Raw genomic sequence first — 56,941 nt, forward strand, 5'->3', positions numbered from 1 at the left:
TGGCTGCGCGCCAAGCGTCACCTGGACGCGCTGTTGGCCGCCTCGACGCGTCTTGACTGTGCAGCCCTTGCCGCCCATGCAGGCTTTGAATCCCTGCACCGCAACCTGCCGGAAGTGCGCGAAATCGAAGCCCCGATCGGCCCCATGCTGGCGGGCCTCGCGCGCCCAGTCCTGCTGCTGCCGCGCCACCTGCGCGACTTCGACCCGGCACAACAACGCCTGGTGATAGAACACGAACTCACCCACCTCGCCCGCCGCGACCCGCTTTGGATGCACGCCAGCTTCCTGCTGCAAGCGATCCAGTGGTTCAACCCGATGGTGGCCCGGCTTGGCAAGCGGCTGGCCTGGGCGCAGGAACTGGGTTGCGACCGCAACGTACTGCAGGGTCTTCCTCCCGCACAGCGCCGTCACTACGCCGCAGCCCTGGTGACGCAAATGCGCACGCAAGCCTTGCCCGACCATGGCACTGCCCTGGCCTTCGGTAGCCGCACGGTCGATGCCGTCGCCGCCCGCATCCGCATGATCCGCGACGGCGTGCCCGCCATGCCGCGCGCCGTCAACTCCGCCCTGAGCTACGCCGCCCTGCCTGCCGTGCTGGCCGCCAGCGTCTTGCTGCAGCCGGCGCTGGCCTGGCGCCTCGACGATGCCGCCCCGGCAGCCCAGCCAGCGCCTGCCGCAGCTGCGCAGCCTGCCGGCCTGCCGCATTGGCAAGCCCCCATGGAAAGCATGCGTGTCAGCGCGTTCTTCGGCATCCTGCACGCTCCCACGGGCCGGCTGCACAGAGGCATGGATTTCGCAGTCCCGACCGGCACACGTATCGTGGCGCCCGCGGAGGGCGTGGTCATCGCCTCGACCAATCGCTACGCGGGCGAGAACAAGTGGGGCGAACTGATCGTCATCGAACACGCGAACGGCCTGCGGTCCTTGTACGCCCACATGGACAAGCGCATGGTCAGGCTGGGCGAACGCGTCGCCACCGGCCAGCAAATCGGCACTTCCGGCGCCAGCGGCAAAGCCACCGGTCCTCACCTGCATATGGAAGTCAGCCTCGATGGCGATAACATCGACCCGCAAGCCGTGCTAGGCAAGCTCGAAGGCAACGCCACCAGGACCGCGCTGCGACGCCTGAAGGCAAGCCGCGCCAGCTAATCCACCCCGCCGCCACTGAGCACATGCCGCGCGCTGCCCTGCAGTGGCGGCGCTCGTCCCAAGGAAACGCGATGTATAAGATTTTCATGCTTGCCGCCGCGCTGGCAAGCCAGGCCGCATCCGCACAACAGGTCATCGAGATCAAAAGCGCAAAGCTCGACCAGCGCAAGGAAGACACGGCCAGCACCGTCGTCCTGAGCCGCGAGGAGCTGGCCGCGCATGGCGACCGCACCGTGGCCGACGCCTTGCGCCGCCTGCCCGGCATTACCATCAGCGACAGCGCCGGCATTCGCATGCGCGGCCTTGGCAAGGGCTATACGCAAATCCTGCTGAACGGCCAGCCCGCGCCCAATGGTTTCTCGCTTGACAGCCTGCCGCCGGAAGTGATCGAACGGGTCGAAGTGCTGCGCAGCGCGTCCGCCGTGCTGGGCACGCAAGGCATCGCCGGCACCATCAACATCGTGCTGCGCAAATCCGTCAGCCGCGGCAACCGGGAAATACAGCTCGGGATGGACAGCCTGCGCGGCGCATGGTCGCCGCGCCTCGCCGTGCAATCCACCGGCAAGGCGGATGGCTGGTCGCATAACGTCAGCGCCGTACTGTCGCGCAGCAGCACGCCTGCCGACCGCAGCATCACCGACAGCGCACCCGGCATGCTGCGCACCATCCGTTCACACGAGCACAACGTCGGCGACTCGCTCAACCTCATTTCGCGCCTGGGCTGGACCAGCGCCGGTGGCGACAGCTTCGCCCTGCAAACCATCGCCACCGTGAACCGCCGCGACATCGGCTACCACTCGCAAGAGGCGGTGCAGCTTGGCGCATCGGGCGACTTTGCGCAGGTGCAAAGCCGCTTCCGCATGCGCGGCCATTTCCTGCGCAGCGAGCTGGCATGGCAACGCAGCCTGGCCAGCGGTGCGCAATGGGAGCTCAAGATAGGCGGCAACACCGCGCCGCGCGATACCGATTTCGATTTCGTCGGCTTGCCGCTGGCCGGCCCTGGCCCGACCGTGCGCCATGTTGACGGCGACATCCGTGAACACGGCTTTAACTACGGCGGCAAGTATTCCCACCCACTCGGCAACGGGCATGCGCTGGTGGCAGGCTGGGACGGTTCCGCTCTCGATCGCATGCAGACACGCATCGAGCATGAATACAACCATGCTGGCGCGCTCAACTTCCTGCGCGACGACCGCTACGATGGCCGCATCGGGCGCCTGGCGGCTTTCGCGCAGGATGAATGGAAGCGCGATGCGGACTCCTGGTCTGCCGGCCTGCGCTGGGAAACCATGCACACCGAAGCCCACGACCGCAACACGGCGCCGGTGCGCCAGCGCAGCACCGTCGTCAGCCCCGTGCTGGAATGGATGCGCAAGCTTCCCGGCGACAGCCAGTTGCGCGCCGGCGCCAGCCGCAGCTACAAGGCGCCCAATATGCTCGACCTGATCCCGCGCCGCTTCACCTCGGACAATAACAACAGCCCGACCAACCCCGACACCCAAGGCAATCCTTCCTTGCGCCCCGAGCTGGCGTGGGGCCTCGATGCCGGCATCGACTACTACTTCGCCAAGGACAGCCTGCTCAGCGCCAGCATCTACGCGCGCGATATCGACAACGTGATCCTGCCCACGCTGTACCGCGACGGCGACCGCTGGATCAGCATGCCGGCCAACCATGGCGGCGCGCGCGTGCACGGTCTCACGCTGGAGTTGCGCAGCCCGCTCACGGCTTCGCTCTCCATGCGCGCCAACGCCAGCTTCAACCGCTCGCGCCTCGACAGCGTGCCCGGTCCCGACAATCGGCTCGCGGCACAAACCCCGCTGAGCGGCAGCGCCGCCCTCAGCTACCGGCGCGGCGCGCTCACGCTCGATGCCGAGTTCTCCTGCGAAGCCGGCGGCCCAAGCCGCGATTCGGCCAGCTTCGTGTCCAGCGCCCCCTGGCAGCGCAAGCTGGACCTGCGCGCCAGCTGGAAACTGTCGCCGCGCCAGGAACTCCGCCTGGCCCTGTCCGACGCGCTGCATCCCGACCGCGCCAGCAGCGACCGTTACGAAGGCCTTGCCTGGCGCCAGACCACGATCAGCACGCGCGGCGGCACGACCTTGCGGCTGAACTACAAGCAGAACCTCAACTAACGAAAGAAATATTGTCTGTTACTTACGAATTTGCCAGAAAGCACGCTGTTATGCGAAACTCGCCCGCTATGCCAAAGATCACCAACATCCTCCTGATGGCCATGCTGGCCGCCGCCAACATCGTGCAACCCGCCGCCGCAATGCCTGAGCCATTGGACATTCCGCTGCCGCAGGTGGAGAAAGAGCCGAAAGAGTCGCTGCTGCAGCAATGGCGCCTGCCGCTGGAAGGGGGCCGCGTCAGCAGCTTCTTCGGCGCAGCGCGCGGACGCCGCGCGCATGGCGGCATCGACTTCTCCGTGCCGCACAATACGCCGGTGATGGCAACCAACGACGGCACCGTGGTGGCATCCGGCATGGGCTACCTGGGCGACCGCAAATACGGCAACGTGGTGGTGATCGAACATGAAGGCGGACTGCGCTCGCTGTACGCCCACCTGAACAAGCGCAATGTGAGCGTAGGCGACACCGTGGCTGCCGGAGAATTGATCGGCCTGTCCGGCGCCACCGGCCACGCCACCGGTCCGCACCTGCACCTGGAAGCGTACCAGGACGGCACCCGCATCGACCCGAATCGCTTCATGCTGGCCAACCTGGAAGACAACGCCCTGCCGTCCGCGATGAACGCCAAGCGCACCGGTGTCGAAGAAGTCCCGCCGGCGCCGCACAAGGCGGGCAAGGGCAAGAAGGGCAAAGCCGCGCGCGACGCCGGCGAGAAAACGTCGAAAAAGAAAACCCAGGTCGCCCAGAAGAGCAGCAATTCGCGCCGGCACGCTTAAGCCAGCCTAGCGCTCTTCGATTCAGAGACAGAGGTAAATGCGGTTGGCCAGGTCGAGCATGAAGGCCGGCCGCAGGTAAGCCATGAACGCCAGCGCCAGCACGGCTGCGCCGAGCGCCCACAGGCCGATACGGATCAGCCGCTGTTTCACCTCAAGCCGCCTTCAGGCCAGGTTCGCTGCGCAGCAGCGGGCGCTCGTCGATTGGCAGGTTGGCCAGGCCAGCAAAGATGCCCAGGCCGAGGGTAATGCCCCACACCACGTCATAGCTGCCAAGCCTGTCGAACAGGTAGCCGCCCAGCCACACGCCAATGAAGCTGCCCACCTGGTGCGACAGGAACACCACGCCCGCCAGCATCGACATATGCTTCAAGCCGAACACGCCGGCGATGATGCCGTTGGTAAGCGGCACCGTGGCCAGCCACAGGAAGCCGATGGCTGCGGCGAACAGGTAGACCGACCCTTGCGACAGGGGCGCCAGCAGGAACAGGCCAATCACCGCCGAGCGCGCGAAATAGATCGAGGAAAGCAGGTAGCGTTTGGGCATGCGCCCGCCCAGCTGGCCGGCGGTGAACGAGCCGAAAATATTGAACAGGCCAATCAGCGCCAGGGCCGTCACCGCCACGCCCGGCGTCGCAATGCCCTTGTCCTTCAGGTAGGCCGGCAGGTGGGCGCCGACAAAGACCAGCTGGAAGCCGCACACGAAATAGCCCGCCACCAGCAGCAGGAAGGAACGGTTGCCCATCGCTTCGCGCATTGCCTCGCCCACGCTCTGGTGGGCGGCGCCGCTTGCCACTTCATGCTTCGGCTCGCGCATGAAACTCGTCATGGGGATCATCAACAGGAACACCACGCCCGCCAGTGCGTAGAAGGCATGCTGCCAGCCAATGGTGGAGATCAGCTGCTGCTCGACGGGCATCATCAGGAACTGGCCGAAGGAGCTGGCAGCACCCGAGACGCCGAAGGCCCAGGAGCGCTTTTCCACCGGCGCGGCCCGGCCGATGATGCCGCTCACCGCGCCGAAGGCGGTACACGCCAGGCCAAGGCCGATGAATACGCCGGAGCCGATGATGAACAGCGTCGGCTGGGTCACCGTGGCCATCCACAGCAAGCCAGCCATATAGGAGATGGCGCCGGCGATCACTACGCGCGGGGTGCCCCAGCGGTCCGCCACCATGCCGGCGAAGGGACCGAAGGCGCCCCATAGCAGGTTTTGCAGCGCCAGCGCCAGCGAATAGGTTTCGCGGCTCCAGCCATTGGCCTGCGAAATCGGCTGCATCCAGAAGCCGAAGCCATGGCGCACGCCCATCGACAGCGTCAGCACGACGCCGGTAGTGAGCAGGATCGTCTTGAGATTGAGTTGGCGGTCGTTGCTTGGCATGGCGTGCATCCTGGCTGGCAAAGAAAGCCAGTGTAAAGGATGCCGCCGAATCCTGCTGGCGGCCCGCCAAAACGCTCTAACGCTTCCAGTAGCTCACGCGGCCGCTCATGGTGATCGTGCCGGCGCCGGTCATCATGTCTTCGGTGCCCTGCAACTGGCCGCCGCCGCTGGCGAATATGTACTGGCCGGTGCCGCCGACGATCTGGAAGGTGGCGCCGCTGAAGACGTAATTGGTGCCCTGGCCGGTCGGCACGAACTGGCCGCTGTAGTTGGCGTAGATCTGGTCGCCCGACAGCGTCATGATGATGAAACGGCCGCGGCTGAAGTTGTAGATGGCGCCGTCCTGGGTGATGCAATCGTTGGCGACGAAGGCGACACGGCCCAGCAACGTGCTGCTGCCGTGGCCGGTGATGGTGCCGCCGAACTGGGAGGGGCAACGGGCCGACGGTCCGGGCACTTCCTGGATCACGCCCGTTACTTGAAGATCAGTAGTGACCCATTGTGCCGAAGCGGCGCTGGATGCCAATGCCAGCGCTGCCCCGCCCGCCAGCTTCAGGATTGCTTGATGCATACCACCCTCCCACCAAAGTTAAAAATACGATAATAACTTTATGATAAATGAAAGGGCCAATGGTTTTTTGTAAAGAGTTGTCGCGTGTGGCGCGGGCGACAATCGAGCTTCAATTCCCCGCTTCAATCCACGTTATAGCGCACGCCCAGCTGGGCCCGCAGCGCATCGAGCATGCCCATCAGCTCGACGGTTTCATCGAGCGGCATTTCCGGGCTCTCCAGCAGGCCTTCGCGCAGGCAGCGCCCGACTTCCATCGCCTCGTGGGCATAGCCGTTGCCGATGCGCGGGAAGTGGAATTCGCGCTCGCTGCCATCGTTCATGGCGATGGTGAAGCGTTCGGCGTGGTGGAAGCGGCCGTGCAGGCGCAGGAAGCCCTTGTCGCCGCACACGCTCAAGGTGGCCGGGGTGCGGGTGTTCAGGCTGCAGCTACAGGCGGAAAGCGAGCCGTCCACGTGGTTCAGCACGAAATTGGCCTGCACGTCGACGCCGTTCGGCGCCAGTTCGCCAAAGCCGCGCGCCGCCTTGACCGGGCCGAGGAAGAAGGCGGCCATCGACAGCGGATAGATGCCCAGGTCGAGCAGCGCGCCGCCGCCCAGCGCAGGGTTGAACAGGCGATGTTCAGGACCGGCGTCGGCCGCGAAGCCCAGGTCCGCCTGCAGGTTGCGCACATTGCCGATTTCGCCCATGTCGATCATGCGCTTGGCTTCCAGGATGGCGGGCTGGAAGCGGGTCCACATGGCTTCCATCACGAACAGCTTGCGTTCGCGCGCCAGGTCCACGATTTCCCGGGCCTCGCGGCGATTCAGGGTGAAGGCCTTTTCCACCAGCAGCGCCTTGCCGCCCTTCAGGCACATGATGGCGTTCTCGTGGTGCATGGCGTGCGGGGTGGCGATGTAGATCACGTCCACGCCGGGGTCGTCGGCCAGCGCCTGGTAGTCGCCGTGGGCCCGTGTTGCGCCATATTCCCTGGCGAATTCGGTAGCGCTATCTACGCTGCGCGAGGCAACGGCCGCCAGTTCGATATCGGGGACGTCGCGCAGCGCCGTGGCGAAAGCCTTGGCGATCTTGCCGGTGCCGAGGATGCCCCAGCGGATAATCTTGTCCATTCAAAAGCTCCTTTCAAGCGGGCTTCCGCTTTGGGCGGAATACCATGTCGTCTGCGTAAAAAGCGTCGTCCTGCTGCGGCCACCAGCCGGGAATGCCCAGCACCGGCAACGGCGTGAAGCCGCCCTTGCCCAGTCCCTCGCCGGCCAGGCGCGCGGCCTCGTCGCGGTCCAGCCATGCGCGGCGGCCGGCTTCGTCCAGCGCCCAGTAGCCGTCGCCGGCCAGCACCACGCGGGTGTGGGCGGTGATCGCCTTGTAGGGCGCCACCAGCTTCTCCATCAGCGCGTGGCCGAACAGCCAGGCTTCCGCGTCGCGGCCGAACATGGCAGAGCGTTCCACGAAGGCTTCGCGCCAGCGGTGGTTGCGCAAGGCGTCCACCAGGGCCGCGCCTTCGACATCGTCGCGCACAACCAGCAGCGCCGAGTTTTCGTCATAAATAGTAGCAGCATCGCGCGCGGGGCCGCGCGATTTGCCCACGCCATCCTGCGCAATCTGCGCAGCCTGCAGGGCGTTGAGCTGGCGTTTGATGCGGGGGAATGTCAGCCACACCAGGCCGTTGAAGAAATCGTGCAGGTTGTCGCGGGTCGGCACCTGGCCGGTGGCGCCGATGAATTCTTCGTAGGCGGTGCCTTCCGGCAGTGAAGCCTGCGGCACGAAGCGCAGCGGCCGGCCTGCGTGGTTGACCAGCGCCAGGGCGGCCGCTTGTTCGCAGAAAGGCTGGACGACGCTGGGCAGGGAGAGGTCGATGCGGGAAGCGGCATCCCGCACCGAGGCGTACCAGGCGCGGGACCAGTCGATCTCCTGGAACACTTAGGCCATTTTCCAGTTGATCGTTTCGCCGGCGTTCAGCGGGATCAGTTTCGAATCGCCGAAAGGCAGGTCGGCCGGTAGCGTCCACTGCTCGCGCTTCAGGGTGATGGTGCCCTTGTTCGGCGCCAGGCCGTAGAAGGCCGGACCGTTCAGGGAAGCGAAGGCTTCCAGCTTGTCCAGCGCGCCGGCGCGGGCGAAGGCTTCGGTGTACAGCTCCATCGCGTGCAGCGCGGTGTAGCAGCCGGCGCAGCCGCAGGCCGCTTCCTTGGCGCCCTGCGCGTGCGGCGCGGAGTCGGTGCCGAGGAAGAAACGCTCGTCGCCGCTGGTCGCCGCGGTCACCAGGGCCAGGCGGTGTTCTTCGCGCTTCAGCACCGGCAGGCAGTAGTAATGCGGGCGAATGCCGCCCTTGAAGATCTCGTTGCGGTTGTACAGCAGGTGATGGGCGGTGATGGTGGCGGCGATAGGGCCTTCCGCTTCGGCCACGTATTGCGCCGCATCCTTGGTGGTGATGTGCTCGAACACGATGTTCAAGGCCGGCAAGTCCTTGCGCAGCGGGCGCATCACGCGTTCGATGAAGACGGCTTCACGGTCGAACAGGTCGATGTCCTGGTCGGTCACTTCGCCGTGCACCAGGAAAGGCATGCCCACTTCCTGCATGGTTTCCAGCACCTTGTAGCACTTGGACAGGTCGGTCACGCCGGCGTCGGAATTGGTGGTGGCGCCGGCCGGGTACAGCTTGACCGCATGCACGAAGCCGCTGTCGGCGGCGCGAATGATTTCGTCCGGCGAGGTGTTGTCGGTCAGGTAGAGCGTCATCAGCGGCTCGAAGTCCATGCCTTGCGGCAGGGCGGCCAGGATGCGGTCGCGGTAGGCGGCGGCCTGCGCCACGGTGGTGACAGGAGGTTTCAAATTTGGCATCACGATCGCGCGGCCGAACTGGCGCGCAGTGTCCGGCAGGACGCTGGCCATGGTGGCGCCGTCACGCAGGTGAAGGTGCCAGTCGTCTGGGCGGGTGATGGTGATGCTGTGCGGGATCTCGAAGTCACTCATGGCGGCAAGGCTTTCCTTTAAAACGAATCCCGCCATTTTACCTGTTGAACCCCACCTGCCGCGAGAATGTGCGATATTGGTGCTTCCCCCGCAATCCCTTGAGGAGGCAAGCGATGGCTAGCAAGAATACAGTCTGTCTTTGGTATAACGGCGACGCATTGGATGCCGCCACCTTCTACGCAAAAACCTTCCCCGATAGTGCCGTCGGCGCCATCAACCGGGCGCCGGGCGACTACCCGGACGGCAAGCTGGGCGACGTCCTCGTGGTCGAGTTCACGGTCGCCGGCATTCCCTGCATCGGCCTGAATGGCGGTCCCCTTTTCAAGCACAGCGAAGCCTTTTCATTCCAGATTGCGACGGACGACCAGGCGGAAACCGACCGCCTGTGGAACGCCATCGTCAGCAACGGCGGCCAGGAGAGCGCCTGCGGCTGGTGCAAGGATCGCTGGGGCCTGTCCTGGCAGATCACGCCGCGCGCCCTGATGGAGGCAATTTCCGATCCGGACCGCGCGGCTGCCAAGCGCGCTTTCGATGCGATGATGGACATGAAGAAAATCGACATCGCCAAGATCGAGAAAGCGCGGCGCGGCGCCGCTTAAGCGCCGGGCGGCGCCGGATGCTGGTCCGCGTAGCGGCGCGCGGATTCCAGCATCGTATCCAGCTGGCGGCGGTCGTAGACCTTGCCGTGGCTGACTACCATGCGCACCTTGCGGATGTTGGCGATGTCCTGCAGCGGATTGGCGTCCAGCACGAGCAGGTCGGCTGCCTTGCCTTTGTCCACGGCGCCGTAGCGCTCCTGCTTGCCGAGGAAGCGCGGGCCGTTGATCACTGACGCCTGCAGCGCCTGCTGCGGCGTCAGGCCGTATTTGACGAAGATGCCCAGCTCGTCGTGCAGGCCCCGGCCCGGATAATCGAAAGAATTCAGGAAGCCCGCATCGGTGCCGGCGATGATGTTGACGCCTTCCTGCTGCATCAGCGGCAGCAGCGAGGCTGCCTTCTCGTAGGCGGCATGACGGTAGGCGATAGCGGCCGCATCGTCCTTTGCCGCGCGCTGCACGCGCCACTCGTACGTCTTGCGCAGGCCCTGGCCGATGTATTTCAGGTAGGGGTCGCTGGCGTGGTTGTCCTGGTCCAGATAGGCGGTCACTTGCGAGCCTACCAGGGTCGGCGTGATCGACATGCCGGCTGCCGCCATGCGGCGGAAGGTAGCGCGCGCGGTCGCTTCGTCAAAGCTTTCCAGGCTGGCGCGCATCGCTTCGCGGCCAGTGATCTTGCCCTCAGCAACTTGCGCCGTCAGTTCGGCTTCACGCGGCGTTGAGCCGCGCAGCGCATAGGATTGATGTTCGATGCTGCCCAGGCCAGCCTGCATCACCTGGTCCAGCGTGAGCTGCACCGGCAGGTGGCCGGAGGTTTGCATGCCGCGTGCCTTGGCCTGGCGCACCGCTTCCAGGAAGATCTCCGGCTTCATGGTGTTCTCGGTGATCTTCACGAAGTCCACGCTGCGCGACTGCAGGTAGTCCAGCGCCTTGCCGACTTCTTCCGGCGTGCCGACTTCAATGGTGCCTTTCCACAGCGGCTTGTAGCCTTCCAGCTTGGGGCCGGAGGCGAGGATGGTTGGCCCCACCAGCTTGCCCTGGTTGATCAGGTCGCGCCAATCGAGCACGGTGTCGGACAGGTCGCCCGCACAATCGCGCACCGTGGTGATGCCGTGAGCAAGGTAGAGACCGAGCAGCTGCCTGTTTTCTTCGATCAGGGCGGGGCCGCCGCCGAAGTGCACGTGGGTATCCCACAGGCCCGGCATCAGGTACCTGCCAGGCAGTTTGACAGTGCGCCTGGGCGAGTAGTCTTTCAACTTTGCGTTGTCGACAACGGCGATGATGTCGCCACCTTTCAGCAGCACGGCCTTGCCCTGCACCAGTTGGCCGGATGCCACGTCGACAATCACCGCCTGCGTCAAGGCCACATCTGCAACCACGCGTCCCGCAGCTTGCGCGCTGCCGAGCGCCCCCAGCACCAGCAAGGCACCAACCGAAAGTTTCGTCGTCTTCATGCACCACATGGTACACAGCGGGCAACGCACACACTAGCCTAGAAAACAAAGCGCTACATCCCTGCTACATGCCGAAACATTGCGAAAGGCCAAAACCGGCAGGGCTTTCGGTGTGGCTTGCGCACCCCGTCTGTGGGAAGTGCCGAAATTGCCCATTTTGGCGTGCTGAGCAAGCCATTTTCAGCAGTTTTCAGCACCTAAAACAGCGATTTCAGCACCTCCCCCAGACAGCCGGTGCACGGTCACCGGATAATGGCGATGCGGCGCTGCATGCGGCGTACCAGCCAGGACATCAGCGTGCACAGGACGAAATACACCAGCGCTACGAAGATGTACATCTCGACCAGGCGTCCGTCGCGCTGGGCGATCTTGCTGGCTGCGCCGACGAAGTCAGGGATGGAAAGCACGTAGACCAGCGACACATCCTGGAACAGGACGATCGTCTGCGTCAGCAATACCGGCAGCATATTGCGGAAAGCCTGGGGCAACACGACTTTCCACATGGTTTGCCAGTAGTTCATTCCCAGCGCCTGCGCCGCCTGGACCTGTCCTTTCGGAATTGCCTGTATGCCGCCGCGCATGATCTCGCAATAATAGGCAGCCTGGAACAGGGTGAAGGTAATCAGCGCTGACAGGAAGGTCCCTACCTTGACCGGCTCCGACGCGCCGATGATCCAAGCGGCGATATAAGGCACCAGGAAGTAGAACCAGAAGATCACCAGCACCAGCGGCACTGCACGCACCAGGTTCACATAGCCCGCCGCGGCCAATGACAGCACGTGCAGCGACGACAGGCGCGCCATCGCCAGCAAGGTACCCAGCGCCACGCCGCCCAGCATGGCCAGCACGGTCAGCTTGAGCGTGAACACCATGCCGACCTGGAACAGGTAGATCCATGAATTGGCGATCACGCTGAAGTCAAAGTTCGAAAACATCACGCGGCCCTCCGCGCTTCGCCGCCGATCGTGCCTGGCAGCGCAAGGCGCCGCTCGAGCACGGCCATGCCGGCTACGACGATGATGTTGGCGATCACGTAGATCACGGTGGCGGCGGCGAACGCTTCGAAGAACTGGAAGGAGAATTCCTGCATCGAACGTGCGCTGGCAGTCAGTTCCATCAAGCCGATGGTGAGCGCAACGGAGCTGTTCTTTATGATGTTGAGGAACTCGCTGGCCAGCGGCGGCAGCACGATGCGCAAGGCAAGCGGCAGCAGCACGAATTCATAGGCCTGCACGCGCGACAGCCCCAGTGCAAGTGCCGCCAGACGCTGCCCGCCGGCCAGCGCGTTGATGCCGGCCGCCACCTGCACCGCAACGCGGGCAGACGTGAAGAAGCCAAGGCATAGCACGGCCGTGACGAAGGGCGCGTTGGGCAGGGCCTTGAGCCAGTCGCCGGCGGCACGCGGCAGCAGCTCGGGCAGCACGAAGAACCACAGGAACATCTGCACCAGCAGCGGAATATTGCGGAACACTTCCACCCAGCAGATGGCGAAGCGGCACAGCCAGCGATTGGGCGCGGTGCGCAGCGTACCGACCGCCACGCCCAGCGCCAGTGCGATCACCCAACCTGCCAGCGAGGTGGCCAGCGTCCACGCCAGGCCGGACCACAAGGTATCCCAATAACTGTGCACACCGTCCGGGGACAGTTCCCAGAAGATGTGCCAGTTCCAGTTGTAATGCATGCTATCTGTATGCAGCGGGGTCCGGCGAATCGGTCGGCTTGGCCAGTACCGCCTTCAGCGTGGCCGGCATGGGGAAGTTCAGGTTCACGCCGCGCGGCGGGATCGGGCTCATGAACCACTTGTTGTAGATGCGCTGGATCTCGGCGGACTGGTAAACCTTGCGCAAGGCCTCGTCCACCGACTTCTTGAACGGCATGTCGTTCTTGCGCATCATGATGCCGTAGGGTTCAATCGACATCGCCTCCTTGCTGACGGCGAAATCGACCGGCGCCTTGGAGGTCGCCACCTGCGCTGCCAGCAGGATGTCGTCATTGGCCTCGGCTTCGGCGCGGCCCGTCTCCAGCATCAGGAACGATTCCGGATGGTCCTTGCCGATCAGGATCTTCATGCCGAGCTTGCGCTCGTTATTCATGATCGTCATCTGCTTCAACGTGGTGGTGCCGGCAGTAGCGACCAGCACCCTGCCCTTCATGTCGTCCATCGACTGGATATTGGCCGATTTCTTGGCCAGCAGCCGGCTGGAGATCACGAACATGGTCGGCGCGAACGCCACCTGCTGCTGGCGCTCCGCATTATTGGTGGTGGAGCCGCATTCGAGGTCGATGGTCCCATTGGCCATCAGCGGAATGCGGTTGGCGGAGGTGACCGGGTTATAGGCCACCTTCAGCCCCGGCATCGCGAGCTGCGTTTTCAGGTGTTCGACGACTTTCAGGCACAGGTCCACGGAATAGCCCTGGTACTGCTGCTTGTCATCGAGATAAGAAAAAGGGATGGAGCCGTCGCGTACGCCCAACACCACCTGGCCGGTGCGTTTGATCTTGGCGAGGGTGCCGGTGGGCTCCTGGGCGCTGGCCGCGGCGGCCAGGCAGAAAAGGGGAAGCAGGCGCAGAAAGGTCATGGTGTCCTCCGCTGGCGGGGACGATGACCCGCCCTGTTAGTGGATGATACGCGCTAAAAAGTCCCGTGCGCGCTCGGATCGCGGGGCGCCGAAGAATTCGTCCTTGCTGCAGTCTTCCAGGATGCGGCCCTTGTCCATGAAGACCACGCGGTTGGCCACCTTGCGGGCGAAGCCCATTTCGTGGGTCACCACCATCATGGTCATGCCGTCCTGCGCCAGCCCGACCATGACGTCCAGCACCTCGTTGATCATTTCCGGGTCCAGGGCGGACGTCGGCTCGTCGAACAGCATGGCGATCGGGTCCATCGCCAAGGCGCGGGCGATAGCCACGCGCTGCTGCTGGCCGCCCGAGAGCTGGTTGGGGAATTTGTCCTGGTGCGCCAGCAGGCCGACGCGGTCGAGATACTTCAGGCCTTTTTCGTTGGCTTCGTCCTTGGAGCGGCCCAGCACCTTTACCTGGCCCAGGGTCAGGTTGTCGCGCACGGAAAGGTGCGGAAACAGCTCGAAATTCTGGAATACCATGCCGATCCGGGCACGCAGGGCCGATAAATCGGTGCCTTTGGCGCCGACCGAGGTGCCATCGACAATAATTTCACCCTTCTGGAACGGTTCCAGCCCGTTGACCGTCTTGATCAGGGTCGATTTGCCCGAGCCGGACGGTCCGCAGATCACCATGACGTCGCCTTTGGCCACTTCGGTACTGCAGTCCGTGAGCACCTGAAAGTTGCCAAACCATTTACTTAAGTCTTTAATTGCGATCATCTTTTTCCGGTTTCAGCAGTTTTATTCTTGCTTGACAGTGGCCTAGAACCGCAAGGATACTTCGGGACTTGCTTAATAGCTCATCAAATAGCTATTCATTCTAACGGCAAATCCGCCCTACTTCAGGAATCTTGCTTATGGCCAACAAAAACCGCCTGACCACCTATATCCTCGTCGGCCTGGCGTTGGGTATCCTCACCGGCTACGCCATCAATGTCTCGCAAGCGGCGCCACAAGCGGCCGGCTTTGCGGAGTACATGACCCTCATCACCACCCTGTTCCTGCGCCTGATCAAGATGATCATCGCGCCGCTGGTGTTCTCGACCCTGATGGTCGGCATCGCGAAAATGGGCGACACCAAGGAAGTAGGCCGCGTCGGCATCAAGACCCTGGGCTGGTTCTTCATTGCGTCCGTGCTGTCGCTGACGCTGGGCCTGATCATGGTCAACCTGTTCCGTCCAGGCGACGCCCTGCTGGGCCACATTCCGGCCGATGGTGGTCTCGCTGCCGCTACGCTGCAGACTTCCAGCCTGTCGCTGAAAGAGTTCATCACCCACCTGGTGCCATCCTCGATCATTGACGGCATGGCCAAGAACGAGATCCTGCAGATCGTGGTGTTCTCGCTGTTCTTCGGTACCGCGGCCGCCGCCGTGGGCAAGAAAGCCGAACCGCTGATCGACGCCGTCGACGGCATCGCGCACATCATGCTGAAGGTGACCGGCTACGTGATGCAGTTCGCACCATTCGCCGTGTTCGCCGCCGTTGCCGGCACCATCGCCAAGAGCGGCGTCGGCGTGCTGCAGACCTACGGCGTATTCATGGCGGAGTTCTACCTCTCTATCGGCGTACTGTGGGCGATCCTGATTTTTGCCGGTTTCCTGTTCCTGGGCAAGCGCGTGCTGAAGCTGCTATCGGAAGTCAAGGAGCCGACCCTGCTGGCCTTCTCCACTGCCTCTTCCGAAGCCGCCTTCCCGAAAACCCTGGAAGGCCTGGAGCGCTTTGGCGTGCGTAACCGCATCGCCGCGTTCGTGCTGCCGATCGGCTACTCCTTCAACCTGGATGGCTCGATGATGTACTGCACCTTCGCGACGGTGTTCATCGCGCAGGCTTACGGCATCAATATGGACCTGGGCACCCAGATCACCATGATGGCCGTGCTGATGCTGACTTCCAAAGGCATGGCCGGCGTGCCGCGCGCGTCGCTGGTAGTGATCGCCGCCACCCTGACGCAATTCAAGATCCCTGAAGCGGGCCTGGTCCTGCTGCTCGGTATCGACCATTTCCTGGACATGGCGCGTTCCGCCACCAACGTGATCGGCAACTCCATCGCTACTGCTGTCGTGGCGAAATGGGAAGGTGAGCTGACCACCACCGACGACCGCGAACTGTCTGACCGCCCGCTGCCGTAAGGCATCTGCGCCCCAATGAAAATGCCGCCCACCTGGGCGGCATTTTTTTTCACTTGCGGGAACTCCAGGTCAACAGCGTGATCAAAGCAGTCACCCCACGCCAAAGGAGCCTAAAATGAACGCACCTACTCCGAAACCATCAGGTGACGATCTGGAATCCAGGGTCACTGTACTGGAGAAGAAAGTGGATGTGCAGCATCACGAGTTCGTCTCCTTGAAGCAATACATTGACAACAGCGTTGCCCAGTCGGAGTTGCGCGTCCGCAACGAAATCCAGGCTGCTGAACAAAGGCTTACGATTCACATCATCAATCGAAACGACTTCACGCAAAAGCGGCAGGAGGAGCAGTTCCGGTGGCTCTTCGGTATGCTCGTCGTCATTTTCCTGAGCAATTCAGCGATGATCGTTACTTTCATCAGCCTATTGATGAAACGCTAAGCGCTGTTTTTTAAAAGCTGGTGGTAGAAACGGATCATGTCCGCAAAGCCTTTCACCGACATGCGCTCATTGGTGCCGTGGAAGCGCGGCAGGTCTTCCGGCTGGGCGCGCACGGGGCCGAACTTCAGCACGCTGTCGCTCATGCCATCGAAGTAACGCGAGTCAGTGGCGCCAATCATCAGGCCCGGCGCGACCACGACATCAGGGAAGACCTGGCGGATGGTGCGATTCACCGCCGTAAAGGCTGCGCCGTCCTGGCGCGCCACACGCGAGGCTTCGGTATTGAAGTCGCCGTCCGGCGTAATGCGGACCTTGTCGTTGCCAATCACCTGGCGCATGTGCTGCTCAACGCCCGCCAGCGTATCACCCGGCAGCAGGCGGAAGTTGACGGTGGCGCTGGCGGTGCCCGGCAAGACGTTGTCCTTCACGCCGGCGTTGACGATGGTCAGCGCGGTGGTCGTGCGGATCAGCGCATTCGTGCTCGGGGACTTGGCCAGCATCCGTTCCAGCATCGGCTTGAACAGCCAGAAGTTCGACAGCGCCACGCGGTTCATGCCGGTCATTTCAGGCGCCATCATCTCGAAGCTTTGCTGCGGCAGGCCGGCCATGCGCACCGGCATCGGATTCGCTTCCAGCGCAACCAGCGCCTTGCTCATCATGCCGATGGCGGTGTCCTGCGGCGGCATCGAGGAATGGCCTGGCGCCGTCTCCAGTTCCAGCTTGTAGCTGGCATATCCCTTTTCCGCTACGCCAACCATGGCGGCACCTGGCTGCAGGCCGGGCACCATGCCGTGCACGATCATCAGGCCCTCGTCCAGGACGTAATCGAGCTTGACGCCGCGCGACTTCAGCAGCTCGGCGATCTTTGCCGCACCGCGCTTGCCGCCGACTTCCTCGTCGGCGCCGTAGGCCAGGTAGATGGTGCGGCGCGGCTGGAAGCCGGCGGCCAACAACATTTCGATGGCTTCCATCTGGGCGTAGAGGTTGCCTTTGTCGTCCCACGAGCCACGGCCCCAGATGAAGCCATCACGCACCACGCCGGCGAATGGTTGCTGTTCCCAGTTCTTTTCCGTGCCGGGCGCGATCGGCACGACGTCCTGGTGCGCCATCCACATCACCGGCGCGGCCTTGGCATCGCTGCCCTGCCAGGTGTAGAGCAAGGCTTTGCCGTTGACGTTCTCGCGCTTCAGCGCGGCGTGCAGGCGCGGGAAGCTGGCTTGCAGGTGGGCGTGCAGCTTGTCGAATTCGGCGGCGTTGGCGTCGGCATCCTTGTAGTCGGAAATGGTGACGAAGCGCAGGGCTTCACCCAGGCGCTGCGCCGCTGCCGCTTCGTCGATCGCCAGGACTGGCGCTTTCTCCACCACCAGTTGCTTGCTGCCGCTGCGCGCCGTGTTGACGCCGACCGCAACAGCCAGGACTCCAATTGCCGCAATGGCTACTGCCAGAACCTTCTTCACCGCCATCCCCGTCCTCCTGTCAGTTGACCAATTCGCCGCTAGACGGCGAAACCTGTTCCTGCTCGCCGCGCGCTTGCTGGCGTTCCCACATCTGGGCATACAGGCCTTCGCGCGCTAACAGTGCCGCGTGCGTGCCGCGCTCCACGATCCTGCCGTGATCGAGCACCAGGATCTGCTGGGCGTCGGCGATGGTCGACAGGCGGTGGGCAATCACCATCGTCGTGCGGCTCTTCGCAATCTCCTTCAACTGCGCCTGGATCGCCTGTTCAGCCCTGGAGTCCAGCGCGGAGGTGGCTTCGTCGAAGATCAGGATGGCAGGATCCTTCAACAGCGTGCGGGCAATCGCCACGCGCTGCTTCTCGCCGCCGGACAGTTTGAGGCCCCGCTCGCCGACCATGGTGTCGTAGCCGTCCGGCAGGCTGGCGATGAAGTCGTGGATCGATGCCGCGCGTGCCGCGGCGATGATCTCGTCCTTGCTGGCGCCGGGCCGGCCGTAGGCGATGTTGTATTCGATGGTGTCGTTGAACAGCACCGTATCCTGCGGGACGATACCGATCGCATGGCGCAGCGAGTGCTGCGTGATGTCGCGCAAATCCTGGCCGTCGATGGTGATGCTGCCGCTATTTACTTCATAGAAGCGGTACAGCAGGCGCGATAAGGTCGACTTGCCCGAGCCGCTGTGGCCTACCACGGCTGTCGTGGTGCCGGCCGGGATGGTGAAGTCGACGTCGAACAGGATCTGGCGCTTCGGATCGTAGCTGAAGTCCACATGGTTGAAGCGTACCTCGGCACCCTGCGGCTGCAGCGGCCTGGCGTGCGCGGCGTCATCCACTTCGCGGTTCTCGTTCAGCAGCGAGAACAGGCGCTCCATGTCGGCCAGGCTTTGCTTGATCTCGCGGTAGATCACGCCGAGGAAATTGAGCGGGATGTAGAGCTGGATCATGAAGGCATTCACCAGCACCAAGTCGCCCAGCGTCATCGTGCCGTCGATGACGCCCTGCGTCGCGCGCCACAGGATCAGCGTGACCGCAATCGCGATGATGGCCGACTGTCCGGTGTTCAGCAAGGACAGCGAAGTCTGCGATTTCACCGCCGCCTTCTCGTAGCGCTGCAAGCCCTCGTCGTAGCGATTGGCCTCGTAGTCCTCGTTGCCGAAGTACTTGACTGTCTCGTAGTTCAGCAGCGAGTCGATGGCCTTGGTGTTGGCCTTCGAATCGAGGTCGTTCATGGTGCGGCGGAAGTGCGTGCGCCAGTTCGTCACCACGATGGTAAAGGTGATGTAGATCGCCAGCGCCGAGAAGGTGATCACCGAGAACCAGATGTCGTAATGCGTGACCAGGTAGCCCAGCACCAGCGTGATCTCGACCAGCGTCGGCAGGATGTTGAACAGCGTGTACGAAATCAGCGAGCTGACGCCGCGCGTGCCGCGCTCGATATCGCGCGTCATGCCTCCCGTCTGGCGGTTGAGGTGGAAGCGCAGCGACAGCGAATGCAGGTGGCGGAATACCTTCAGCGCAATGGTGCGCACGGCGCGCTGCGTCACGCGCGCGAACAGGAACTCGCGCAGCTCGGTGAACATGGTGGTGGACAGGCGCAGCAGGCCGTAAGCCACCAGCGTTGCCAGCGGCAGCACCAGCAAGGCGTGCGGGTCGCCCGGCTTGATGGTCATGTCGTCGACCAGCTTCTTCAGCACGACCGGGACGCCGACGTTGGCGGCCTTGGCGCCCACCAGCGCCAGCAGGGCGGCCAGCACGCGCCATTTGTACACCCAAAGATAGGGCAGCAATGTTTTCAGAGTGGCAATGTCGCCGCGCGCATTGCTGCTGGACTTGCCCGGCGGAGGTGGTGGGGTATTCGAATAGCGTCGCATACGTGCGTGGGCTGGCTGGTTTAAAATCCCATCAATTGTAGTCCTTCATGAGAATTTGCGATGACCTCCCAAGAACAAACCTCCCGCGGCCTTCCTCCTGGAAAAATGCCTGAACTGCGCGTGATGCCCTCGCCGTCCGACGCCAACGTGTATGGCGACGTATTCGGCGGCTGGATCATGGCGCAAGTCGACATTGCCGGCTCCCTGCCTGCCACCCGCCGCGCCAACGGACGCGTCGCCACCATCGCCGTGAATTCCTTCCTGTTCAAGCATCCGGTCTTCGTCGGCGACCTGCTGACCTTCTACGCCGACATCGTCAAGGTCGGCAACACGTCGATTACCGTCAACGTGGAAGTCTATGCGGAGCGCAACCGCCTGCAGGCCAATATCGTCAAGGTCACCGAAGCCACGCTGACCTACGTCGCCACCGGCCCTGACCGCAAGCCGCGCCCGGTGCCGCCGCTGGAAACGCTGCTGTAATCCGATGCACGACAAGCGCCGCCTCCTGCTCCAGGCTGCGGCCCGCGTCGCCACGCTGGCAGTGCTGGCGCCCCATCTCCCCGCGCAAGCACGCAGCGCCGCCAATGGCGCCTACCCTTTCACGCTGGGCGTCGCCTCCGGCGCCCCCTTGCCCGACTCCGTCATCCTCTGGACCCGGCTGCTGCCCGATCCGCTGAACGCGGCTTCGATGCCGCCGATCGCCCAGCAGGTGCGCTGGGAAGTGGCGCACGATGAAGGCTTCACCCGCATCGCAGCGAAAGGCGCGGCCGTTGCCGCGCCTGCGCTGGCGCACAGCGTCAACGTCGACGTGCGCGGGCTGGAGCCGGACCGCTGGTACTGGTACCGTTTCATGCTCGGCGATGCCGTCAGCCCGGTCGGCCGCACTCGCACCGCGCCGGCGCCCGGCAGCATGCCGGCGGCATTGAAGCTGGCAGTCGCCTCCTGCCAGCATTGGGAATTCGGCCATTACGCCGCGCACCGCCACATCGCGCAAGCGGCGCCGGACCTGGTGGCCTTCCTCGGCGATTACATCTATGAATGGGGGCCTTACAGCCTGCAGCACCCGGCCACGGTCCTGCGCCGCAACGAGAGCTTCACGCTGGACGAATATCGCGCGCGCTATGCGCAGTACAAGAGCGATCCCGACCTTCAGGCCGCACACCATGCCGCGCCCTGGCTGCTGACCTGGGACGACCACGAAGTGGCCAACGATTACAGCCCGACGCGCGATGAATTGCTGTCGCCGGACTTCGTGCAGCGCCGCGCCGCTGCCTACCAGGCCTACTTCGAACACCAGCCGCTGCGCGCCCAGCGCATCTACCAGCGCTACGACTGGGGGCAACTGGCGCGCTTCCACGTGCTCGACACGCGCCAGTACCGTTCAATCCATGCCTGCCAGCCGACGGGGCGCGGCGGTTCCAGCTCGGTCTACCGCCGCGCCTGCGCCGCCCTGGCCGACCCGCGCCGCAGCATGCTGGGCAGCGAGCAGGAACAATGGCTGGCACAAGGGCTGAAGGAATCAAGGGCGCGCTGGAATATCCTCGCGCAGCAAACCCTGATGGCGCAGATGTCGCAGCTTCCCCTGGCCAGCGACAGCGACGGCCGCTTCTGGACCGATGGCTGGGACGGTTACGCCGCGGCCCGCGGCCGCCTGCTTGAATCCGTGCGCAGCGCGCGCAACCCGCTGGTGCTGTCGGGCGACGTGCATACTTTCTTTGCCGCCGATTTGCGGCGCGATCCCGCGCGCGCGGCCGGCCCCGGCAATGCGGTGGTCGCAACGGAATTCTGCGGCACTTCCGTCACCTCCAGTTCGCGCCCCCAGGCGCGCACCCAGCAATACGTCGACATGAACCGCGACATGCATTTCGGCCGCAGCGACAAGCGCGGCTTCATGCTGCTGGACTTGCGCCCCGAGCGTGCCGCGGTGCTGTTGCAGGGCCTGGACAATGTGCGCGACGCGAACAGCGCGCTGTCCACGCTGGCGTCGTTCTCGGTGGCAGACGGCAAGCCCGGCCCGCGCAGGGAGAGCTAGGCGCGGAAAGGTGCGCTTTCTTCCTTGCGCCGTGCCGCCAGCCCGGCATGCGGCACCAGGCGGCCTTCGACAGGCGCGCTGATATTGCGCAGCATGGCCTCTGCCGCGCCATCAAGGTCGCCGCAATCGATGCGGCGCAGCACCAGCATCGCGCCGCCAGCGCCCAGGTTGTGCGTGTAGCTGACCAGCGCATCGAACTGCGCCTGCGTGAGGGGGTGATGGCTGACCTGGCGCTGCACGGCGCGTTCTGCGCTGCGCACCGACAGGTCGAACGCTGCTTCGACCTGGTCGGGCGTCATGCCGGGACGGGAGACTTCGTAGTAGCCGCGCAGGCCTTCGCGCTGTCGCAGCGCGCGGCGGCCTTCGGTGCTGAGGGTGAGTGCGAAATTGTAAAGAAGGCCCATATGGTTTCCGGTGGCTGCCAAGGTGGTACGTTCCACTCTACAGCCGGTCCGGAGCCATATTCTGCGCCAGATCAAACTTGCCGGCTTATGCTGCTTTCTTTTCGTCGCGCAGTTGGCGGCGCAGGATCTTGCCGACGTTGGTCTTCGGCAGTTCATCACGGAACTCAATGTACTTCGGCTTCTTATAAGCGGTCAACTCGTGTTTGCAGAACTCGAGCAGCGCTTCCGCCGTCAGGTTCGGGTCCTTGCGGACGACGAACAATTTCACCGCTTCGCCGGAGTTCGCATCGGGTACGCCAACGCAAGCCACTTCCAGCACGCCCGGGTGCGCAGCCACCACGCCTTCCACTTCGTTCGGGTACACATTGAAGCCAGACACCAGGATCATGTCCTTCTTGCGGTCGACGATGCGCACGAAGCCTTTTTCGTCCATGATGCCGACGTCGCCGGTCTTGAAGAAGCCTTCCGGGGTGATCGATTTCGCGGTTTCGTCAGGACGGTTCCAGTAGCCCGCCATGACCTGCGGGCCGCGGATCGCGATTTCGCCGGCGGAACCGAGCGGCACTTCCTTGCCGTCGTCGTCCAGGATCGCCAGTTCGGTCGATGGAATCGGCACGCCGATGGTGCCGGTGAATTCCTTGATGTCGACGCGGTTGGCGGTAGCCACCGGCGAGGTCTCCGACAGGCCGTAGCCTTCGATGATCGGGGTGCCGGTCACTTTCAGCCAGCGGTCAGCCACCGACTGCTGCACGGCCATGCCGCCGCCGTTGCAGATCTTGTAGCTGGAGAAGTCCAGCTTGGAGAAATCAGGATTGTTCAGCAGCGCGTTGTACAGCGTATTCACGGCCGGGAACACGGTCACAGGGTACTTGGCCAGCTCTTTCACGAAGCCAGGGATATCGCGCGGGTTCGGGACCAGGATGTTCATGCCGCCCAGCTTCCAGCCCATGAAGCAGGAAATGGTCAGCGAATAGATGTGGTACAGCGGCAGCGCAGCGACGAACACCATCTGCTTTTCGCTGGGCGCCATCTGCAGCCAGGCTTCGTTCTGCAGCATGTTGGCCACCACGTTACGGTGCAGCAGCACGGCGCCTTTCGACACGCCGGTCGTGCCGCCGGTGTACTGCAGGAAGGCGATATCGTCAGGCTTCTGGTCGGCCGGCTTGAGGGTCAGGCGCGAGCCTTCGGACAGCACCTGCTTGAAGCTGACGTGGCCGGGGATGTTCCAGGCCGGCACCATCTTCTTCACATTGCGCACCACGAAGTTGACGATCATGCCCTTCAGGCCGCCCAGCAGGTCGCCCATCGACGCCACGATCACATGCTTGACCGGGGTCGACGCCACTACCTGCTGCACGGTGTTGGCAAAGTTTTCCAGCACGATCACGGCTTCGGCGCCGGAGTCGTTCAGCTGGTGCTGCAGTTCGCGCGGGGTGTACAGGGGGTTGACGTTGACCACCACGTAGCCGGCGCGGATGATGCCCGCCAGCGCGACCGGATACTGCAACACGTTAGGCAGCATGATAGCGACGCGCGCACCCGGCTTCAGGCCCTTGGACTGGAGCCAGGCGCCGAATTGCTTCGACAGCTGGTCCACCTCGGAGTAAGTCAGGAACTTGTCCATGCAGACGTATGCGTTGCGGCTTGCGTACTTCTGGAACGATTCCTCCATCAGGTGGGTCACGGAGCGGTATTGCGAAATATCGATCTCCGCAGGAACGCCTTCAGGGTAAGACTTCAGCCAGATTTTTTCCATCATGTTGCCTTTCGTGTGCCTTGCCGCTTACGCGGCCTTCTTGTCGTCCGCAGGCTTCTCGTCGCGCAGCATGCGGCGCAGGATCTTGCCAACGTTGGTTTTAGGGAGCTCGGTGCGGAACTCGATATATTTCGGCTTCTTGTAGCCGGTCAGGTTTTGCTTGCAGTGCTCCATCAGCGCTTCCACGGTCAGGTTCGGGTCTTTCTTCACCACGAACACTTTTACCGCTTCGCCGGAATGCTCGTCCGGCACGCCGATGCAGGCGCATTCCAGCACGCCCGGATGGGCCGCCACCACGTCTTCGATTTCATTCGGATAGACATTGAAGCCGGAGACCAGGATCATGTCCTTCTTGCGGTCCACGATCTTGACGTAGCCGCGCTCGTCCATCACGCCCACGTCGCCGGATTTGAAGTAGCCGTCGGCCGTCATGACCTTGGCGGTTTCCTCCGGGCGGTTCCAGTAGCCGGCCATCACCTGCGGGCCGCGGATCGCGATTTCGCCCGGCGTGCCAAGCGGCACTTCGCTGCCTGCATCGTCCAGGATTGCCACTTCGGTGGAAGGAATCGGCAAGCCGATCATGCCGGAGAATTCGGTGCTGTCGAAGCGGTTGGCAGTTGCCACCGGCGCGGTCTCGGACAAGCCGTAGCCTTCCACGATGGTGACGCCGGTTATCTTGAGCCAGCGGTCGGCCACGGCCTTCTGCACCGCCATGCCGCCGCCGTTGGCGACCTTCAGGCCGGAGAAGTCCAGCTTCGTGAAGTCGGGATGGTTCAGCAGCGCGTTGTACAGCGTGTTCACTGCCGGCAGCATGTTGAAGCGGTACTTGGCCAGCTCCTTGATAAAGCCGCCGATATCGCGCGGGTTCGGGATCAGCACATTCAGGCCGCCCTCGCGGATGCCCCACATGGCGCACACGGTCAGCGCGAAGATGTGGTACAGCGGCAGCGCGCAAATGATGGTGCGCTCGTCCGGCGGCAGGTCGGCCAGCTTCGGCGCCGACCAGGCCTGCATCTGCAGCAGGTTGGCGATGATATTGCGGTGGGTCAGGGTCGCGCCCTTGGACACGCCGGTGGTGCCGCCGGTGTACTGCAGGAAGGCGATGTCTTCATGGCGCAATTCGACGGGCGTCAGCTTCATGCTGCGTGCGTGGCCCAGCGCGTCCTTGAAGCGCACCGCGTTCGGCAGCGAGAACGGCGGCACCAGCTTCTTCACGTTGCGCACCACGAAGTTGACGATCATGCCTTTCAGGCCGCCCAGCATCTCGCCCATGTTGGCGACGATGATGTGCTTGACCTGGGTGCGCGGCAGGACCTGTTCCAGGGTGGTCGCGAAATTCTCGAGGATGATGATGGCTTCCGCGCCCGAGTCGTTGAGCTGGTGCTCCAGCTCGCGCGGCGTGTACAGCGGGTTGACGTTGACGACGGTGTAGCCGGCGCGCAGGATGGCGGCGATGGCAATCGGGTATTGCAGCACGTTCGGCATCATGACGGCCACGCGCGCGCCCTTTTTCATGCCGCGGCTTTGCAGCCACGCGCCCAGGCGCCTGGAATGCTGGTCAAGGTCGGCATAGGTGATGAATTTGTCCATGCACACGAAGGCATTGCGCGACGCGTACTTCTGGAACGATTCTTCAAGCAGGTGAACCAGGGAGCGGTATTGCGTGGCGTCGATTTCGCTCGGGACGCCGGGGGGATACGACTTCAACCAGATTTTTTCCATCCTGTGCCTCTTTGTCTCAGTTTTATATGTTTTATTTGCGAAAATAGAACGGCCGTGCTTTCCCGCACTCTAGATGCTATCGTGCAGCATGACACAGGGCAAGCTATTTTCCGGGTTTGGAACGGGTACTCTAGCGGGCCTCCGTGCTGCAAAGCAGCATAGATTGTGCGTCAATTGACGGCGCCCGGTTCCTTGGCAGCGGCGGCCGTCGTAGTCTCATTGGCTTGCGCCATAGAGCGCGCCAGTTCGTGCAGCCTGTCATGCCGTTCCACGGATGGCAGGTTGCTCATGCTCCGCACCGCAGCATAAAACTGTGGGAATGCTTTTTCTTTCACCAGCAAAGCGCGGAAACCTGGCAGCAAATCATTATAGGTTGCAACAGATGCCAAATGGGCATTATTCAACGGTTCCGCAAAGAATCGGTCATAGCCGTTGTAGCCACCCCAGTTGGCCTTGAGGACTTTGTACTCTTCCTGCAAGGCGGCAAAGATGCGCACCTTTTCCTCGCGCTTCTTCCTGGCGCTGGCCTTGCTCGCATAATTGTCTGCCAGCATCTGGCGATGCTTCACCAGCAGGTCCATGAAGTCCTGGCGCCGCACGTTGTAGCGGGCATAGGCTTCGCGCATCGCATCGTTGCCATACAGCTCGAGCCAGTGGTTGACGCCAGCCTCTTCCACCGCCGAGGCAAAGGCTTCGTTGAATTTGGAATCGCCCTGCACGTACACCACCTGGTGCGCCAGCTCGTGGAAGATCAGGCGCGCCAGCTCGGCATCGGAGTGGTTGATGAAGGTCGACAGCAGCGGGTCGCTGAGCCAGCCCAGCGTGGAATAAGCGGGCACGCCGCCGACCTGCACGTCGTTGCCTTCCTTGCGCAGCTCTTCGGCATACGCCTCGGCATCGGCCTTGTCGTAGTACCCGCGGTAGCTGACGCAGCCTGCGATCGGGAAGCACCATTGCACCGGGCGCAGCGACAGTTCGGGCGTGGCGACCACATTCCACAACACATACTGCCGGTTCAGGGGGGCGTAATTCTTGTAGCTGGCGTTGTCGGGCAGCCCAAGCTCCTTGACCGCGAATTTGCGGATCAGCTTGGCCTTCTCGAGGCGGGCTTTGAGCTTGGGATCGGTGGACGGGTCGCCGATCCAGTCGTCGACCGGACGGGCGTCAGACCAGAGCGCGTACTGGCCCTGGGCAGCCTGGAAGTAGTACTTGAATTGCGCACAACCCGCCAGGAGGCCGGCGCACAGACCCGCCGTCGCCAGGTATCTGGCGCGCAGTTTCAGGTGTGCTAACGTGCGCATAAATCATTCTCAGGCGGCTTTCTCGACTTGGACCAGTGTATCGTAAAAAGTCGGCGCGCGACCCATGTCAGTCAGCCGTTGGCTGGTGACCTCATTGGCGTTCTTGCCATCGCCGGCCAGCTTCTTCCACCAGATCGACAGCCCTACCACAAGGCCTTTGCGGGCCTTCGGCGTCACGCGGGCCTTGCACACGAAGGAACCGCGATCATTGAAGATGCGCACCATATCGCCGTGGTTGATGCCACGTGTTGCCGCATCGTCAGGACTGATGTCGAGCTGCGGCTCGCCCTCCGTGGCACGCAAGCTTTGCACGTTGACAAAGGTCGAGTTCAGGAAGTTGCGCGCTGGCGGAGATATCATCGCAAGCGGGTATTTTGCCGCCAGATCGGGGGCAGATGCTGCAGATTCGTAGTTCGCGATATAGGTTGGCAGCGGGTCCAGGCCATCCTTCTTCATGCTTTCTGAGTAGAACTCACATTTTCCGGAAGGTGTGGGGAAATTGCCGCATGCAAAGGGGGCATCGGGAACTTCCAGTTTCTGCCAGCCCTTCTGCTTGAGTGACTCCCAGTCGAATTGCACGAATGCCACCGATGCCAGCGCGTCATCGCTGTCGCGGAAACAAGGGTCGTCAAAGCCCATGCGTGCCGCCAGCAGGCGGAAGATCTCGGTGTTCGGCTTGGCTTCGCCCATTGGCGCGATAGCCGGGTTATTGGCCATCATGTACAGGTGGCCGTAGGCGCCGTGAGCATCGGTATGCTCGAGCTGCGTGGTGGCTGGCAGCACGATGTCGGCATAGTCGGCGGTGTCGGTCTGGAAATGTTCCAGCACCACGGTGAACAGGTCTTCACGCGCAAAACCCGCCTGCACCTTGGACGAATCAGGCGCCACCGCCAGCGGGTTCGAGTTGTACACGATGACCGCCTTGACCTGCGGGCCAAACTCGGGCGACGCCGGACGCAGCAGGTCGTCGCCGATGGTCGTCATATTGATGGTGCGCGGCTGTTTCGCCAGCAAGTCCGGGCGCTGGAGCGCCGCCAGGTTTTTCCTGAAGGTGCCGGATGCCGACAACTGCACGCCGCCCGCCGCGTGGCGCCAGGCGCCCACCAGGGCAGGCAAACAGGCAATATTGCGCACCGCCATGCCGCCGCCATGCACGCGCTGCACGCCGTAATTCATGCGGATGGCGACCGGCTCGCCGCGCTTGGCGGTTTCCCCATATTCGCGCGCCAGGCCTTCCACTTCCTCGACGGTAATGCCGCAGGTGGCCGCCACGCGCTCCGGCGTCCATTCCGCCACGCGCTGGCGCAGCTCTTCGAAGCCGATGGTGTAGTCGGCAATGTATTCATGGTCCAGCAGGTCCTCGCGCACCAGGATGTGCATCAGGCCCAGCGCCAGCGCCGCATCCGTGCCGGGCAGCAGCGCGATGTGCTGGTGGCATTTCTCCGCCGTCAAGGAGCGGTAGGGGTCGATGGCAATCAGCCTGGCGCCGTTGCGCTTGGCTTCCTGGGCACGGGTCCAGAAATGCAGGTTGGATGCAATCGGGTTGCCGCCCCAGATGATGAGCAGCCTGGCACGCTGGAATTGCTCGATATCGGTGCCGATCGAGGCGCCGACCGTGTATTTGTAACCGGTGGCGCCAGCCGTGGCGCAGATGGTCCGGTCCAGCAGCGAGGCGCCGATCTTGTGGAAGAAGCGGGACGACATCGATTCGCCCTGCACCAGGCCCATGGTGCCCGCGTAGCTGTAGGGCAGGATGGCTTCCGGCTCGGCCGCAGCCAGCGGTTTCAGGCGTGCTGTGATCTCGTCCAGTGCCTGCTCCCAGCTGATGCGTTCAAACTTGCCCTCGCCCTTCCTGCCGACGCGCCGCATCGGGTACAGCAGGCGGTCCGGCGAATAGGTTCGTTCGGTATAGCGGGAAACCTTGGTGCACAGCACCCCGGCGGTCGTCGGGTGATCCGGATCGCCTTTCACCTCGGTCGCCACGCCATCTTCGACGGTGACGAGCAGGGCGCAGGTATCGGGGCAATCGTGCGGGCAGGTGGCGCGGACTTGTGTGGTTGACATCTTGATCTGGGTTAGCGACGGCTGAAAACAGTATCGTAAACGATTCCGGAAAACCGCACCGGGAGGCTAGAATGGCAAGACCGATGGAGAACAACAATGAAACTGATCGACCCGATTATCGCGTTTCAGTCCGAGTTGCAGCAGATCCGACGCGACCTGCATGCCCACCCGGAACTCTGCTATGAAGAAGAACGTACCGCCGATGTCGTTTGCGCCAGGCTGACCGAATGGGGCATCCCCTTCGAGCGCGGCCTGGGCAAGACCGGCGTGGTTGGCATCATCCGTAACGGCACCTCCGAACGCGCCATTGGCCTGCGCGCGGACATGGACGCCCTGCCGATGCAGGAAATCAACACCTTCGCCCACGCCTCGAAGCACCCTGGCAAGATGCACGCTTGCGGCCATGACGGCCACACCGCCATGCTGCTCGGCGCGGCCCACCACCTTGCCAGGCACCGCAATTTCGACGGCACCGTTTACCTGGTGTTCCAGCCGGCCGAAGAAGGCGGCGCCGGCGCGCGTGAAATGATCAAGGATGGCCTGTTCGAGCGCTTCCCGATGGATGCGATCTACGGCATGCACAACTGGCCCGGCATGGCGCAAGGCGCGCTGGGCGCCTGTGAAGGGCCGATGATGGCCTCTTCCAATGAATTCCATGTGACCGTGCGCGGCAAGGGTGCCCACGCGGCGCAGCCGCACAAGGGCATCGACCCGATCATGATCGCGGTGCAGATTGCACAGGCGTGGCAGACCATCGTCACGCGCAACAAGAGCCCATTGGATACGGCCGTGCTGTCGATCACGCAGATCCACGCCGGCAGCGCCACCAATGTGATCCCCGACGATGCCAGGCTGGTCGGCACCGTGCGCACCTTCACCACCGAGGTGCTGGACATGGTGGAAAAGCGCATGCAGTCGCTGGCGGAAGGCATTGCCGCCGCCTTCGACGCGGAAGTGGAGTTCACCTTCCGCCGCAACTATCCGCCACTCGTGAATCACGCCAGGGAAACCCGCTTCGCGCTGGACGTCATGAAGTCGGTGGTCGGCGAATCGATGGTGGACGCCAACGTCGAACCGACCATGGGCGCCGAGGACTTTGCCTTCTTCCTGCAGGAGAAGCCCGGCTGCTACATCTTCATCGGCAACGGCGAAGGCGAGCACCGCGACGGCGGCCACGGCCTCGGCCCCTGCGTGCTGCACAACGCCAGCTACGACTTCAACGACCGCCTGCTGCCGATCGGCGCCAGCTTCTGGGTGCATCTCGCAGAAGCGGCACTGCCGCAAGCCCGTTAAGGAAGCTTGTCGGCCTGCGCGCCGAGCCGCACGCCTTCGTTCAGCCGCTCCAGCGCCAGCAGCGCGGCGGAATGATCGGCGCGCGGATAGACATCCTTGATCGACTCATAGCGCTCCGTCACCAGGCTGGTGACGGGCAGCGCCACGCCCGCCGCTGCAGCGGCAGCGAGGATATTATGCTGGTCCTTCAACTGCGTCAGCACCTGCCCGCCCGGCAGGAAATTCCGCTCCAGCATGCGCTGGCCGTGCACTTCCAGCACGCGGCTTTCCGCAAAGCCGCCGCGGATCGCCTCGCGTACCGCCACCGGATCGGCGCCTGCCGCCAGCGCAAGCAGCAAGGCCTCCGCCACGATGTTGATGGTACCGCCGACGATCAACTGGTTGCACAGCTTTGCCACCTGCCCGCTGCCGGCCGGACCAACCAGCTTGGGCTTGCCCATCGCTTCCAGCACCGGCCGCGCCGCTTCGAAATCGGCCGCACTGCCGCCCGCCATGATGGCCAGCGAACCCGCTTGCGCGCCGCCGACACCGCCCGACACCGGAGCATCGATGAAGCGATGCCCGCGCCCCGTCAGCAGCGCGTGGAATGCCTGTGCCTCGTCCTGCCGCGTCGAGCTCATGTCGATCCACAGCGTGCCGGGACGCAGCGCATCGAGCGCAGCATCGATCACGCCGCCGACTGCATCGCCCGCCGACAGCATCGATACCACCACCGCCGCATCGGCCACCGCATGCGGCAGCACGTCGTCCGGGTCCGCGCCGGCGGCCGCCAGCACGCCGGCCTTGCCCGCTGTACGGTTCCAGGCCGTGACCTTGAAACCTGCCGCCAGCAGGCGCAGGACCATCGGCTCGCCCATCAAGCCGATGCCAAGAAATGCAATTCGCAGATGATGCGTCACAATAAGCTCCAGATATGCCAATATTGCAGTGATTCTAACAATTAAGGGGTCGCCTGAAAAAAATTCAGAACGAAAGTAAAATTGCCGGCATTGCCTCAGCAAATATGAAGACTGCGGCAAGGACTAGAGAGAAAAACATGCAAATCAAAAAACTGTTCGCTATTGCTGCCGCTGCATTTGTAGCGCAATCCGCTTTCGCCTTCGACACCAATTCCGCCTACGTGGAGGCCGGCTCCGCTTCCAAAATCCGCATGGTGCGCCTGGGCGCCACGCAGGACTTCAACCCTGAATGGAGCTGGTTCAATTCCAACGGCACCCACGTCACCGGCTACTGGGACGCCAGCATCGGCTTCTGGCAGGCCCGCCAATGGCTCAACGTTCACGGCGACAAGGAGAACCTCTTCGACGTCGGCTTCACCCCGGTCCTCCGCTACGAGAATACCAGCAAGAAGGGCTTTTACGTGGAAGGCGGCATCGGCGCGCACCTGCTTTCCAAGACCTACAAGAACAACGATGACGGCCTGTCGACCGCCTTCCAGTTCGGCGACCATATCGCCGTCGGCTATGTCTTCGACAACAAGTGGGAAATCGCCCTCAAGGCGCAGCACTTCTCGAATGGCGGCATCAAGAAGCCCAACAGCGGCGTCGACGTCATCATGCTGAAAGCAGCGTACCACTACTGATTCACTTCTTGCGGTAGCGCTGCACGCCCTTTGGCAGCAGGTTAAACACGCGCACCATCGCGTGCAGCTGCCAGGGGAAGATGCAGCGCGCCTGCCTGCCCGCGATGGCGCGGGTAATGCGGCGCACGGCCTCTTCTTCGGTCTGCAGGAAAGGCTTGCGCTGCGCGCTTCCGCCATTCAGGTCCCTCAGCTTCTGCGTATCGACATAACCCGGAACCACTGCCGTCACATCGATGCCGTGCGGCGCCAGCGCCTTGCGATAGGAATCGCTGATGGCAATCGCGGCGCGCTTGCTCGCGCTGTACAGCGAGCCGTTCGGATATTCGTGCAGCAGCCCGGCAATCGACGCCACCACCACCATCTGGCCGCATCCACTGTGCAGCATGGCCTGCGCTCCCGCATCGAAAGCATGGCATAGGCCGGAGACATTGGTGCGCACCACAGGCAGGCTGCGCATGCGGTCCTGCGCCAGCGCCGCGGCATCGGCATACTGTCCTGCGGTGACGATCAGCAGGTCCAGCCCTCCTTGCGCGAAATCGCCGACCGCATCGAACACTGCCTGGCGGTCGCCGATGTCGAAGCCATAGCGCCGCAAGCCGGCTTGCGCGGCGATGGGATGCCCGTCCAGGCGCGACGGATCGCGCCCGCACAAGGCCAGCTCGGCGCCCTGCTGCGCATAGTGCCCGGCCAGGGCCAGCCCGATGCCGCTGGTTCCGCCGATGATCATTACCCTCATTGTCTTCCCCTGTTGAACCTCGTTGCGTGGCGCAGGCGCAGCCCCGGACTGGCATACGCTTCCATGCCGCGCTGGTAACCGTACTGCCATTGCGCCTCGACGTCGTTCGCATACTCCGCCAGGCTGGGCGGCATCACCAGCCTGATGCGGTTGCCCAGCCAGTCGATGCGCTTTCGCATGCCGCAGCCGCGCAGCGCGCTCGATATGTCGCTGGTGTCGACCCAGGCATGGGCATGCTGCGCGTGCACGTGCTTCAGCCGCGCGTTGCCATCGATGCCGAGAACCTTGCGCAGCGCCGGAATTGCCAGCGCCTGGCCGAACGGCGGCTTGGCTTCCATCGTCACGTGCCGTGCCAGGCCATGCGCGATCTCGATCGGGAACAGGTCGATCACGCCGCCCATATAGTGTTCGCCGCCATGCTGGTGGCAGGCGAAATAGAGCATGTCCGTGATCGAGCTGCGCACGGCGTCGGCAACCGGCATGGCGCTGTCCAGCAGCAGCCCGGGCGCGACCGCGCCGCAGCTCCATGCGGGCGAACTGGCCGGCGCCTGCCATCCTTGCAGCAGGCTGCAGGCGCGGTCGGGGCCTAGCAGGACTTCCGCGAACAGGGCGCGGTCGCCGCGCGCCTGGCCCGCCTGCTCCCGGCCGAACAGCAGTTTCGCTGCGACGATGGCAAGTGCCGGGGACTGCGGGCGCGCCGCCGGCAACGGCAGCGCTGCCGGCAGCTCGAACATGTAATCGTCGAACACGTCGGGCACACGGCTGGCCCGCCCGCGCGACAGGCCGCGCAGCAGGGCCGCTCCCAGCACCGGCAGCGCACGCACGTGCGGCGCTGCGCGCATGCGGCACAGGAACTGGTACATCTCGGGAGAGGCAAGCCACTGCTTGCGCTGCGCGGCATCCGGCAGGGCATGGATGATGGCTGCCGCCAGCGAACCTCCGCAACTGGCGAGGATGATGTCGGGCGCCATGCCGCTGTCTTCGGCCGCAGCGTGCATGCCAAGGTAATAGCCGAAGCGAAATCCTCCTCCCGCCATCACCATGCAGCGCTCGTACTTTTGATCTTCACTCATATCACGTGACATAATGCCATGAATGCAACTCCTGCACCTGATCATCAACGCCCTGCTATTCGGGCTTTGCTACACGCTCACGAACCTTGCTGCCGAAACGGCGCAGGTCCAGCGCACGCTGGCGCTTCCGTTCGAGCAAGCCATCCCGTTCCTGCCGTGGATGATCATTCCCTATGCCAGTTCGGGGCCCTTGCTGGCCTGGGCCTTCTTCAAGGTCCGCAAAGGAGACGCGCTGCGTGTTTATAGCCGCCGCCTGATGCTCGCCACCGTCGCCGCCAGCCTCGTGTTCGCGATTTTTCCTGCCCGCTTCCCCGCCGCCAGGGTGCTGCCCGAGCACGCGTTCCTGCAGCTGGCCTATGGCTTGCTTGACGCCTCGGACCGGCCCTACAACCAGTTCCCGTCCCTGCACATCACCTACTGCATCCTGCTGTGGCTCGCGCTGCGGCCAGCCATTGCCAGCCGGACCTGGCGCATTGTGCTGGCGTGCTGGCTGCTGCTGGTTGGCGCCAGCACGCTGCTGACCTGGCAGCATGCCGTGGCCGATATCGCCGGCGGCATCGCCCTGGCGGCCGCCGCCTGTCACGCAGTGCGCGCCGGCGCCACCGCCCGCCAAAGCGTCGCGTTCTACTACGCCATCATGGCAGGACTGGCGCTACTGGCCGCCAGCCTGTTCGCGCTCGCGTGGCTCTGGCTCTATCTGGCCGCCAGCCTGCTGCTGGTGGCCCTGGCATACGTCCGCCGCAACGCGGCCTTCCTGCGCAAGAACCAGGGCCGGCATCCACCCTGGATCTGGCTGCTGTTCTGGCCCTACCTTGCCGGCTACGCCGTCACCTGGCTGCTGGTGCGCTGGCGCCAGCATGGCAAGCCGCCTTTCGCGCAGGCGACCGATGGCCTGTGGGTAGGCCGCCGCCTGAGCGCCAGCGAAGCGCAGCAACTGCCGCCGGGCTGCAGCATCATCGACCTGAGCGCAGAACTCAGCGAAACCGAACTGCTGCGGCGCGGCCGTTACCGGCACCTTCCCCTGATGGACCTGCAGGCCCCAAGCCGCCAGCAGGTTCGTACCATCCTTGCCGCTATCGACACCGAACGCAGCCAGGGCCGCCCGGTCTACCTGCACTGCGCGATGGGTTACAGCCGCAGCCTTTTCATCGCCCGCATCTACCTTAACTCCTACACTTCATGAGCATTTCGATCTACCAGCTTAAACCGCGCTTCCAGCAACTGCTGCGTCCATTCCTCAACCTGCTCACGCGGCTCGGCATTACGCCGAACCAGGTCACCCTGGCAGCCATGGTGCTGTCGGTGGGTTACGGCGCGGCGCTGGCATTGGCGCCGCAATGCCTTGGGTTGTGGCTCGGCCTGCCCTTCTTCCTGCTGTTGCGCATGGCGCTGAATGCCATCGATGGCATGCTGGCCAACGCGACCGGCAACAAGACAGCCCTGGGCGCTTTGCTGAACGAGTTGTGCGACCAGGTGTCCGACGTTGCGCTGTACCTGCCAGCGGCCTTGCTGGCGGGCGTCTTCACGCACCTGCTGGTGCTGGTCGTGGTGTTTGCACTGCTGGCCGAATTCGCTGGCGTACTGGCCAGCAGCATCGGCGTCGCGCGCCGTTTCGACGGCCCGATGGGCAAGAGCGACCGCGCCTTTGCCTTCGGCCTGCTCGGCCTGCTGGTCTGGGCAGGCGTTGCGCCGGTCTGGCACAACGCCTTGCTTGCGGTGGTGCTGTTGCTGTCGCTGGTGACGGTATTTAACCGCCTGCGCCAGGCGCTGCGCCTTTCTCCGCAAGTGAAACAGTAAAGATACCTTCCAGCCCGATCATTGTTCGCAGCTTGCGGCAACCGGCCAGCGCGACCAGGCCGTCCATCTCGGCCTGCGCACGCGGGCGCATACGCCACGGCTCGCCGCGGTGGTTGGTCAGCGTGTAGGCGATCATGTCCAGCTGCGGGTGCCATGGCTGGCCGGTGTACAGCAAGCTGCCGCCTTCACGCAAGCTGGCCGAGACGCCACGCAGCGACTGCAGCACCATGGTGTTGTCGCTGAACAGCTCGTAGAGGCCCGATACCACGGCGATGTCGTAGCGGCCTTCCTGGCCCTGGTAGCTGTCGGCGCTGAAGGCATCGCGGCGGCAGTATTCGATGCGGGCGCTGACCTGCAGCTTTTCCGCCAGCTTCCTGGCCTGGTCCAGGTTGTGCTGTTCGTAGTCGCACAGCGTGACTTCGATCTCGCGGTCCTGGAAGCGCTTGACGGTCTCCAGCACGTAGCGCGCGGAACCTGCGGCGATGTCGAGGATGCGCACCGGACCAGGGCCCTGGTGGGCCGCGATCTGCTGCGCCAGCATCTGCTGCATCTGCACCTTGCGCAGGCGGATGCCGCGCCATCCCACGGCATCCAGGTAGCCGCGGTCCATGATGCCGCCGAAGCCAAGCTTGCCGTCCGCCTGGTTGCGATAGACATAGTCCAGCGATTCGCCCGAATCAAATCCGTGGCGCAGGCCGATCTTCATGCCATCGCTCAGCGGGCCCATTAGCTTCAGCATATTGCGCTGCAAGCCGAACCAGGCGCGCGTCAGCGCATTGCCGGTCCGGTTGTCCTGCAGCGCGGCGTAGTGCTGCGCACCTTGTCCTTCCCGGTCGGCAGCCGCGAAACGCACCGGCGATGCCGGCTGCGATGCGTAACATTCGTCGATAAAGCTGCGGCTTGCCTGCATCGCAACGGAAGTGTCTTCCTCGTAGAAGATGGCGTGGCGGCAGCGCTGTAGCCTGACATAACGCTTCATTTGCGAAGACAGGCGCTCGAAGAACAACTTCTGCGGCGCTTCATGCACGACATAGTCCTGGTCGGCGGCCAGCATCAGCACCGGCGTGTCGATGGCGGCGGCATCGTGCACGATGCGTTGCGCCGTATCGGCAAGCTCCAGCAGGATCTGGGCCGAGATGCTCTTGGCGATCAGCGGGTCTTGTTCATAGGCGCGCGCCTGCTCCGCCGAATGCGTCAGCATGGTCGAACGAATATAGCTGGTCACGAACAGCTCCGGCTTGAAGCGCCGCGCAAAGCGCAGGCCCGGCTTTGCCAGCGGCACATACAGCTTGATCGCAAAGGCCGCGGCAGCCATGACCAGGCCGCGCACGCGCGGAGCATAGTCATGCAGCCAGGTCGCCGCCACGACAGCGCCAACGCTGTTGGCGATGACCAGCACATCCTCGATCGCAAAGCCATGCTTGCTGCAGAGATGGCGCACGAAGGTATCCAGGTCTTCCACCATGGTGGCGAAACTTGGCGCGGAGCCGCGCTCACCCGGCGAATAACCGTGTCCGCGCGCATCGTAAGCAAAAGCCCAGTCGCCGTGGAAGCCGAATTGCTCGACCAGCGTGCCGATACGGCCGGAATGTTCATGCCCGCGATGCAGGAATACCAGCGCACGTGGCGCTCCGCTACGCGGCGCCAGCGGCATCCAGCTACGGTAGAACAGGCGCGTGCCGTCGGCCGCTTCAAATCCGGACTGGCTCTCACTCCAGGCAAGGCCTCGTTCAATCTTCATTCTTTTTTCCTTATCGATAATTGAGCAGCAGGTAAAGCAGTGGCGCCGTCACCACCAGGCTATCGGCGCGGTCCAGCATTCCGCCGTGGCCGGGAATCAGGTTTGAAAAGTCCTTGATGCCAAGCTTGCGTTTCGCTGCGGAGAACATCACGTCGCCGGCAAAGCCGCCAAGGGACAACAGCACCGCGATCGCCGCCATCCAGGCTGGCCGGCCCAGGCCGAAGTAGGCGCCCATGGCGAGCGACAGCAAGACGGAAACCACGACGCCGCCCAGCAAGCCCTGCCAGGTTTTCTGCGGGCTAATCAGTGGCACGATTTTCTGCTTGCCGAACAGCTTGCCACTGGTGAACTGGGCGATGTCATTCAAGGCCGTCACGATAAACAGGTAGAACAGCCAGGACAGGTTTTCCCTCGGCCCGAAAGGCAGCTGGACAAAGGCGGGGACGAAGCTGATGCCGAAACAGGTCAGCGCAAACAGCAGCCAGGGCAGGGCAGCCAGTTCGCGGGAGTGCAACAGGTACACAGCAGCGGCGCCAGCGGCCAGGGCGAATGCCATGGGCAGGAAAGCCGGCGCGTAAGTGCCCGCGCATGCGGCCATGAACAGGCTGGCGATGGCAGCGGTCCGGAAGCGGCCGGACGCCTGCCCGCAATATGGTGCAAGCTCCCGCGCAGCCAGGCCGCAAATGACGAGTGCAAGCAACGGCGCCCCAACCGGATAGAGGATCAGGCCGCAGCTGACAATGGGGAAGATGAACCACCAGGCATTCACCTGGTCACGCAACTGGCTGGTACGCGAGCCAAGCGCCAAACCCACACCCGTTGAAACGATACCCAGCAGCACATACAGGGCAGCCATTGCGTATCCAAGCTGCGCATTGAAGATTCCATTCATGACTTGCATTTTGCCAACAAGTGGACGATGCACAATCACACATTGTCACGACGCGCAAAAAAAAACCGCCAGGTTGCCCCGGCGGTTCCTGTGCATCGCTGCGCGGCTTATTCTGCCACGTCGGCGCCCACGTTAATGGCAGCGTAGGCGCGCTGGACTGCTTTCGCTTCGGCGCTATTGGCGCCGTATAGTTCCTGCGCTGCTGCCAGCACTTTCAAACGAGCGTCCGCGTAGTTGGTCGACGACGTGAACTTGGTGGTGTTCGCGCGGAACCAAATGCGGTAAGCCTTGTCGATGCCGATACCGGTCATGTTCTTAGGCTGCTGGGTCAGGTATTGGGAGTAGTAGTCGCTGCTCGAATTGGAGCTCGAACCCATGGCCAGGAAGTAGAACATGCGGTTGTTCGGGCCGCTGCTGTAGTGCACATCCAGGCGCTTGATGGTGGACTTCCACGCATCAGGCGACTTGCCATCCTTGCTTGGCTTGTACAGCCAGCGCAGCGGCTGGCCGTTCTTGGAAATTTCCTTGCCCATCACCCAGTCGTTGCCCGATGGGACAGGCAGCGAAGTACCGGTGCCGCCGGCGCGGGCGTAGGCTTCCACCGCTTCGCCCGAAATGTCGGACGAGGACTCGTTCAAGCCGCCGGATTCGCCGCGGTAGGTCAGGTTGGAGGTGGCGGCGGTGATGCCGTGGCCCATTTCGTGGCCGATCACGTCGATCGAACCCAGGTTATTGAAATAGGATCCGCCGTCGCCGATGAACATGCACTTGCAGCTGTCGGAGTAGTAGGCGTTGTCGTAGGCGGTGTTGACGTGCACCGCGATATAGGTCGCGGTATTGTTACCGTCGAGCGAAGACCAGTTCAGCACATTCTTGTGCATGTCGTAGGTATTCATCAGGCCCCACAGTGCATTCACCGCAGCGGTCTGGCCGTTGGCGTTGGTGGTGCTGCCGCCGGAAATGTACTGCTTGCCGTCGCCCCAGATATTGGTGGCGTTGGTGTACACCGCGCCGGCGCTGGTGCCGTGATTGGCGTTGGTGATCGCCATGGCGCCGAAGGTACCGCCGGTGCCGCGGCTGCCGTCGATCATCTTGTACACGCCGCCGGACAGGGTGGTGTTGATCGGCACGTCGCCGTTGTACTGACTGTGACCGGTGCCGACCACGTTCTGCATTGCGCTCCACTGATCGAGGATACGGCCATCGCGTGCGCTGACGACGGTGTCATGGAAGGCGCCGTGCTTGCGGGTCTTCACAATATAGGCCAGCTCATAGCCGGCAACGACGTCCTGCACGTCAACCGCGTTCAGGTCAGCCTCAGCCTTGTTCTCGGCGCCTGGGGCGCGCACGGTCTTCATCAGCGGGAAAATAACCAGCTCGGCGGATGGCGGATCGATCTCCGCGCCGAAGGCCGACACGCTGCGGCTGGCCTTGGCGATCGCGGCTTTACTGCTGATGGAAGGCTTTACATCGAAACGCTTACCCGACAGGCCCTGGCGGCGTTCGCCGACCGATTCGCTGACGATATTGCCGCCCTGGTCGGTGACCACAACGGTTTCGGATTCAAAGATGCGCACGCCCTTGTAGGTGTGGTTGATGCGGCTGATTGCCCTGCCCTGCTCGCCAGGGTGCTGGCTGGCGATGGCGTAGCCGTGATCGGCATCCAGGCCATATTTGCCCCGCTCACCGTTCAGGGTGGAGACCAGGCGTGCTTTCTCCTGGGCGGAGAAGGCAACAGGGCTGGCCATCATGCTTGGGGCGGCGCTGGCTTGTGCAGCAACCATGGCGATCGCGGCTGCGATCAGGCTTTTGCGAAATTCCATTTTTGTCTCCAAATGTCCCGATGAGGTAGGGTGTTGATGGGAATCTAACACTATCGGGGCCTGGAGGCTGAGTCAAAATTTCTACAAATTGAGACATATTTTTGTTGCTTGTCTCGGATACAACTTTCGAAAGCAAAAAGGCCCGCTAGCTTATGCTTAGCGGGCCTCTTCTAATAAGAGCCTGACGATAACCTACTTTCACACTGGTTGCAGCACTATCATCGGCGCAGAGTCGTTTCACGGTCCTGTTCGGGATGGGAAGGGGTGGGACCGACTTGCTATGGTCATCAGGCATGACTTGTCAACAATCCGGGAAGAAGTAAAGTGGGGTAGTGTTCTCAAACACTGTAAGTGCTACATAACCGTCAAGGTTATAGGGACAAGCCGTACGGGCAATTAGTATCAGTTAGCTTAATGCATTACTGCACTTCCACACCTGACCTATCAACGTCCTGGTCTCGAACGACCCTTCAAGGAGCTCAAGGCTCCGGGAAATCTCATCTTAAGGCAAGTTTCCCGCTTAGATGCTTTCAGCGGTTATCTCTTCCGAACTTAGCTACCCGGCAATGCCACTGGCGTGACAACCGGTACACCAGAGGTTCGTCCACTCCGGTCCTCTCGTACTAGGAGCAGCCCCCTTCAAATTTCCAACGCCCACGGCAGATAGGGACCAAACTGTCTCACGACGTTTTAAACCCAGCTCACGTACCACTTTAAATGGCGAACAGCCATACCCTTGGGACCGGCTACAGCCCCAGGATGTGATGAGCCGACATCGAGGTGCCAAACTCCCCCGTCGATATGAACTCTTGGGAGGAATCAGCCTGTTATCCCCAGAGTACCTTTTATCCGTTGAGCGATGGCCCTTCCATACAGAACCACCGGATCACTATGTCCTACTTTCGTACCTGCTCGACTTGTCGGTCTCGCAGTTAAGCACGCTTATGCCATTGCACTATTAGCACGATGTCCGACCGTACCTAGCGTACCTTCGAACTCCTCCGTTACCGTTTGGGAGGAGACCGCCCCAGTCAAACTGCCTACCATGCACTGTCCCCGATCCGGATTACGGACCAAGGTTAGAACCTCAAACAAACCAGGGTGGTATTTCAAGGATGGCTCCATAGGAACTGGCGTCCCTACTTCAAAGCCTCCCACCTATCCTACACAGATTGGTTCAAAGTCCAATGCAAAGCTACAGTAAAGGTTCATGGGGTCTTTCCGTCTAGCCGCGGGTAGATTGCATCATCACAAACACTTCAACTTCGCTGAGTCTCGGGAGGAGACAGTGTGGCCATCGTTACGCCATTCGTGCAGGTCGGAACTTACCCGACAAGGAATTTCGCTACCTTAGGACCGTTATAGTTACGGCCGCCGTTTACTGGGACTTCAATCAAGAGCTTGCACCCCATCATTTAATCTTCCAGCACCGGGCAGGCGTCACACCCTATACGTCCACTTTCGTGTTTGCAGAGTGCTGTGTTTTTATTAAACAGTCGCAGCCACCAGTTTATTGCAACCTTTTCGCCCTTCCACAGTAAAGTGGTCAAGCTACCGAGGCGTACCTTATCCCGAAGTTACGGTACCAATTTGCCGAGTTCCTTCTCCCGAGTTCTCTCAAGCGCCTTAGAATACTCATCTCGCCCACCTGTGTCGGTTTGCGGTACGGTCTCGTATGACTGAAGCTTAGAGGCTTTTCTTGGAACCACTTCCGATTGCTTCGCGAGCAAGCTCGCTCGTCCCAGTCCCTTGAATTACGCGCCCGGATTTGCCTAAGCGCCTTCTATGAACCAGGAACTGCCTATTCCAACAGGCAGACAACCTTCCGCGATCCGTCCCCCCATCGCATCATACGACGGTGCAGGAATATTAACCTGCTTCCCATCAGCTACGCATCTCTGCCTCGCCTTAGGGGCCGACTCACCCTGCTCCGATGAACGTTGAACAGGAAACCTTGGGCTTACGGCGTGCGGGCTTTTCACCCGCATTATCGCTACTCATGTCAGCATTCGCACTTCTGATACCTCCAGCATCCTTTACAAGACACCTTCGCAGGCTTACAGAACGCTCTCCTACCATATCCTTGCGGATATCCGCAGCTTCGGTGACTGGCTTAGCCCCGTTACATCTTCCGCGCAGGACGACTCGATCAGTGAGCTATTACGCTTTCTTTAAATGATGGCTGCTTCTAAGCCAACATCCTGACTGTTTTAGCCTTCCCACTTCGTTTTCCACTTAGCCAATCTTTGGGACCTTAGCTGGCGGTCTGGGTTGTTTCCCTCTTGACACCGGACGTTAGCACCCGATGTCTGTCTCCCAAGCTCGCACTCAACGGTATTCGGAGTTTGCAATGGTTTGGTAAGTCGCGATGACCCCCTAGCCATAACAGTGCTCTACCCCCGTCGGTGATACTTGAGGCACTACCTAAATAGTTTTCGGAGAGAACCAGCTATTTCCAAGTTTGTTTAGCCTTTCACCCCTATCCACAGCTCATCCCCTAATTTTTCAACATTAGTGGGTTCGGTCCTCCAGTGCGTGTTACCGCACCTTCAACCTGGCCATGGATAGATCACTTGGTTTCGGGTCTACACCCAGCGACTGGCGCCCTGTTCGGACTCGATTTCTCTACGGCTCCCCTATCTGGTTAACCTCGCCACTGAATGTAAGTCGCTGACCCATTATACAAAAGGTACGCCGTCACCCCTTACGAGGCTCCGACTGTTTGTATGCACACGGTTTCAGGATCTATTTCACTCCCCTCCCGGGGTTCTTTTCGCCTTTCCCTCACGGTACTGGTTCACTATCGGTCGATTACGAGTATTTAGCCTTGGAGGATGGTCCCCCCATGTTCAGACAGGATTTCTCGTGTCCCGCCCTACTTGTCGTACGCTTAGTACCACCGCTTGGATTTCATGTACGGGGCTATCACCCGCTATGGCCAGAGTTTCCAATCTGTTCCATTATCCAAACGACTATCACGTACAGGCTCTTCCCATTTCGCTCGCCACTACTTTGGGAATCTCGGTTGATTTCTTTTCCTGCAGCTACTTAGATGTTTCAGTTCGCCGCGTTCGCTTCACACACCTATGTATTCAGTGAGTGATGACCTATAAGGCCGGGTTTCCCCATTCGGAAATCTTCGGATCAAAGCTTGTTTGTCAGCTCCCCGAAGCTTATCGCAGACTTCTACGTCCTTCATCGCCTGTAATCGCCAAGGCATCCGCCATGTGCACTTATTCACTTGTCCCTATAACCTTGACGGCTACAGGTTCAAGCACTTACTACTGTGTTTGATGAGTTTTACTACTACCCTAAGTAATATCTTTCGATATCGCTTAATAAAACTTTTACTTCTTCCAGATTGTTAAAGAACGATGAACATTTAAGCGTTCAAACCTAAGCGGCTACGCTTACGTTTGAAAACTTGGTGGAGGATGACGGGATCGAACCGACGACCCCCTGCTTGCAAAGCAGGTGCTCTCCCAGCTGAGCTAATCCCCCATTGGTTTGGTAGGGCTGGTTGGGCTCGAACCAACGACCCCCGCGTTATCAACACGGTGCTCTAACCAGCTGAGCTACAGCCCCAACATTGCTGTTCTTCGTATTACAACAGTCGATAAGTGTGAACGTTTGAGTCTGATGCCGACTCTAGAAAGGAGGTGATCCAGCCGCACCTTCCGATACGGCTACCTTGTTACGACTTCACCCCAGTCACGAATCCTACCGTGGTAAGCGCCCTCCTTACGGTTAAGCTACCTACTTCTGGTAAAACCCGCTCCCATGGTGTGACGGGCGGTGTGTACAAGACCCGGGAACGTATTCACCGCGACATGCTGATCCGCGATTACTAGCGATTCCAACTTCATGTAGTCGAGTTGCAGACTACAATCCGGACTACGATACACTTTCTGGGATTAGCTCCCCCTCGCGGGTTGGCGGCCCTCTGTATGTACCATTGTATGACGTGTGAAGCCCTACCCATAAGGGCCATGAGGACTTGACGTCATCCCCACCTTCCTCCGGTTTGTCACCGGCAGTCTCATTAGAGTGCTCTTGCGTAGCAACTAATGACAAGGGTTGCGCTCGTTGCGGGACTTAACCCAACATCTCACGACACGAGCTGACGACAGCCATGCAGCACCTGTGTGCAGGTTCTCTTTCGAGCACTCCCGGATCTCTCCAGGATTCCTGCCATGTCAAGGGTAGGTAAGGTTTTTCGCGTTGCATCGAATTAATCCACATCATCCACCGCTTGTGCGGGTCCCCGTCAATTCCTTTGAGTTTTAATCTTGCGACCGTACTCCCCAGGCGGTCTACTTCACGCGTTAGCTGCGTTACTAAGTCAATTAAGACCCAACAACTAGTAGACATCGTTTAGGGCGTGGACTACCAGGGTATCTAATCCTGTTTGCTCCCCACGCTTTCGTGCATGAGCGTCAGTTTTGACCCAGGGGGCTGCCTTCGCCATCGGTGTTCCTCCACATCTCTACGCATTTCACTGCTACACGTGGAATTCTACCCCCCTCTGCCAAACTCTAGCCTCGCAGTCTCCATCGCCATTCCCAGGTTAAGCCCGGGGATTTCACGACAGACTTACGAAACCGCCTGCGCACGCTTTACGCCCAGTAATTCCGATTAACGCTTGCACCCTACGTATTACCGCGGCTGCTGGCACGTAGTTAGCCGGTGCTTATTCTTCAGGTACCGTCAGCAGTCGTGGATATTAGCCACGACCTTTTCTTCCCTGACAAAAGAGCTTTACAACCCGAAGGCCTTCTTCACTCACGCGGCATTGCTGGATCAGGGTTGCCCCCATTGTCCAAAATTCCCCACTGCTGCCTCCCGTAGGAGTCTGGACCGTGTCTCAGTTCCAGTGTGGCTGGTCGTCCTCTCAGACCAGCTACTGATCGTTGCCTTGGTGAGCCTTTACCTCACCAACTAGCTAATCAGATATCGGCCGCTCCAGGAGCACAAGGCCTTGCGGTCCCCTGCTTTCATCCTTAGATCGTATGCGGTATTAGCGTAACTTTCGCTACGTTATCCCCCACTCTTGGGTACGTTCCGATATATTACTCACCCGTTCGCCACTCGCCGCCAGGCCGAAGCCCGCGCTGCCGTTCGACTTGCATGTGTAAAGCATGCCGCCAGCGTTCAATCTGAGCCAGGATCAAACTCTTCAGTTCAATCTCTGTTTTTGCCGCATTTCTGCGGCAGGTCACTCACTCAAAATACTGACGAAATCTCTTTCGAGATTTACGTTTATTTTGTGCGAGCGTTATAACGTATATTTTGAGCATCGGACCCGAAGGTCCGGGCATATCGTCAAACGCCCACACTTATCGACTGTTGATTTTTAAAGATCGCTGCCTTGTTTTGTCGACGAAGCGTTGTGTTCGTCAGCAGCAGAGAAGCGAGATTATGCGGTACAGCGTGCAACTCGTCAACCCCTTCTTTTTCTCGTTTCGCTTTACTGATTTGTCAGTGCTGCGTTGCGAGGGACAGAACTATAACCAAACGCCTGGTGTTTTGCAAGTAAATAGTTCGCCATCACGACTGCGCAAGCGATCCAGGCCGACCACAATGTATGCGTAAGGAAGTGGGCACCGCGCAGTTGCTGCACAAAGCCGACCCCTAATGCAAACGCCATCGTCAAGGCGCCGACGACAAAGGCCTTGCGCGGCTGATCCGGCCACCAGAAGGCCGACAATGCAATCAGCCACAAGGCGCTGGACGCGTGCCCGCCCGGCAGGCAGTGGCCCGCTTCGACACCGGCCGGCATCAGTTCGAGCAAGCGGATATAAGGCGCGTGGCCGCCATAGCGTTCCAGGTCCCACGGGCAATGCGAGGTGCTGGCCCGCTTCAGCAGGCTCACCACGACCGGTACACTGATGGCCGACATGCCTAGAACCCTTACGCCCAGGCGCTGTGCAGGAACCCAATGCAGCTGCGGACGCCAGATGTCCCACAGTGCCAGCACCACGGCGCCGCCGGCCATGCATGACAGCAGGGCCTTGAGGATGACATGGTTGAATTGCTCGGTAAACCAGGTGTGCTGCAAAGGGAAGACGCCACGCGCGCGGTCGTACACCAGGTCTGCCAGGCGCAAGTCAACGTCCGTGAACTGGCCGAGCAGCAGGATCAGGACGGCCGACGCGGCCAGCGCCAGCAATCCCCAGGATTTCTTAAGCATCATTGATACACGCATGGAACATGTCTAACTTGGGGTTGTAAACAGCGGTATTCACATTCAGCATGCCGAGCGTGGAATGGAATACGTTATCGTGCGAGAACGGCTGGATGCTGCGCGCGGCCAGGCAGTTGCGGTCAAGGTGGAAGCGCTGGCTGAAACCGTCCGACAGCCACAGCATCATCGGCACCTTGCGCTGTTCCTCCGGCGAAAAGATGTACGGAGCACCATGCAGGTACATATTCTTCTCACCCAGCGATTCGCCATGGTCGGAGAAATACAGCATGGAAGCCGGTACCCCCGACTCTTTCAGCACCTTGATGGTCTTGTCGAGGAAGTAATCGGTGTACAGGATGGTGTTGTCGTAGGCTGCCGTGATTTGTTCGCGTGTGCACTGCTCCAGTTCATTGGTCTGGCATACCGGGCCGAACTTCTTGAATTCGGGCGGGTAGCGCTTCCAGTACGCAGGGCCATGGCTACCCTTCTGGTGCAGCACGATGACCAGGTCCCTCCTGGCGTCGCGGATCAGCTCCGGCAGTCCTTCGAGCAGGTGTTCGTCGTAGCACTCTTCGGCATTGCACAGCGCATTGCCGGCGACAGGCTTGGACATGTCTTCAAAGCGCACACGGTCGCACACTCCCTTGCAACCAGAATTATTGTCGCGCCAGATCACCTCGAGCCCGGCGTGCTGCAGCACGTCCAGCAGGCCTTCCTTGCTGCGCGCCTTGTCTTCCGAATAATCCTCGCGCGTGAGGTCGGAAAACACACAGGGGACCGAGACCGCCGTGGCAGTACCGCACGAGCTCACATTAGTGAAGTTGACCAGCGACTGCACTTGCGCCAGGCGCGGGTTGGTTTCGCGCCCATAGCCGTTCAAGGAAAAATTCATGGCGCGCGCAGTCTCGCCGACCACGATGATGGTCACCGTACGCTGGCTGGTGCCCGCCGCGGCCCACAAGCTGCCCCTGGCGGCATCCGTGCCGAGGGGCGCGATCACGGTCGCCGTCGCCCATTTGCGTTTGAGGTAGCTATTCGTAGCCTGGAACACATTGGTAGGCGTCAGCATGAAGCGCAGTTCGCGGTGTTCGCGAATGGCCGGCGCCAGGGTTTTGAACAGCACGATCAACAAGCCGGCAGCAAGCAGCAGCGAACCGGCCACCAGCCCAGTATTGACCAGCACCTCGCGACGCAGGGAACCATAGCGCACCGGCAGCCGCCAGATCAGCCACGACGGGATCACGCCCAGCAGCAGCACCGATTGCACCAGTTTCCAGCTAAACAGCTCGCCGGCCTCGCGCACATCGGTTTCCACCACGTTCTGCACCATGGAGGCATCGACCACGATGCCGTACTGGGACATGAAATAGGCCGTCAATGAGGACAGCAGCAATAGCGCGATCACAACAGGCTTGAACAGGCCGCGGAAATTCACCAGCGCCAGCACCCCGTTGAACACCAGCACCAGCAGCAGCGCGGATCCAAGATAGACCAGCAGGTTGGCGAGCTGGAACCCGCCCGTAGCCGACACGAAGCCCTTCCAGAAGCTGATGTTATAGATCAGGACCAGGAAGGAAGCTGTGGCAAGTGGAAGAAAGGCGGAATGAATGCGAGGAAATTTCATCCTCGCACGATAGCTTGCAGTAGGTAAAGGCTACGTCAAGGCGGCGTTAAGATTGCGTTAAATCAGCTGGGAAGCCGATGGAGAAACGGGTACCGCCGCCCTCGCGTTGCTGGACATGCAACTCGGCGCCAAGATACACACAGATGCGCTGCACCAGCCCCAGGCCGAGGCCGGTGCCGGACGAGGCGCCATCGCCTTCCGGGCCCGATTCGCCGCGCAGGCGCGCCAGCGCTGCCGCAGGCAGGCCTGGCCCGGTGTCTTCCACCACGATCGAACGCTGCTCCAGGCGCAGCACGACTTCGCCCCGCTCCGTGTAGGCGCATGCGTTGCGCAGCAGGTTTCCGATCGCGGCCTGCAGCAGCTCGCGCGAGCCGTGGACGGTGAAGTCGGCTCCATCCAGATAGCGCAAGGTGACCGGCTTGCCGGCCACCAGGGGCTGGCAACGCGTGGCTTCGTATTCCGCCAGCTCGGCAACCGACTGCGGCGGCGCTTCCAGGCCTTGCGGCGAACGGGCCAGGCGAAGCAGCACGCTGGCCACGTCGCTGGCTTCGCGCGCGGCGCGGTAGATCCGTTCGGCCGGCGCTTGCAAGCCAGGCTCGCCCTCGGTACGCGCGATCAGCACTTCCGCCGCGCCGCTGATCACGGTCAGGGGCGTGCGCAATTCGTGGCTTACGTCCCCGGTGAAGAAGCGTTCACGGTCAAGGAATTGCTTGAGCTCTCCGGTGCGGCCGGCAAAGGCGCGCGCCAGCACGCCCAGTTCGTCGTTGCGCTCAAGGCAGGGCAATTCTTCCTGGCGCTGTTCGACCGCCTGCGAGAGCAGCGTCATCGGCGTGACAATACGGTTGGCGAGGAAGCGCGCCAGCACCAGCGAACAGATGACAAAAGTGAGGAAGCCTGCAGCGAACATCGAATAGACCACGATCTCGATCGTTTCATATTCGCTATCGTGATCCACCACGACGAATTCCCCATGGCCATCGTTCCCGGCCAGCACGTGCAGGTCGGTTCCATCGACTGTGATCTCGCGCACGCCATGCGGCAGCCCGCGCAGCGAGCGCGGGATGTCGGCGCCGTGGTGGAAGGTCAGGCCGGCCGGCATCTGCACCGGCATGCCGCCGGTATGGCGCGGGGCGGCCCATAACGCCACTTCTTCCAGGCGCTCGTCGACCAGTTTTTCCTCGATGCCTTCCACTGCCAGGGCGGCAATAACGGCAAACACGGCGGAGACTGCGACCGCGAAGGTCATGTAGGCGCCGACGATGCGTCGGCGCAGCGAATCAGTTTTCTTCATCTGCGTTCACCAGCTTGTAGCCGATGCCCGGGATCGTGCGCAGCATGGCAAAAGGATAAGGTTTGTCCAGCGCCTGGCGCAGCGCATGGATGTGGGTGCGCAACGCGTCGCTGTCGGGACGCTCGTCGCCCCACACCTCATGTTCCAGCGCATCCCGCGTAACGACGCGCGGTGCTTCCTTCATCAGGCTTTTGAGGATGGTATAGCCGGTGCGGGTCAGCCCCAACGGGCGTCCGGCGCGGCGCACCTCGTAATTGACAGTATCGAAAGTCAGGTCGCCGAACTGCAGCACCGGCGCCGCTGCCTGCACGCCGCGGGCGCGCCGCACCAGGGCGCGCAGCCGGATTTCCAGCTCCACCAGTGAAAAAGGCTTGACCAGGTAGTCGTCGGCGCCGCTCTCGAAGCCTGCGACCTTGTCTTCCAGCGTGTCGCGCGCGGTCAGCATCAACACCGGCGTGGCCTTTCCGAGCTCGCCGCGCAGCTTGCGGCACAGCTCCATGCCGTTCAGGCCGGGCAACATCACGTCCAGCACCACGGCGTCGTATTCATGCTCGGTTGCCAGCGCCAGCCCACCGTAACCATTGGCTGCCGTATCCAGTACGTAGCCCTTGGGCTCGAGGAAGCCGTACAGGTTGGCGACAATATCCTTATTGTCTTCAATGATAAGTATGCGCATACGGGCATTATAATTCCGCGATGACCATCCCACACATCACCCCACTCAAAGACGAAGCGCTCGCGGCCCGGCTGGATAGCGCCATCAACAACAAGACCAAGCCACTGGGCAGCCTGGGAGCGCTGGAGGCGCTGGCACACAAGGTCGGCATGATCCAGCAGACCACCAGCCCGCAACTGAGCGAGCCTGCCATCCTGGTGTTCGCGGGCGACCATGGGGTGGTGGCGGAAGGGATTTCCGCCTTCCCGCAGGATGTGACCTGGCAGATGGTGGAGAACTTCCTGGCCGGCGGCGCCGCCATCAATGTCTTCGCGCGCCAGAACGGCTGCGCGCTGAAAGTGGTGGATGCGGGCGTCAAGCATGATTTCGGGACGCGCGAAGGCCTGGTTAACCGCAAGATCGCCCCAGGCACCGCCAATTTTGCGCAACAGCCGGCCATGTCGGTGCAGCAGTGCATGGAGGCGATCGAGTGCGGCATGGACCTGGTGGCCGAGCTGCCGGGCAATGTGCTGGGCTTCGGCGAAATGGGGATCGGCAATACCACCGCCGCCGCCGCGCTGATGCATCGCCTGACCGGCATTCCGGTCGCCGATTGCGTTGGTGCCGGCACCGGCCTGGCGCCGGAAGGCGTGCTGCACAAGCAGCACGTGATCGAAGCCGCCATGGCCCTGCACGCCGATGCGCAGGGCGGGCTGCAGGCGCTGGCTGCTTTCGGCGGCCTGGAAATTGCGATGATGGTCGGCGCCATGCTGAAGGCAGCCGAACGGCGCATGGTGCTGCTGGTTGACGGCTTTATCGTCACCAGCGCCCTGCTGGTCGCGTCGCGCGTGCAGCCGGCGGTGCTGGATTACTGCGTGTTCTCGCATTGCTCCGACGAGAATGGCCACAAGCGCATGCTGGACTTCCTTGGCGGCCGCCCGCTGCTGAACCTCGGTTTGCGCCTGGGCGAAGGCACAGGCGCCGCGCTGGCCGTGCCGCTGCTGCATGCCGCCGTCAACTTCCTGAACCAGATGGCGACTTTCGAGTCGGCCCAGGTCAGCGAGAAGTCCGAGTAAGCGCCCATGCAGCAGTTGCGCCTGTTCTTCATCGCACTGCAATTCTTCACGCGCCTGCCTATTCCTCGCTGGGTCGGTTTCGAGCCGGCCTGGCTGCACCATGCCTCGCGCTACTTCCCTGCCGTGGGACTGGTGGTGGCGGCGATTGCGGGCGGAGTGTACGCGGCGGCGGCGCTGGTGCTGCCGCCGCTGCTTGCCGTGCTGCTTTCCACGGCCGCCGGCATCTATGCCACCGGAGCCTTCCACGAGGACGGTTTTGCCGATAGCTGCGATGGCCTGGGCGGCGGTCACACGCGCGAGCGCGTGCTGGAGATCATGAAGGATTCGCGCATCGGCGCGTATGGAGCCATCGGCATCGGCCTGATGCTGGCAACCAAGGTGGCGGCGCTGGCCAGCATGCCGAAGCTGGCGGTGCTTGGCGCCCTGCTGGCGGCCCATCCGCTGTCGCGCCTCATGGCCTGTTCGCTGATCTGGCGCATGGAGTATGCGCGCGCGGAGGGCAAGGCCAAGCCGCTGGCGCAGGAAATGCGCGGCGGCGAGTTCGCCATCGCGACGCTGACGGCCGCGCTGCCCGCGGCGGGCGCGCTGGTCGTGGGCTGGCTGCCGCCGGCTGCATTGGGCGCCGGCCTGGCCGGCATGCTGCTGGCGACGCTCTGCCTGGCGCGCAAGTTCCGGCAACGCCTGGGCGGCTATACCGGCGACTGCCTTGGCGCTGTCCAGCAATTGACCGAAGCCGTGTTCTACGTCGCGGCACTGGCTTGCATGTGGAACTGATCCTCGTCCGCCATCCGCAGCCCGATGTCGCGCCCGGCCTGTGCTACGGCAGCAGCGACATTCCGGCAGCAGCGGACGCCCTGGCCGCCGGCCACGCCGCCCTGGCGCCGCAACTGGCCAGCGCCCTCGCCCGCGGCTACCGCCTGTACTCCAGCCCCCTGCGGCGCTGCACGGCCCTGGCCTCCCTGCTGGGCGCCTTCACGTCCGACCCGCGCCTGGTGGAAATGGATTTCGGCGCCTGGGAGCTGCGCAGCTGGCCCGACGTCGCGCGCGCCGAGGTCGATGCCTGGGCCGCCGACCTGCTCGATTACCGCCCTGGCGGCGGAGAAACCGTGCGCGAGGTGGCGCGCCGCGTGCAGTCCTTCCTCGATGAGTTGCAGCACGACGCCATTGTCGTCTGCCACGCCGGCACCATGCGCCTGATGGCGGCCATCGCCGCCGGTGAGCCCTTGCAGCAGGCGGCCGCCAGGCCAAACCACATCAAGTATTGCGGGATCCTTCGCTTGTCCTGGCCAGCCAAGTCCGTATAATGGCGGGGTTTTGGTGCCCGCAATCGAATTCTCGAATGCAGTTAAACGGGAAACACGGCGCTGTCCCTGACAGCCAACGTGTGCTGCCCCCGCAACGGTAAGCAAGTGCCGCCTTCAATGTGCGGCAGCGACCTCCCGGCCACTGTGCGCAAGCATGGGAAGGCCAGGCCGCCAGACTTGCCAGCCCGGATACCGGCCAGACCAGGTGGGAACGCGCCCTGCGCCCGTTCCTGTTCATGCCGGCTTACGGGGACGTGGGCCGGCGGCTCGTTACGAAAGTTGTCATGTCCTTTCCCCTTACCCGGCAAGCGGCCATCGCGTCGCTGGCACTGGCCGTTGCCGCACCTGCCGTCGAAGCACAAACCCAGGCTGCCGTACTGAATTCCGTGCTGATCACCGCCACCCGCACGCCGCAAGCAGCACGCGACATCATCAGCGACACGCTCAGCATCGGCCCAGAGGAAATCGCGCGCAGCGGCGCCGGCTCCATCACCGAACTGCTGCAGCGCCAGCGCGGCATCGAAGTGAGCCGCAACGGCGGACCGGGCACCAATGCCAGCGTGTTCCTGCGCGGCTCCAACGGCAACCAGGTCATCGTCCTGATCGACGGCGTACGCATCGGCTCCGCCAGCAGCGGCGCGGCCGCCTGGAATGCCATTCCGCTGTCCGCCGTCGACCATATCGAAGTCGTGTACGGCCCGTTGAGCACCCTGTACGGCGCCGATGCCATCGGCGGCGTGGTGCAGATCTTCACGAAGAATGGCCACGGCAGCCCGGCGATCGATGCCGGCGTATTGGCAGGCACTTACGGCACCCGATCCGGCACCGCAGGCATTGCCGGCAGCGCCGGCGCCTTCAACTATGCCCTCAGCGCGGGCAAGGAACGCTCCGGCGGCTTCTCCGCCACACTGCCGGCCAGCTCCAGCTACAACAGCGATGACGACGGCTACGACCGCAAGCACGCCAACGGCCAACTGGCCTGGCAGGTCGCGCCCGGCCACGAGCTGGGCGTGCAGTTCCTGCATAGCGACCAGGAAGCGGATTACGATAGCGGCACCAAGGTGCGCGCCTGGAGCACGCAGAAGCTCGACACCGCCGCGCTTTACTCGCGCAACCGCCTGAGCGACGCCTGGCAGATGACGACGCAAGCCGCGCAATCGCGCGACAAGTCCGGCAGCTTTGCCGCCACCGCCAGCCAGATCGATACCAAGCAGACCCAGTTCAGTTGGCAGAACGATATCGCGCTGGGCACCGACAGCCTGCAGCTGCTGGCCGAACACCGCAAGGAAGAAATCGAATCCAACACCGCCGCCCTGGTGCGTGAGCGCAGCACCACTTCCTGGGCCGCCAGCTACAACATGAAGCGCGGCGACCACCTGCTGGCCGCCGCCGCCCGCAACGACGACAGCTCGCAGTATGGTTCGAAGAGTACCGGCTCGCTGGGCTACGGCTACCGCATCACGCCGGGCCTGCGCGTCAACGCCAGCTACGGCACCAGCTTCCGCGCGCCGACGTTCAATGAGCTGTACTACCCCGGCTACGGCCTGCCGGCCAATCGCCCGGAAGAAGGCCGCAACCGCGAAATAGGCGTCCACTTCGAACAGGGCGGCACAGCGCTGGGCGCCGTGGCATACCGCAACAAGCTGACCGACCTGCTGGTGAACATCGCCCCTTGTCCGCTGCCCGGCTTCCGCTTTGGCTGCGCCTACAACGTCAACCAGGCCACGCTGGAAGGCATCTCCCTGTCGGCACGCCAGCAGCTGGGCAGCAATTTCACGCTGTCCGCGAGCGCCGACCTGCAGAACCCGCAGGACGACATCAGCGGCAAGCTGCTGGTGCGCCGCGCCAAGCGCCACGGCAACCTAGCGCTGGAATATACTGCGGGCAGCCTGAGTACCGGCGCCGAGTGGCAGCTTTCCGGCTACCGTTTCGACGATACGGCCAACCGCAACCGCCTGGGCGGCTACGGCTTGCTGAACCTGTATGCGGCCTGGGAATTCGACCGTTCCTGGACTGCCACCCTGCGCTGGAACAACGTGGCCGGCAAACACTATGAACTGGCGCGCAATTACGCCACCGCCGGTTCCACCGTGTATGCCGGCCTGCGCTTCAGCTACAAATAAATGAGATAAGCTGCCCGCTATGCATCCACTTTCCGCCAACCTGCGCATGCGCGCCGTCACCGTCATCATCCTGCTGGTGCTGTTATCGCTGGCCAGCCTGGTTGCTGCCGGCATGATCGGTTCGGTCAGCATCCCGCTGGGCGACATGCCTGGCGCGCTGCGGGAGTTCATCAGCGGGCAACCGACCTCATTGCCTGGCCACCTGCTAGGCCTGCGCGCCGAACGCGCGGCGACGGCGTTTGTCACCGGCGCTTCCCTGTCGCTGGCCGGCGTGATGATGCAGGCCTTGCTGCGCAATCCGCTGGCCGACCCTTATGTGCTGGGCATTTCGTCCGGCGCATCGGTTGGCGCACTGGCGGCATTGCTGTTCATGTGCGCGGCGTGGATGGTGGATGCCGCCTCCTTCGCCGGCGCGGTCGTGGTATCGATGATGCTGTACTTCCTGGCGCGGCGCGACCTGCGCGGTGGCACCGCCGCGGAAGGCGGCACTGCCCTGCTGCTATTGACCGGGGTGATCCTGTCTTCGGGCTGCATCGCCCTGGTCACCCTGATGCTGTCGATTGCGCCGGAAAGCCGCCTGCGCACCATGGTTTTCTGGCTGATCGGCGACCTGTCCGGTTCCCCGATCCGCTGGCTGCCGTGGATTGTGCTGGCCGGCGGGATGGCGTTCGCCCTGCGCGCTGCACGTTCGCTGAACGTGATGGCGCTGCATGCGGAAGCGGCAGCCACCCTGGGCATCCGCGTGAGCGCGCTGCGCAAGGGCCTGTTCTTCTGTTCCGGCCTGCTGACCGCCAGTGCTGTAACAACGGCGGGCAGCATCGGCTTCGTCGGCCTGATCGTGCCGCACGCTTGCCGGTTCGCCTTCGGCCCCGACCATCGCCTGCTGGTGCCAAGCGCCGCGCTGGTCGGCGGCGCCTACCTGGTGCTGGCCGATACTGTGGCGCGTACCATCATCGCGCCGCAGCAACTGCCTGCGGGCGTGGTCACTGCGCTGGTGGGCACGCCGGTCTTCCTGTACCAACTGCACCGGCTGAGGAAATAAGATGATCGGCACCCATCAACTACGCCTTGCCATGGGCAAGCGCACCCTGGTCGACAGGCTGGACTGGCAGGTCGGCGACGGCGAATGCTGGAGCGTGATCGGCCGCAACGGCGCCGGCAAGAGCACCCTGCTGCGCACCCTGGCCGGACTGCGCCAGCCGGAAGCCGGCCATGTCAGTATCGACCGCCGCGCACTTGGCGAATGGCCGCTGCAGGAACTGGCGCTCAAGCGCGCCTTCCTGGCGCAGGCCCGCAGCGATGCCTTCTCGTACTCCGTGATCGAAACCGTGCTGTCGGCGCGCCATCCCTACCACGACAACCGGTATTGGGAAAACAGCGACGACCACCAGGCCGCCATTGCCGCCCTGGCCGCAATGGAAGTCGACCACCTGGCGGCACGCGACGTGCGCACGCTGTCCGGCGGTGAGCGCCAGCGCGTGGCCATCGCCGCCATGCTGGCGCAGGATACGCCGCTGCTGCTGCTCGACGAACCGGCCAACGCGCTGGACCTTGCGCACCAGGTCAGCGTGATGTCGCTGCTGTCCAGGCTTTGCCGGGAGCAGCGCAAGACCGTGGTGATGGTTGGCCATGACCTGACGCTGGCGCACAGCGTCTCTTCCCACGCACTGCTGCTGATGGGCGACGGGCGCTGGCTGGCGGGCCCGGTCGAGGAAGTGATGCAGCCCGCTGTCCTCAGCGAATACCTCGACCATCCAATCGAAACCGTCCGCCACGGCGAACGCACCATCTTCATTCCCGGGAGCCCCCAATGAGCGATATCAACGACCGCCACCGCGACCGCATGGCGCGCAAGAAGGCCATTATCGACGCCAAGATCGCGGCAGCCGACAAGAACATCGGCGTCCTGATCGTCAACACCGGCAATGGCAAGGGCAAGAGCTCGAGCGGCTTCGGCATGGCGATGCGTGCCATGGGGCACGGCATGAAAGTGGGCGTGGTGCAGTTCATCAAGGGCGCCATGTCGACCGGCGAAGAACAGTTCCTGCGCCGTTTCCCTGAAGAGTGCAGCTTCCACGCCATGGGCGAAGGCTATACCTGGGAAACGCAGAACCGCGAGCGCGATATTGAAAAGGCGCAGCAGGCCTGGCAGCAGGCGCGCGCCTTCCTGCGCGATCCATCCTACGGCATGGTGGTGCTGGATGAACTGAACATCGCCCTGAAGTACCGCTACCTGGACGTGCACGACGTGATTGCCGACCTGCTGGATCGTCCGGAGATGCAGCATGCGGTGGTTACCGGCCGCGCCGCGCCGCAGGAACTGATCGACGTCGCGGATACCGTCACTGAAATGACCGTGGTCAAGCACGCGTTCAAGGCCGGCATCGCAGCGCAGCCGGGCACGGAATGGTAGCCCGCGCCGTCCTGATTGCCGCCGCCGCATCCGGCCAGGGCAAGACCACTGTCACGGCAGCGCTGGCGCGCAAGCTGGCAAGCGCCGGGCGCCGCGTGCGGGTCTTCAAGTGCGGACCGGATTTCATCGACCCGATGGTGCTGGCGCGCGCTTGCGGCTCGCCGGTCGAATCGCTCGACCTGTGGATGGTAGGCGCTGAACGCTGCCGCGCCCTGCTGGCCGAGGCGGCGGAGCAGGCCGATGCGATCCTGGTCGAAGGTGTAATGGGCCTTTACGATGGCACGCCTTCCGCCGCCGACCTGTCGCGCGAATTCGGCTTGCCGGTATTGGCCGTGATCGATGCCGGGGCCATGGCGCAAACGGCCGGGGCGTTGGTGCACGGCTTGCGCGATTATGGGCCGGTGGCCATGGCTGGCGTGGTGGCGAACCGCATCGCCAGCGCTGGACATGCGGCCATGGTCGCAGCCTCCCTGCGCGACATCCCTCTGCTGGGCACCCTGCCCAAGCAGGCCGCATCGC

48 protein-coding genes, 2 tRNA genes, 3 rRNA genes and 1 riboswitch (2 of these 54 cut by a window edge) are annotated in these 56,941 nt (G+C 62.7%); of the genes, 20 read left to right on the forward strand and 33 right to left on the reverse strand.

What is annotated here, in order from left to right; all coding sequences use genetic code 11:
- From ACN9M3_RS30460 to ACN9M3_RS30470, 3 genes are all read left to right on the forward strand, one after another.
- A protein-coding gene (locus ACN9M3_RS30460; RefSeq protein WP_426319595.1) for a M23/M56 family metallopeptidase crosses the window boundary here: on the forward strand, positions 1-1,149 show its 3' portion. The gene continues 414 nt to the left of window position 1, outside the view; 1,149 of the gene's 1,563 nt are visible here — the last part of the coding sequence; the start codon falls outside the window, past its left edge; it ends in the stop codon at positions 1,147-1,149.
- Between the two features lie 71 nt (positions 1,150-1,220).
- Positions 1,221-3,281: a TonB-dependent receptor plug domain-containing protein gene (locus ACN9M3_RS30465; RefSeq protein WP_426319597.1), complete on the forward strand. Its 2,061-nt coding sequence runs from the start codon at positions 1,221-1,223 to the stop codon at positions 3,279-3,281.
- Between the two features lie 68 nt (positions 3,282-3,349).
- On the forward strand, positions 3,350-4,057 hold the full coding sequence (locus ACN9M3_RS30470; RefSeq protein ID WP_426319599.1) for a M23 family metallopeptidase: 708 nt from the start codon (positions 3,350-3,352) through the stop codon (positions 4,055-4,057).
- A gap of 21 nt (positions 4,058-4,078) precedes the next feature.
- Here ACN9M3_RS30470 and ACN9M3_RS30475 read toward each other — a convergent pair whose 3' ends face one another.
- The 6 genes from ACN9M3_RS30475 to pyrC form a co-directional block, all read right to left on the reverse strand.
- Positions 4,079-4,207: a hypothetical protein gene (locus ACN9M3_RS30475; RefSeq protein WP_426166048.1), complete on the reverse strand. Its 129-nt coding sequence runs from the start codon at positions 4,205-4,207 to the stop codon at positions 4,079-4,081.
- A gap of 1 nt (position 4,208) precedes the next feature.
- Entirely contained in the window at positions 4,209-5,435 is a 1,227-nt protein-coding gene (locus ACN9M3_RS30480) for an MFS transporter (RefSeq protein WP_426319602.1), read from the reverse strand.
- Between the two features lie 76 nt (positions 5,436-5,511).
- Positions 5,512-6,006 carry a hypothetical protein gene (locus ACN9M3_RS30485; protein WP_426166054.1) on the reverse strand — a complete coding sequence of 165 codons (495 nt, stop codon included), beginning with the start codon at positions 6,004-6,006 and terminating at the stop codon, positions 5,512-5,514.
- Positions 6,007-6,128: 122 nt separating this feature from the next.
- Positions 6,129-7,112, reverse strand: coding sequence for a Gfo/Idh/MocA family protein (locus ACN9M3_RS30490; RefSeq protein ID WP_426319604.1), 984 nt, complete (start codon positions 7,110-7,112; stop codon positions 6,129-6,131).
- A gap of 13 nt (positions 7,113-7,125) precedes the next feature.
- A complete protein-coding gene (locus ACN9M3_RS30495) occupies positions 7,126-7,920 on the reverse strand; it encodes a DUF3025 domain-containing protein (RefSeq protein ID WP_426319606.1) in 795 nt (264 codons plus the stop codon).
- A complete protein-coding gene (pyrC, locus tag ACN9M3_RS30500) occupies positions 7,921-8,970 on the reverse strand; it encodes a dihydroorotase (protein WP_426319608.1) in 1,050 nt (349 codons plus the stop codon).
- 113 nt (positions 8,971-9,083) lie between these two features.
- Here pyrC and ACN9M3_RS30505 point away from each other — a divergent pair, with 113 nt between their 5' ends.
- Positions 9,084-9,569, forward strand: coding sequence for a VOC family protein (locus ACN9M3_RS30505; RefSeq protein WP_426319610.1), 486 nt, complete (start codon positions 9,084-9,086; stop codon positions 9,567-9,569).
- Here the strand turns inward: ACN9M3_RS30505 and ACN9M3_RS30510 are convergent.
- The 5 genes from ACN9M3_RS30510 to ACN9M3_RS30530 form a co-directional block, all read right to left on the reverse strand.
- Entirely contained in the window at positions 9,566-11,020 is a 1,455-nt protein-coding gene (locus ACN9M3_RS30510) for an amidohydrolase family protein (RefSeq protein WP_426319612.1), read from the reverse strand. The genes ACN9M3_RS30505 and ACN9M3_RS30510 overlap by 4 nt on opposite strands.
- Before the next feature lie 242 nt (positions 11,021-11,262).
- On the reverse strand, positions 11,263-11,955 hold the full coding sequence (locus ACN9M3_RS30515; RefSeq protein WP_426166071.1) for an amino acid ABC transporter permease: 693 nt from the start codon (positions 11,953-11,955) through the stop codon (positions 11,263-11,265).
- A complete protein-coding gene (locus tag ACN9M3_RS30520) occupies positions 11,955-12,701 on the reverse strand; it encodes an amino acid ABC transporter permease (protein WP_426166073.1) in 747 nt (248 codons plus the stop codon). The genes ACN9M3_RS30515 and ACN9M3_RS30520 overlap by 1 nt, the downstream gene beginning before the upstream one ends.
- A gap of 1 nt (position 12,702) precedes the next feature.
- The gene (locus ACN9M3_RS30525; RefSeq protein ID WP_426166076.1) at positions 12,703-13,599 is read right to left on the reverse strand and encodes an amino acid ABC transporter substrate-binding protein; all 897 of its coding nucleotides are present in this window, start codon (positions 13,597-13,599) and stop codon (positions 12,703-12,705) included.
- A gap of 36 nt (positions 13,600-13,635) precedes the next feature.
- Positions 13,636-14,361 carry an amino acid ABC transporter ATP-binding protein gene (locus ACN9M3_RS30530; protein WP_426166079.1) on the reverse strand — a complete coding sequence of 242 codons (726 nt, stop codon included), beginning with the start codon at positions 14,359-14,361 and terminating at the stop codon, positions 13,636-13,638.
- A 137-nt stretch (positions 14,362-14,498) separates the two neighbouring features.
- On the opposite strand from ACN9M3_RS30530, the gene ACN9M3_RS30535 reads away from it, so the two are divergent.
- Both ACN9M3_RS30535 and ACN9M3_RS30540 read left to right on the forward strand, forming a co-directional pair.
- Positions 14,499-15,770 carry a dicarboxylate/amino acid:cation symporter gene (locus tag ACN9M3_RS30535; protein WP_426166081.1) on the forward strand — a complete coding sequence of 424 codons (1,272 nt, stop codon included), beginning with the start codon at positions 14,499-14,501 and terminating at the stop codon, positions 15,768-15,770.
- Positions 15,771-15,885: 115 nt separating this feature from the next.
- A complete protein-coding gene (locus tag ACN9M3_RS30540; RefSeq protein WP_426319616.1) occupies positions 15,886-16,209 on the forward strand; it encodes a hypothetical protein in 324 nt (107 codons plus the stop codon).
- Here ACN9M3_RS30540 and ACN9M3_RS30545 read toward each other — a convergent pair.
- Together ACN9M3_RS30545 and ACN9M3_RS30550 are read right to left on the reverse strand one after the other, a co-directional pair.
- Complete coding sequence (locus ACN9M3_RS30545; RefSeq protein WP_426319618.1) at positions 16,206-17,672, reverse strand: M20 family peptidase; 1,467 nt, start codon at positions 17,670-17,672, stop codon at positions 16,206-16,208. The genes ACN9M3_RS30540 and ACN9M3_RS30545 overlap by 4 nt on opposite strands.
- Before the next feature lie 13 nt (positions 17,673-17,685).
- Complete coding sequence (locus tag ACN9M3_RS30550) at positions 17,686-19,536, reverse strand: ABCB family ABC transporter ATP-binding protein/permease (protein WP_426166088.1); 1,851 nt, start codon at positions 19,534-19,536, stop codon at positions 17,686-17,688.
- A gap of 60 nt (positions 19,537-19,596) precedes the next feature.
- On the opposite strand from ACN9M3_RS30550, the gene ACN9M3_RS30555 reads away from it, so the two are divergent.
- Positions 19,597-20,016: an acyl-CoA thioesterase gene (locus ACN9M3_RS30555; protein ID WP_426166091.1), complete on the forward strand. Its 420-nt coding sequence runs from the start codon at positions 19,597-19,599 to the stop codon at positions 20,014-20,016.
- 4 nt (positions 20,017-20,020) lie between these two features.
- A complete protein-coding gene (locus ACN9M3_RS30560) occupies positions 20,021-21,568 on the forward strand; it encodes an alkaline phosphatase D family protein (protein ID WP_426319620.1) in 1,548 nt (515 codons plus the stop codon).
- Here ACN9M3_RS30560 and ACN9M3_RS30565 read toward each other — a convergent pair.
- The 5 genes from ACN9M3_RS30565 to ACN9M3_RS30585 all read right to left on the reverse strand — a co-directional run bounded on the left by ACN9M3_RS30565 (position 21,565) and on the right by ACN9M3_RS30585 (position 28,815).
- On the reverse strand, positions 21,565-21,972 hold the full coding sequence (locus tag ACN9M3_RS30565; protein WP_426166098.1) for a lysozyme: 408 nt from the start codon (positions 21,970-21,972) through the stop codon (positions 21,565-21,567). The two genes, ACN9M3_RS30560 and ACN9M3_RS30565, sit on opposite strands and share 4 nt — an antisense overlap.
- Before the next feature lie 85 nt (positions 21,973-22,057).
- Positions 22,058-23,728 carry a long-chain-fatty-acid--CoA ligase gene (locus tag ACN9M3_RS30570; RefSeq protein WP_426172341.1) on the reverse strand — a complete coding sequence of 557 codons (1,671 nt, stop codon included), beginning with the start codon at positions 23,726-23,728 and terminating at the stop codon, positions 22,058-22,060.
- 27 nt (positions 23,729-23,755) lie between these two features.
- On the reverse strand, positions 23,756-25,450 hold the full coding sequence (locus tag ACN9M3_RS30575; RefSeq protein ID WP_426319622.1) for a long-chain fatty acid--CoA ligase: 1,695 nt from the start codon (positions 25,448-25,450) through the stop codon (positions 23,756-23,758).
- A gap of 170 nt (positions 25,451-25,620) precedes the next feature.
- Positions 25,621-26,751, reverse strand: coding sequence for an aminopeptidase (locus tag ACN9M3_RS30580; protein WP_426166103.1), 1,131 nt, complete (start codon positions 26,749-26,751; stop codon positions 25,621-25,623).
- A gap of 9 nt (positions 26,752-26,760) precedes the next feature.
- Positions 26,761-28,815, reverse strand: coding sequence for a molybdopterin-containing oxidoreductase family protein (locus ACN9M3_RS30585; protein WP_426319625.1), 2,055 nt, complete (start codon positions 28,813-28,815; stop codon positions 26,761-26,763).
- A gap of 96 nt (positions 28,816-28,911) precedes the next feature.
- Here ACN9M3_RS30585 and ACN9M3_RS30590 point away from each other — a divergent pair, with 96 nt between their 5' ends.
- Entirely contained in the window at positions 28,912-30,108 is a 1,197-nt protein-coding gene (locus ACN9M3_RS30590) for a M20 aminoacylase family protein (RefSeq protein ID WP_426319627.1), read from the forward strand.
- On the opposite strand, the gene ACN9M3_RS30595 is transcribed toward ACN9M3_RS30590, so the two are convergent.
- On the reverse strand, positions 30,105-31,007 hold the full coding sequence (locus tag ACN9M3_RS30595) for an NAD(P)-dependent oxidoreductase (RefSeq protein ID WP_426319629.1): 903 nt from the start codon (positions 31,005-31,007) through the stop codon (positions 30,105-30,107). The genes ACN9M3_RS30590 and ACN9M3_RS30595 overlap by 4 nt on opposite strands.
- Before the next feature lie 137 nt (positions 31,008-31,144).
- On the opposite strand from ACN9M3_RS30595, the gene ACN9M3_RS30600 reads away from it, so the two are divergent.
- Entirely contained in the window at positions 31,145-31,690 is a 546-nt protein-coding gene (locus ACN9M3_RS30600) for an acyloxyacyl hydrolase (RefSeq protein ID WP_426319631.1), read from the forward strand.
- Between the two features lies 1 nt (position 31,691).
- Here the strand turns inward: ACN9M3_RS30600 and ACN9M3_RS30605 are convergent, their stop codons facing one another.
- Positions 31,692-32,426 (reverse strand): SDR family NAD(P)-dependent oxidoreductase, encoded by a 735-nt coding sequence (locus ACN9M3_RS30605; protein ID WP_426319633.1) that lies wholly within the window; start codon positions 32,424-32,426, stop codon positions 31,692-31,694.
- Positions 32,423-33,499, reverse strand: coding sequence for a patatin-like phospholipase family protein (locus ACN9M3_RS30610; RefSeq protein WP_426319635.1), 1,077 nt, complete (start codon positions 33,497-33,499; stop codon positions 32,423-32,425). The genes ACN9M3_RS30605 and ACN9M3_RS30610 overlap by 4 nt, the downstream gene beginning before the upstream one ends.
- A gap of 22 nt (positions 33,500-33,521) precedes the next feature.
- Between ACN9M3_RS30610 and ACN9M3_RS30615 the strand changes: the two genes are divergently transcribed.
- Together ACN9M3_RS30615 and ACN9M3_RS30620 are read left to right on the forward strand one after the other, a co-directional pair.
- Positions 33,522-34,682, forward strand: coding sequence for a phosphatase PAP2 family protein (locus ACN9M3_RS30615; RefSeq protein ID WP_426319637.1), 1,161 nt, complete (start codon positions 33,522-33,524; stop codon positions 34,680-34,682).
- Entirely contained in the window at positions 34,679-35,296 is a 618-nt protein-coding gene (locus tag ACN9M3_RS30620; protein ID WP_426319639.1) for a CDP-alcohol phosphatidyltransferase family protein, read from the forward strand. Before ACN9M3_RS30615 ends, ACN9M3_RS30620 begins: the two co-directional genes overlap by 4 nt.
- Here the strand turns inward: ACN9M3_RS30620 and ACN9M3_RS30625 are convergent.
- From ACN9M3_RS30625 to ACN9M3_RS30680, 12 genes are all read right to left on the reverse strand, one after another.
- Entirely contained in the window at positions 35,247-37,037 is a 1,791-nt protein-coding gene (locus ACN9M3_RS30625) for a bifunctional alpha/beta hydrolase/class I SAM-dependent methyltransferase (protein WP_426319641.1), read from the reverse strand. The genes ACN9M3_RS30620 and ACN9M3_RS30625 overlap by 50 nt on opposite strands.
- 10 nt (positions 37,038-37,047) lie before the next feature.
- Positions 37,048-37,893: a phosphatidate cytidylyltransferase gene (locus tag ACN9M3_RS30630; RefSeq protein WP_426166127.1), complete on the reverse strand. Its 846-nt coding sequence runs from the start codon at positions 37,891-37,893 to the stop codon at positions 37,048-37,050.
- Between the two features lie 143 nt (positions 37,894-38,036).
- The gene (locus ACN9M3_RS30635) at positions 38,037-39,752 is read right to left on the reverse strand and encodes a M4 family metallopeptidase (RefSeq protein WP_426166130.1); all 1,716 of its coding nucleotides are present in this window, start codon (positions 39,750-39,752) and stop codon (positions 38,037-38,039) included.
- 179 nt (positions 39,753-39,931) lie between these two features.
- Positions 39,932-40,044, reverse strand: a 5S ribosomal RNA gene (gene rrf, locus ACN9M3_RS30640).
- Between the two features lie 83 nt (positions 40,045-40,127).
- A 23S ribosomal RNA gene (locus ACN9M3_RS30645) occupies positions 40,128-42,999 on the reverse strand.
- A gap of 178 nt (positions 43,000-43,177) precedes the next feature.
- A tRNA-Ala gene (locus tag ACN9M3_RS30650) sits at positions 43,178-43,253 on the reverse strand.
- Between the two features lie 7 nt (positions 43,254-43,260).
- Positions 43,261-43,337, reverse strand: a tRNA-Ile gene (locus ACN9M3_RS30655).
- A 67-nt stretch (positions 43,338-43,404) separates the two neighbouring features.
- A 16S ribosomal RNA gene (locus tag ACN9M3_RS30660) occupies positions 43,405-44,935 on the reverse strand.
- Together the 16S, 23S and 5S rRNA genes with 2 tRNA genes alongside form the textbook arrangement of a ribosomal RNA operon.
- Before the next feature lie 284 nt (positions 44,936-45,219).
- Positions 45,220-45,945, reverse strand: coding sequence for a phosphatase PAP2 family protein (locus ACN9M3_RS30665; protein WP_426319644.1), 726 nt, complete (start codon positions 45,943-45,945; stop codon positions 45,220-45,222).
- A complete protein-coding gene (locus ACN9M3_RS30670) occupies positions 45,935-47,560 on the reverse strand; it encodes a phosphoethanolamine transferase (protein WP_426319646.1) in 1,626 nt (541 codons plus the stop codon). Before ACN9M3_RS30670 ends, ACN9M3_RS30665 begins: the two co-directional genes overlap by 11 nt.
- 46 nt (positions 47,561-47,606) lie before the next feature.
- On the reverse strand, positions 47,607-48,851 hold the full coding sequence (locus ACN9M3_RS30675) for a sensor histidine kinase (RefSeq protein ID WP_426166138.1): 1,245 nt from the start codon (positions 48,849-48,851) through the stop codon (positions 47,607-47,609).
- The gene (locus tag ACN9M3_RS30680) at positions 48,838-49,527 is read right to left on the reverse strand and encodes a response regulator transcription factor (protein ID WP_426166141.1); all 690 of its coding nucleotides are present in this window, start codon (positions 49,525-49,527) and stop codon (positions 48,838-48,840) included. Before ACN9M3_RS30680 ends, ACN9M3_RS30675 begins: the two co-directional genes overlap by 14 nt.
- A 20-nt stretch (positions 49,528-49,547) precedes the next feature.
- Here ACN9M3_RS30680 and cobT point away from each other — a divergent pair, with 20 nt between their 5' ends.
- From cobT to ACN9M3_RS30720, 8 genes are all read left to right on the forward strand, one after another.
- The gene (gene cobT / locus ACN9M3_RS30685) at positions 49,548-50,582 is read left to right on the forward strand and encodes a nicotinate-nucleotide--dimethylbenzimidazole phosphoribosyltransferase (protein ID WP_426319649.1); all 1,035 of its coding nucleotides are present in this window, start codon (positions 49,548-49,550) and stop codon (positions 50,580-50,582) included.
- 6 nt (positions 50,583-50,588) lie between these two features.
- Positions 50,589-51,356 carry an adenosylcobinamide-GDP ribazoletransferase gene (locus ACN9M3_RS30690; protein ID WP_426319651.1) on the forward strand — a complete coding sequence of 256 codons (768 nt, stop codon included), beginning with the start codon at positions 50,589-50,591 and terminating at the stop codon, positions 51,354-51,356.
- Complete coding sequence (locus ACN9M3_RS30695; RefSeq protein ID WP_426319653.1) at positions 51,347-51,886, forward strand: histidine phosphatase family protein; 540 nt, start codon at positions 51,347-51,349, stop codon at positions 51,884-51,886. Before ACN9M3_RS30690 ends, ACN9M3_RS30695 begins: the two co-directional genes overlap by 10 nt.
- Positions 51,881-52,101, forward strand: a riboswitch (cobalamin riboswitch). (Overlaps the previous gene by 6 nt.)
- A 69-nt stretch (positions 52,102-52,170) precedes the next feature.
- The gene (locus ACN9M3_RS30700; protein ID WP_426319655.1) at positions 52,171-54,009 is read left to right on the forward strand and encodes a TonB-dependent receptor domain-containing protein; all 1,839 of its coding nucleotides are present in this window, start codon (positions 52,171-52,173) and stop codon (positions 54,007-54,009) included.
- Positions 54,010-54,028: 19 nt separating this feature from the next.
- Entirely contained in the window at positions 54,029-55,051 is a 1,023-nt protein-coding gene (locus tag ACN9M3_RS30705; protein ID WP_426319656.1) for a FecCD family ABC transporter permease, read from the forward strand.
- Position 55,052: 1 nt separating this feature from the next.
- A complete protein-coding gene (locus ACN9M3_RS30710; RefSeq protein ID WP_426166158.1) occupies positions 55,053-55,823 on the forward strand; it encodes an ABC transporter ATP-binding protein in 771 nt (256 codons plus the stop codon).
- A complete protein-coding gene (gene cobO, locus ACN9M3_RS30715; protein WP_426166161.1) occupies positions 55,820-56,422 on the forward strand; it encodes a cob(I)yrinic acid a,c-diamide adenosyltransferase in 603 nt (200 codons plus the stop codon). The genes ACN9M3_RS30710 and cobO overlap by 4 nt, the downstream gene beginning before the upstream one ends.
- Positions 56,416-56,941, forward strand: partial view of a cobyrinate a,c-diamide synthase gene (locus ACN9M3_RS30720; RefSeq protein ID WP_426319659.1) — the 5' portion only. The gene runs 779 nt beyond the window's last position; only the first 526 of its 1,305 coding nucleotides appear in the window; its start codon is at positions 56,416-56,418; its stop codon lies beyond the right edge, outside the window. The genes cobO and ACN9M3_RS30720 overlap by 7 nt, the downstream gene beginning before the upstream one ends.

The sequence above is a fragment of the Pseudoduganella sp. R-43 genome (assembly GCF_049913255.1).
Classification (GTDB): Bacteria; Pseudomonadota; Gammaproteobacteria; order Burkholderiales; family Burkholderiaceae_D; genus Rugamonas.

What these genes read in the sequence shown, in the direction of transcription:
- ACN9M3_RS30480 (WP_426319602.1), bottom strand. Translation starts at nt 5,435, where the DNA reads ATGCCAAGCAACGACCGCCAACTCAATCTCAAGACGATCCTGCTCACT.
- ACN9M3_RS30590 (WP_426319627.1), top strand. Translation starts at nt 28,912, where the DNA reads ATGAAACTGATCGACCCGATTATCGCGTTTCAGTCCGAGTTGCAGCAG.
- ACN9M3_RS30705 (WP_426319656.1), top strand. Translation starts at nt 54,029, where the DNA reads ATGCATCCACTTTCCGCCAACCTGCGCATGCGCGCCGTCACCGTCATC.
- ACN9M3_RS30600 (WP_426319631.1), top strand. Translation starts at nt 31,145, where the DNA reads ATGCAAATCAAAAAACTGTTCGCTATTGCTGCCGCTGCATTTGTAGCG.
- ACN9M3_RS30570 (WP_426172341.1), bottom strand. Translation starts at nt 23,728, where the DNA reads ATGGAAAAAATCTGGCTGAAGTCTTACCCTGAAGGCGTTCCTGCGGAG.
- ACN9M3_RS30635 (WP_426166130.1), bottom strand. Translation starts at nt 39,752, where the DNA reads ATGGAATTTCGCAAAAGCCTGATCGCAGCCGCGATCGCCATGGTTGCT.
- ACN9M3_RS30605 (WP_426319633.1), bottom strand. Translation starts at nt 32,426, where the DNA reads ATGAGGGTAATGATCATCGGCGGAACCAGCGGCATCGGGCTGGCCCTG.
- ACN9M3_RS30630 (WP_426166127.1), bottom strand. Translation starts at nt 37,893, where the DNA reads ATGGCTGCCCTGTATGTGCTGCTGGGTATCGTTTCAACGGGTGTGGGT.
- ACN9M3_RS30710 (WP_426166158.1), top strand. Translation starts at nt 55,053, where the DNA reads ATGATCGGCACCCATCAACTACGCCTTGCCATGGGCAAGCGCACCCTG.
- ACN9M3_RS30540 (WP_426319616.1), top strand. Translation starts at nt 15,886, where the DNA reads ATGAACGCACCTACTCCGAAACCATCAGGTGACGATCTGGAATCCAGG.
- ACN9M3_RS30575 (WP_426319622.1), bottom strand. Translation starts at nt 25,450, where the DNA reads ATGGAAAAAATCTGGTTGAAGTCGTATCCCCCCGGCGTCCCGAGCGAA.
- ACN9M3_RS30555 (WP_426166091.1), top strand. Translation starts at nt 19,597, where the DNA reads ATGACCTCCCAAGAACAAACCTCCCGCGGCCTTCCTCCTGGAAAAATG.
- ACN9M3_RS30535 (WP_426166081.1), top strand. Translation starts at nt 14,499, where the DNA reads ATGGCCAACAAAAACCGCCTGACCACCTATATCCTCGTCGGCCTGGCG.
- ACN9M3_RS30510 (WP_426319612.1), bottom strand. Translation starts at nt 11,020, where the DNA reads ATGAAGACGACGAAACTTTCGGTTGGTGCCTTGCTGGTGCTGGGGGCG.
- ACN9M3_RS30470 (WP_426319599.1), top strand. Translation starts at nt 3,350, where the DNA reads ATGCCAAAGATCACCAACATCCTCCTGATGGCCATGCTGGCCGCCGCC.
- ACN9M3_RS30700 (WP_426319655.1), top strand. Translation starts at nt 52,171, where the DNA reads ATGTCCTTTCCCCTTACCCGGCAAGCGGCCATCGCGTCGCTGGCACTG.
- cobO (WP_426166161.1), top strand. Translation starts at nt 55,820, where the DNA reads ATGAGCGATATCAACGACCGCCACCGCGACCGCATGGCGCGCAAGAAG.
- ACN9M3_RS30625 (WP_426319641.1), bottom strand. Translation starts at nt 37,037, where the DNA reads ATGAAGATTGAACGAGGCCTTGCCTGGAGTGAGAGCCAGTCCGGATTT.
- ACN9M3_RS30545 (WP_426319618.1), bottom strand. Translation starts at nt 17,672, where the DNA reads ATGGCGGTGAAGAAGGTTCTGGCAGTAGCCATTGCGGCAATTGGAGTC.
- cobT (WP_426319649.1), top strand. Translation starts at nt 49,548, where the DNA reads ATGACCATCCCACACATCACCCCACTCAAAGACGAAGCGCTCGCGGCC.
- ACN9M3_RS30665 (WP_426319644.1), bottom strand. Translation starts at nt 45,945, where the DNA reads ATGATGCTTAAGAAATCCTGGGGATTGCTGGCGCTGGCCGCGTCGGCC.
- ACN9M3_RS30505 (WP_426319610.1), top strand. Translation starts at nt 9,084, where the DNA reads ATGGCTAGCAAGAATACAGTCTGTCTTTGGTATAACGGCGACGCATTG.
- ACN9M3_RS30690 (WP_426319651.1), top strand. Translation starts at nt 50,589, where the DNA reads ATGCAGCAGTTGCGCCTGTTCTTCATCGCACTGCAATTCTTCACGCGC.
- ACN9M3_RS30680 (WP_426166141.1), bottom strand. Translation starts at nt 49,527, where the DNA reads ATGCGCATACTTATCATTGAAGACAATAAGGATATTGTCGCCAACCTG.
- ACN9M3_RS30485 (WP_426166054.1), bottom strand. Translation starts at nt 6,006, where the DNA reads ATGCATCAAGCAATCCTGAAGCTGGCGGGCGGGGCAGCGCTGGCATTG.
- ACN9M3_RS30520 (WP_426166073.1), bottom strand. Translation starts at nt 12,701, where the DNA reads ATGCATTACAACTGGAACTGGCACATCTTCTGGGAACTGTCCCCGGAC.
- ACN9M3_RS30580 (WP_426166103.1), bottom strand. Translation starts at nt 26,751, where the DNA reads ATGCGCACGTTAGCACACCTGAAACTGCGCGCCAGATACCTGGCGACG.
- ACN9M3_RS30550 (WP_426166088.1), bottom strand. Translation starts at nt 19,536, where the DNA reads ATGCGACGCTATTCGAATACCCCACCACCTCCGCCGGGCAAGTCCAGC.
- ACN9M3_RS30675 (WP_426166138.1), bottom strand. Translation starts at nt 48,851, where the DNA reads ATGAAGAAAACTGATTCGCTGCGCCGACGCATCGTCGGCGCCTACATG.
- ACN9M3_RS30565 (WP_426166098.1), bottom strand. Translation starts at nt 21,972, where the DNA reads ATGGGCCTTCTTTACAATTTCGCACTCACCCTCAGCACCGAAGGCCGC.
- ACN9M3_RS30610 (WP_426319635.1), bottom strand. Translation starts at nt 33,499, where the DNA reads ATGAGTGAAGATCAAAAGTACGAGCGCTGCATGGTGATGGCGGGAGGA.
- ACN9M3_RS30560 (WP_426319620.1), top strand. Translation starts at nt 20,021, where the DNA reads ATGCACGACAAGCGCCGCCTCCTGCTCCAGGCTGCGGCCCGCGTCGCC.
- pyrC (WP_426319608.1), bottom strand. Translation starts at nt 8,970, where the DNA reads ATGAGTGACTTCGAGATCCCGCACAGCATCACCATCACCCGCCCAGAC.
- ACN9M3_RS30530 (WP_426166079.1), bottom strand. Translation starts at nt 14,361, where the DNA reads ATGATCGCAATTAAAGACTTAAGTAAATGGTTTGGCAACTTTCAGGTG.
- ACN9M3_RS30525 (WP_426166076.1), bottom strand. Translation starts at nt 13,599, where the DNA reads ATGACCTTTCTGCGCCTGCTTCCCCTTTTCTGCCTGGCCGCCGCGGCC.
- ACN9M3_RS30615 (WP_426319637.1), top strand. Translation starts at nt 33,522, where the DNA reads ATGCAACTCCTGCACCTGATCATCAACGCCCTGCTATTCGGGCTTTGC.
- ACN9M3_RS30670 (WP_426319646.1), bottom strand. Translation starts at nt 47,560, where the DNA reads ATGAAATTTCCTCGCATTCATTCCGCCTTTCTTCCACTTGCCACAGCT.
- ACN9M3_RS30585 (WP_426319625.1), bottom strand. Translation starts at nt 28,815, where the DNA reads ATGTCAACCACACAAGTCCGCGCCACCTGCCCGCACGATTGCCCCGAT.
- ACN9M3_RS30620 (WP_426319639.1), top strand. Translation starts at nt 34,679, where the DNA reads ATGAGCATTTCGATCTACCAGCTTAAACCGCGCTTCCAGCAACTGCTG.
- ACN9M3_RS30490 (WP_426319604.1), bottom strand. Translation starts at nt 7,112, where the DNA reads ATGGACAAGATTATCCGCTGGGGCATCCTCGGCACCGGCAAGATCGCC.
- ACN9M3_RS30465 (WP_426319597.1), top strand. Translation starts at nt 1,221, where the DNA reads ATGTATAAGATTTTCATGCTTGCCGCCGCGCTGGCAAGCCAGGCCGCA.
- ACN9M3_RS30515 (WP_426166071.1), bottom strand. Translation starts at nt 11,955, where the DNA reads ATGTTTTCGAACTTTGACTTCAGCGTGATCGCCAATTCATGGATCTAC.